The sequence below is a fragment of the Arthrobacter sp. 05N428_2 genome (genome assembly GCF_056397065.1).
The window spans coordinates 284,022-340,271 of record NZ_JBFTMR010000002.1 but is presented as its reverse complement, the minus strand read 5'-3'; the positions used below and the strand labels follow the sequence as shown (position 1 = coordinate 340,271).

52 protein-coding genes and 3 pseudogenes (2 of these 55 running past the window's edge) are annotated in these 56,250 nt (G+C 63.2%); 20 read left to right on the top strand and 35 right to left on the bottom strand.

Translation table 11 applies throughout. The annotated features are described in order from the left end of the window. Together AC1DGI_RS03295 and AC1DGI_RS03290 are read right to left on the bottom strand one after the other, a co-directional pair. Positions 1-814: the 5' portion of a 3-hydroxyacyl-CoA dehydrogenase gene (locus tag AC1DGI_RS03295; RefSeq protein WP_476897750.1), read on the bottom strand. It extends 41 nt beyond the left edge of the window; only the first 814 of its 855 coding nucleotides appear in the window; it begins with the start codon at positions 812-814; its stop codon lies off the left edge, out of view. A gap of 26 nt (positions 815-840) precedes the next feature. Continuing rightward, on the bottom strand, positions 841-1,473 hold the full coding sequence (locus tag AC1DGI_RS03290; RefSeq protein ID WP_476897749.1) for a TetR/AcrR family transcriptional regulator: 633 nt from the start codon (positions 1,471-1,473) through the stop codon (positions 841-843). 69 nt (positions 1,474-1,542) lie between these two features. Between AC1DGI_RS03290 and AC1DGI_RS03285 the strand changes: the two genes are divergently transcribed. After that, positions 1,543-3,960: an alpha/beta fold hydrolase gene (locus tag AC1DGI_RS03285; protein WP_476897748.1), complete on the top strand. Its 2,418-nt coding sequence runs from the start codon at positions 1,543-1,545 to the stop codon at positions 3,958-3,960. 97 nt (positions 3,961-4,057) lie between these two features. Continuing rightward, entirely contained in the window at positions 4,058-4,549 is a 492-nt protein-coding gene (locus tag AC1DGI_RS03280) for a hypothetical protein (RefSeq protein ID WP_476897747.1), read from the top strand. 12 nt (positions 4,550-4,561) lie between these two features. On the opposite strand, the gene AC1DGI_RS03275 is transcribed toward AC1DGI_RS03280, so the two are convergent. The 3 genes from AC1DGI_RS03275 to AC1DGI_RS03265 all read right to left on the bottom strand — a co-directional run bounded on the left by AC1DGI_RS03275 (position 4,562) and on the right by AC1DGI_RS03265 (position 7,505). Continuing rightward, a complete protein-coding gene (locus tag AC1DGI_RS03275; RefSeq protein ID WP_476897746.1) occupies positions 4,562-5,101 on the bottom strand; it encodes a hypothetical protein in 540 nt (179 codons plus the stop codon). Positions 5,102-5,202: 101 nt separating this feature from the next. Then, positions 5,203-5,925 carry a response regulator gene (locus AC1DGI_RS03270; RefSeq protein ID WP_476897745.1) on the bottom strand — a complete coding sequence of 241 codons (723 nt, stop codon included), beginning with the start codon at positions 5,923-5,925 and terminating at the stop codon, positions 5,203-5,205. Beyond that, positions 5,922-7,505, bottom strand: a complete 1,584-nt coding sequence (locus tag AC1DGI_RS03265; protein WP_476897744.1) for an ATP-binding protein — start codon at positions 7,503-7,505, stop codon at positions 5,922-5,924. The genes AC1DGI_RS03270 and AC1DGI_RS03265 overlap by 4 nt, the downstream gene beginning before the upstream one ends. A gap of 128 nt (positions 7,506-7,633) precedes the next feature. On the opposite strand from AC1DGI_RS03265, the gene AC1DGI_RS03260 reads away from it, so the two are divergent. From AC1DGI_RS03260 to AC1DGI_RS03250, 3 genes are all read left to right on the top strand, one after another. Beyond that, a complete protein-coding gene (locus AC1DGI_RS03260) occupies positions 7,634-8,638 on the top strand; it encodes an ABC transporter ATP-binding protein (protein ID WP_476897743.1) in 1,005 nt (334 codons plus the stop codon). Beyond that, on the top strand, positions 8,635-9,522 hold the full coding sequence (locus AC1DGI_RS03255; RefSeq protein WP_476897742.1) for an ABC transporter permease: 888 nt from the start codon (positions 8,635-8,637) through the stop codon (positions 9,520-9,522). The genes AC1DGI_RS03260 and AC1DGI_RS03255 overlap by 4 nt, the downstream gene beginning before the upstream one ends. Before the next feature lie 84 nt (positions 9,523-9,606). Further along, positions 9,607-10,659: an ABC transporter substrate-binding protein gene (locus tag AC1DGI_RS03250; protein ID WP_476897741.1), complete on the top strand. Its 1,053-nt coding sequence runs from the start codon at positions 9,607-9,609 to the stop codon at positions 10,657-10,659. Between the two features lie 100 nt (positions 10,660-10,759). Here AC1DGI_RS03250 and AC1DGI_RS03245 read toward each other — a convergent pair whose 3' ends face one another. Then, the gene (locus tag AC1DGI_RS03245; RefSeq protein ID WP_476897740.1) at positions 10,760-10,966 is read right to left on the bottom strand and encodes a hypothetical protein; all 207 of its coding nucleotides are present in this window, start codon (positions 10,964-10,966) and stop codon (positions 10,760-10,762) included. A 158-nt stretch (positions 10,967-11,124) separates the two neighbouring features. On the opposite strand from AC1DGI_RS03245, the gene AC1DGI_RS03240 reads away from it, so the two are divergent. Then, entirely contained in the window at positions 11,125-13,272 is a 2,148-nt protein-coding gene (locus tag AC1DGI_RS03240) for a transglycosylase domain-containing protein (RefSeq protein ID WP_476897770.1), read from the top strand. A 9-nt stretch (positions 13,273-13,281) separates the two neighbouring features. After that, positions 13,282-13,896, top strand: coding sequence for a TMEM175 family protein (locus tag AC1DGI_RS03235; protein ID WP_441403388.1), 615 nt, complete (start codon positions 13,282-13,284; stop codon positions 13,894-13,896). Here the strand turns inward: AC1DGI_RS03235 and AC1DGI_RS03230 are convergent. The 4 genes from AC1DGI_RS03230 to AC1DGI_RS03215 form a co-directional block, all read right to left on the bottom strand. Then, entirely contained in the window at positions 13,893-14,690 is a 798-nt protein-coding gene (locus tag AC1DGI_RS03230) for a dioxygenase family protein (RefSeq protein WP_476897739.1), read from the bottom strand. The genes AC1DGI_RS03235 and AC1DGI_RS03230 overlap by 4 nt on opposite strands. 356 nt (positions 14,691-15,046) lie before the next feature. After that, positions 15,047-16,132: an NAD-dependent epimerase/dehydratase family protein gene (locus AC1DGI_RS03225; RefSeq protein ID WP_476897738.1), complete on the bottom strand. Its 1,086-nt coding sequence runs from the start codon at positions 16,130-16,132 to the stop codon at positions 15,047-15,049. Continuing rightward, positions 16,129-17,007 (bottom strand): S-methyl-5'-thioadenosine phosphorylase, encoded by an 879-nt coding sequence (gene mtnP, locus AC1DGI_RS03220; protein WP_476897737.1) that lies wholly within the window; start codon positions 17,005-17,007, stop codon positions 16,129-16,131. The genes AC1DGI_RS03225 and mtnP overlap by 4 nt, the downstream gene beginning before the upstream one ends. 29 nt (positions 17,008-17,036) lie before the next feature. Continuing rightward, positions 17,037-18,491 (bottom strand): glycosyltransferase 87 family protein, encoded by a 1,455-nt coding sequence (locus tag AC1DGI_RS03215; RefSeq protein ID WP_476897736.1) that lies wholly within the window; start codon positions 18,489-18,491, stop codon positions 17,037-17,039. A 111-nt stretch (positions 18,492-18,602) separates the two neighbouring features. Between AC1DGI_RS03215 and AC1DGI_RS03210 the strand changes: the two genes are divergently transcribed. Continuing rightward, positions 18,603-19,775 (top strand): molybdopterin-dependent oxidoreductase, encoded by a 1,173-nt coding sequence (locus AC1DGI_RS03210; protein ID WP_441403279.1) that lies wholly within the window; start codon positions 18,603-18,605, stop codon positions 19,773-19,775. Further along, positions 19,772-20,305: a hypothetical protein gene (locus AC1DGI_RS03205; RefSeq protein ID WP_476897735.1), complete on the top strand. Its 534-nt coding sequence runs from the start codon at positions 19,772-19,774 to the stop codon at positions 20,303-20,305. Before AC1DGI_RS03210 ends, AC1DGI_RS03205 begins: the two co-directional genes overlap by 4 nt. On the opposite strand, the gene AC1DGI_RS03200 is transcribed toward AC1DGI_RS03205, so the two are convergent. The 6 genes from AC1DGI_RS03200 to AC1DGI_RS03175 form a co-directional block, all read right to left on the bottom strand. After that, positions 20,200-20,919, bottom strand: a complete 720-nt coding sequence (locus AC1DGI_RS03200) for a class I SAM-dependent methyltransferase (RefSeq protein ID WP_476897769.1) — start codon at positions 20,917-20,919, stop codon at positions 20,200-20,202. The two genes, AC1DGI_RS03205 and AC1DGI_RS03200, sit on opposite strands and share 106 nt — an antisense overlap. A 53-nt stretch (positions 20,920-20,972) precedes the next feature. Then, on the bottom strand, positions 20,973-21,671 hold the full coding sequence (locus AC1DGI_RS03195) for a TIGR04282 family arsenosugar biosynthesis glycosyltransferase (RefSeq protein WP_476897734.1): 699 nt from the start codon (positions 21,669-21,671) through the stop codon (positions 20,973-20,975). Positions 21,672-21,680: 9 nt separating this feature from the next. Continuing rightward, positions 21,681-22,418 (bottom strand): glycosyltransferase family 2 protein, encoded by a 738-nt coding sequence (locus AC1DGI_RS03190; RefSeq protein ID WP_476897733.1) that lies wholly within the window; start codon positions 22,416-22,418, stop codon positions 21,681-21,683. A gap of 70 nt (positions 22,419-22,488) precedes the next feature. Then, on the bottom strand, positions 22,489-23,637 hold the full coding sequence (locus AC1DGI_RS03185) for a sensor histidine kinase (protein WP_476897732.1): 1,149 nt from the start codon (positions 23,635-23,637) through the stop codon (positions 22,489-22,491). After that, positions 23,634-24,371, bottom strand: coding sequence for a response regulator transcription factor (locus AC1DGI_RS03180; protein ID WP_476897731.1), 738 nt, complete (start codon positions 24,369-24,371; stop codon positions 23,634-23,636). The genes AC1DGI_RS03185 and AC1DGI_RS03180 overlap by 4 nt, the downstream gene beginning before the upstream one ends. Positions 24,372-24,574: 203 nt before the next feature. Continuing rightward, positions 24,575-25,294, bottom strand: a complete 720-nt coding sequence (locus AC1DGI_RS03175) for an SDR family NAD(P)-dependent oxidoreductase (RefSeq protein WP_476897730.1) — start codon at positions 25,292-25,294, stop codon at positions 24,575-24,577. A gap of 191 nt (positions 25,295-25,485) precedes the next feature. Between AC1DGI_RS03175 and AC1DGI_RS03170 the strand changes: the two genes are divergently transcribed. Beyond that, entirely contained in the window at positions 25,486-26,559 is a 1,074-nt protein-coding gene (locus tag AC1DGI_RS03170) for a DNA polymerase IV (RefSeq protein WP_476897729.1), read from the top strand. Between the two features lie 21 nt (positions 26,560-26,580). Here AC1DGI_RS03170 and AC1DGI_RS03165 read toward each other — a convergent pair whose 3' ends face one another. Together AC1DGI_RS03165 and AC1DGI_RS03160 are read right to left on the bottom strand one after the other, a co-directional pair. Beyond that, the gene (locus AC1DGI_RS03165) at positions 26,581-27,789 is read right to left on the bottom strand and encodes an MFS transporter (RefSeq protein WP_476897728.1); all 1,209 of its coding nucleotides are present in this window, start codon (positions 27,787-27,789) and stop codon (positions 26,581-26,583) included. Between the two features lie 117 nt (positions 27,790-27,906). Further along, on the bottom strand, positions 27,907-28,419 hold the full coding sequence (locus AC1DGI_RS03160) for a DUF4188 domain-containing protein (RefSeq protein WP_476897727.1): 513 nt from the start codon (positions 28,417-28,419) through the stop codon (positions 27,907-27,909). A gap of 68 nt (positions 28,420-28,487) precedes the next feature. Here AC1DGI_RS03160 and AC1DGI_RS03155 point away from each other — a divergent pair, with 68 nt between their 5' ends. Then, the gene (locus AC1DGI_RS03155; RefSeq protein ID WP_476897726.1) at positions 28,488-29,063 is read left to right on the top strand and encodes a TetR/AcrR family transcriptional regulator; all 576 of its coding nucleotides are present in this window, start codon (positions 28,488-28,490) and stop codon (positions 29,061-29,063) included. A gap of 29 nt (positions 29,064-29,092) precedes the next feature. Here the strand turns inward: AC1DGI_RS03155 and AC1DGI_RS03150 are convergent, their stop codons facing one another. The 5 genes and pseudogenes from AC1DGI_RS03150 to AC1DGI_RS03130 all read right to left on the bottom strand — a co-directional run. Beyond that, a complete protein-coding gene (locus tag AC1DGI_RS03150) occupies positions 29,093-30,547 on the bottom strand; it encodes a purine-cytosine permease family protein (RefSeq protein WP_476897725.1) in 1,455 nt (484 codons plus the stop codon). A gap of 471 nt (positions 30,548-31,018) precedes the next feature. Next, positions 31,019-31,315 (bottom strand): annotated as a pseudogene (locus AC1DGI_RS03145) (integrase core domain-containing protein); the annotation flags it as partial. Between the two features lie 1,070 nt (positions 31,316-32,385). Continuing rightward, positions 32,386-33,150 carry a pentapeptide repeat-containing protein gene (locus AC1DGI_RS03140; protein WP_476897724.1) on the bottom strand — a complete coding sequence of 255 codons (765 nt, stop codon included), beginning with the start codon at positions 33,148-33,150 and terminating at the stop codon, positions 32,386-32,388. Between the two features lie 143 nt (positions 33,151-33,293). After that, a complete protein-coding gene (locus AC1DGI_RS03135; protein ID WP_476897768.1) occupies positions 33,294-34,652 on the bottom strand; it encodes an ROK family protein in 1,359 nt (452 codons plus the stop codon). A 21-nt stretch (positions 34,653-34,673) separates the two neighbouring features. Continuing rightward, a pseudogene (locus tag AC1DGI_RS03130) lies at positions 34,674-34,826 on the bottom strand (helix-turn-helix domain-containing protein); the annotation flags it as partial. Positions 34,827-35,153: 327 nt separating this feature from the next. Between AC1DGI_RS03130 and AC1DGI_RS03125 the strand changes: the two are divergent. After that, positions 35,154-35,493, top strand: a pseudogene (locus AC1DGI_RS03125) (transposase); the annotation flags it as partial. Between the two features lie 1,146 nt (positions 35,494-36,639). Here AC1DGI_RS03125 and AC1DGI_RS03120 read toward each other — a convergent pair. Beyond that, positions 36,640-37,416 (bottom strand): hypothetical protein, encoded by a 777-nt coding sequence (locus tag AC1DGI_RS03120; protein ID WP_476897723.1) that lies wholly within the window; start codon positions 37,414-37,416, stop codon positions 36,640-36,642. 230 nt (positions 37,417-37,646) lie between these two features. Between AC1DGI_RS03120 and AC1DGI_RS03115 the strand changes: the two genes are divergently transcribed. Then, on the top strand, positions 37,647-38,138 hold the full coding sequence (locus tag AC1DGI_RS03115; protein ID WP_476897722.1) for a helix-turn-helix domain-containing protein: 492 nt from the start codon (positions 37,647-37,649) through the stop codon (positions 38,136-38,138). Between the two features lie 702 nt (positions 38,139-38,840). After that, positions 38,841-39,569 carry an 8-oxoguanine DNA glycosylase OGG fold protein gene (locus tag AC1DGI_RS03110; protein WP_476897721.1) on the top strand — a complete coding sequence of 243 codons (729 nt, stop codon included), beginning with the start codon at positions 38,841-38,843 and terminating at the stop codon, positions 39,567-39,569. A gap of 222 nt (positions 39,570-39,791) precedes the next feature. On the opposite strand, the gene AC1DGI_RS03105 is transcribed toward AC1DGI_RS03110, so the two are convergent. Continuing rightward, the gene (locus tag AC1DGI_RS03105) at positions 39,792-40,400 is read right to left on the bottom strand and encodes a hypothetical protein (protein ID WP_476897720.1); all 609 of its coding nucleotides are present in this window, start codon (positions 40,398-40,400) and stop codon (positions 39,792-39,794) included. Between the two features lie 317 nt (positions 40,401-40,717). On the opposite strand from AC1DGI_RS03105, the gene AC1DGI_RS03100 reads away from it, so the two are divergent. Both AC1DGI_RS03100 and AC1DGI_RS03095 read left to right on the top strand, forming a co-directional pair. Continuing rightward, positions 40,718-41,491, top strand: a complete 774-nt coding sequence (locus AC1DGI_RS03100; RefSeq protein ID WP_476897719.1) for a metallophosphoesterase family protein — start codon at positions 40,718-40,720, stop codon at positions 41,489-41,491. A gap of 762 nt (positions 41,492-42,253) precedes the next feature. Continuing rightward, positions 42,254-42,577, top strand: coding sequence for a hypothetical protein (locus tag AC1DGI_RS03095; RefSeq protein ID WP_476897718.1), 324 nt, complete (start codon positions 42,254-42,256; stop codon positions 42,575-42,577). A 40-nt stretch (positions 42,578-42,617) separates the two neighbouring features. Here AC1DGI_RS03095 and AC1DGI_RS03090 read toward each other — a convergent pair whose 3' ends face one another. After that, on the bottom strand, positions 42,618-43,001 hold the full coding sequence (locus AC1DGI_RS03090) for a hypothetical protein (RefSeq protein WP_476897717.1): 384 nt from the start codon (positions 42,999-43,001) through the stop codon (positions 42,618-42,620). 351 nt (positions 43,002-43,352) lie between these two features. Between AC1DGI_RS03090 and AC1DGI_RS03085 the strand changes: the two genes are divergently transcribed. Further along, the gene (locus tag AC1DGI_RS03085; protein WP_476897716.1) at positions 43,353-43,784 is read left to right on the top strand and encodes a hypothetical protein; all 432 of its coding nucleotides are present in this window, start codon (positions 43,353-43,355) and stop codon (positions 43,782-43,784) included. 14 nt (positions 43,785-43,798) lie between these two features. Beyond that, on the top strand, positions 43,799-44,002 hold the full coding sequence (locus AC1DGI_RS03080) for a helicase associated domain-containing protein (protein WP_476897715.1): 204 nt from the start codon (positions 43,799-43,801) through the stop codon (positions 44,000-44,002). Positions 44,003-44,116: 114 nt separating this feature from the next. Here the strand turns inward: AC1DGI_RS03080 and AC1DGI_RS03075 are convergent, their stop codons facing one another. The 6 genes from AC1DGI_RS03075 to AC1DGI_RS03050 are packed head-to-tail and all read right to left on the bottom strand — an operon-like array spanning position 44,117 to position 51,178. Beyond that, positions 44,117-45,466 carry a dihydroorotase gene (locus AC1DGI_RS03075; RefSeq protein WP_476897714.1) on the bottom strand — a complete coding sequence of 450 codons (1,350 nt, stop codon included), beginning with the start codon at positions 45,464-45,466 and terminating at the stop codon, positions 44,117-44,119. A gap of 8 nt (positions 45,467-45,474) precedes the next feature. After that, positions 45,475-46,971, bottom strand: a complete 1,497-nt coding sequence (locus tag AC1DGI_RS03070) for an aldehyde dehydrogenase (protein WP_476897713.1) — start codon at positions 46,969-46,971, stop codon at positions 45,475-45,477. After that, complete coding sequence (locus tag AC1DGI_RS03065) at positions 46,964-47,968, bottom strand: amidohydrolase family protein (RefSeq protein ID WP_476897712.1); 1,005 nt, start codon at positions 47,966-47,968, stop codon at positions 46,964-46,966. Before AC1DGI_RS03065 ends, AC1DGI_RS03070 begins: the two co-directional genes overlap by 8 nt. After that, on the bottom strand, positions 47,965-48,591 hold the full coding sequence (locus AC1DGI_RS03060) for a cysteine hydrolase family protein (protein ID WP_476897711.1): 627 nt from the start codon (positions 48,589-48,591) through the stop codon (positions 47,965-47,967). Before AC1DGI_RS03060 ends, AC1DGI_RS03065 begins: the two co-directional genes overlap by 4 nt. Next, positions 48,588-49,868 carry an alpha/beta hydrolase family protein gene (locus AC1DGI_RS03055; RefSeq protein ID WP_476897710.1) on the bottom strand — a complete coding sequence of 427 codons (1,281 nt, stop codon included), beginning with the start codon at positions 49,866-49,868 and terminating at the stop codon, positions 48,588-48,590. The genes AC1DGI_RS03060 and AC1DGI_RS03055 overlap by 4 nt, the downstream gene beginning before the upstream one ends. Before the next feature lie 38 nt (positions 49,869-49,906). Beyond that, positions 49,907-51,178 carry an MFS transporter gene (locus AC1DGI_RS03050; RefSeq protein ID WP_476897709.1) on the bottom strand — a complete coding sequence of 424 codons (1,272 nt, stop codon included), beginning with the start codon at positions 51,176-51,178 and terminating at the stop codon, positions 49,907-49,909. A 104-nt stretch (positions 51,179-51,282) separates the two neighbouring features. Between AC1DGI_RS03050 and AC1DGI_RS03045 the strand changes: the two genes are divergently transcribed. Together AC1DGI_RS03045 and AC1DGI_RS03040 are read left to right on the top strand one after the other, a co-directional pair. Further along, entirely contained in the window at positions 51,283-52,305 is a 1,023-nt protein-coding gene (locus tag AC1DGI_RS03045; protein ID WP_476897708.1) for an asparaginase, read from the top strand. Between the two features lie 46 nt (positions 52,306-52,351). After that, positions 52,352-53,023, top strand: a complete 672-nt coding sequence (locus AC1DGI_RS03040) for a GntR family transcriptional regulator (protein WP_476897707.1) — start codon at positions 52,352-52,354, stop codon at positions 53,021-53,023. Positions 53,024-53,381: 358 nt separating this feature from the next. On the opposite strand, the gene AC1DGI_RS03035 is transcribed toward AC1DGI_RS03040, so the two are convergent. The 3 genes from AC1DGI_RS03035 to AC1DGI_RS03025 form a co-directional block, all read right to left on the bottom strand. Further along, positions 53,382-54,149 carry a DUF5677 domain-containing protein gene (locus AC1DGI_RS03035; protein ID WP_476897706.1) on the bottom strand — a complete coding sequence of 256 codons (768 nt, stop codon included), beginning with the start codon at positions 54,147-54,149 and terminating at the stop codon, positions 53,382-53,384. Between the two features lie 151 nt (positions 54,150-54,300). Continuing rightward, positions 54,301-55,233: an endonuclease NucS domain-containing protein gene (locus AC1DGI_RS03030; protein WP_476897705.1), complete on the bottom strand. Its 933-nt coding sequence runs from the start codon at positions 55,231-55,233 to the stop codon at positions 54,301-54,303. A gap of 111 nt (positions 55,234-55,344) precedes the next feature. Further along, positions 55,345-56,250: the end of a DEAD/DEAH box helicase family protein gene (locus tag AC1DGI_RS03025; protein ID WP_476897704.1), read on the bottom strand. It continues 2,511 nt past the right edge of the window; the window shows 906 of its 3,417 coding nt (coding positions 2,512-3,417); its start codon lies off the right edge, out of view; the stop codon is at positions 55,345-55,347.

The window sequence follows — 56,250 nt, the reverse complement described above, 5'->3', positions numbered from 1 at the left end:
TGCCCTTATCGATGTAGTTGGTCTTCAGGTACTGCGCGAAGGCCTGCGACCCGGCGTTCGGGGAGGACGAGGCGATGTTGTACGCGGTGGTCAGGCCGACGACGTCGTAGATCTGAAACGGTCCGCTGGGCGCTCCGGTGGCAATCCGCCACGTTTTGTCGATTGTCTCCGGGCTGGCGACCCCCTGTAGCAGCAGCCCGGCGGCCGCATTCAGCAGTGGTACCAGCAGCGAGTTGAGGACGTAGCCGGCTTTCTCCTTCTTGATCTCGATCGGCTCCAGCCCGCTGTTTCGGGCGAACTCGACGACGGCGTCAAACACTTCCGTGTCGGTCTCAGCCGTCCCCATCACCTCGGCGATGTTCTGCGCCCAGATGTTGTTGGCGTAGTGGATGGCGAGGAAGCGGTCCGGGCGGCCGGTGGAATCTTTGAGGTCGCTGGGCAGCAGAGTCGACGAGTTCGTCGCGAAGATGGTCCTGGCCGGGGCGAGGCCCGCGAGCTTGCGGTAGACGTCCCGCTTGAGTTCGAGCAGTTCGGGGACCGCCTCGATCACGAGGTCTGCGTCGGCGACGGCGTCCGCCAGGTCGGCGGTGAGGCGGAGGTTTTCCAGGGCTGCCTCGGCGTTGCCCTCCGAGGCGCCGGCTACCTTCGCCTGGTAGATGCCGGCGAGCCGGGCGAAGCGCGCCCGCGCCTTCTCGAGGGCGTCGTCGTCAATGTCGTAGGCGGTGACCGCGAATCCGTGGAAGGCGGCCTGGTAGGCGATCTGGGAACCGAGCACTCCGGTGCCGAGCACGGTCAAAGTTTTGATGTGGGGCATTCGAGTTCTTCCTTTCGACGCGGACGTTACCGGCGCCCGGGATTGACGGAACCGTAGATGCTGCGGATCCAGATGGTTGACAACACGTCCAGGGCGCTGGACTCCTCGATCGCGGGACTCTCCCGGTTGAGGACCGCAGTGATCACCCGTTCGTTCATCAGGTTGAGGCTTACCGCCAGGTCGTGGGGGTCGGTGCCTTCCGGCGCAGCGCCGCGCGCTTGCTCGGACCGGATCACGTCGCTCGAGAAGTCGACCCAGGACTGCATCGACTTGGACCAAAGCGCCCGGACCTCCTCGTTGCGGGCCCTCGCTGCGATTGCCGCGGTGGCGACGCCGCGGTGGGCCACGAACACCTCGACGAACATGCCGATCGAACGCGTCCAGGCTCCTACGGGGTCGCTCGCGAAGTCCCGCGGCAAGTCGCCGACGCGGTGTTCCACCTCGGTGATAACGCGATCCAGAAGGGCCAGCAGCACATCGTCTTTGGACGAGAAGTAGAAATAGAACGTCGGACGGGAGATGCCCGCGCCCTTGGCCAGCTCCTCGATCGAGATCTCGTCGAAGGCCCGCTCGCCAATGAGCGCCTCGGCGGTGATAAGGATCGCGTCCTGGCGCTCATCCCCCGAAACCCTTGCAGTACGTCTGCCTCGTTGAGCCATGGGCCTATCCTAGCGCGGCCTATCAACACACTGTTGACTCTCTCGACTTTGAGTCGATAACGTGGCCTGATGAGCGAGCACGTGGATGTGTTGATTGTCGGAGCAGGGTTGAGCGGCATCGGTTTTGCCAGCAGGCTGAAGCGCGAAATGCCGGGGAAGAGTTTCGCCATCCTCGAGTCGCGGGGTGCGGTGGGAGGAACCTGGGACCTCTTCCGGTATCCGGGCGTCCGCTCCGATAGCGACATGTACACCCTCGGTTACTCCTTTCGGCCTTGGGCCGGGGCCAAAGCGATCGCCGACGGCGATTCGATCCGCGAGTACATCGAGGCCACCGTTGCGGACGAGGGCCTCGCATCCCAGATCCGGCTGAATCACCGGGTCGTGTCGGCGGAGTGGTCAAGCGAAACCGCACTGTGGACCGTCACCGCGGTCCAGACGTCGGCCGGCGAATACCGACCGGACGACGCCGAATCCGGTGCCGGCGAGCCGGTCACGTTCACCTGCTCGTTCCTGTCCGTGTGCTCCGGCTATTACCGCTATGACGAGGGGTTCACCCCGGCCATCGAGGGGGCGGAGACCTTCGCCGGCTCGATCGTGCACCCGCAGCACTGGCCGGCGGACTTCGATTACGCGGGGAAGAAGGTGGTTATCATCGGCAGCGGAGCCACCGCCGTGACGCTGGTGCCGTCGATGGCGAAGTCTGCCGCCAAGGTGACCATGCTGCAGCGCTCCCCCACCTACATCGCCCCCGTGCCGTCGCGGGATCACCTGGCCGACCGCCTCCGGGGCAAGCTGCCGGCGCAACTGGCGTACGACGTCGTACGGGTCAAGAACATTCTGTTTTCGATGTTCACGTACCAGCTCAGCCGACGGCGGCCGGAAACGATGAAGGCAATCCTCCGCAAGTCGGCCATCGCCAAGCTGCCGGAAGGGTTTGCGGTGGACACGCACTTGGCGCCGTCGTATCAGCCCTGGGACCAGCGGCTCTGCGCGATCCCCAACGGCGATCTCTACCGTGCGATCAGCGCAGGCACCGCCGACATCGTGACCGACCAGATCTCGCGGATCACCCCGGACGGGATTGCCCTTGCTTCGGGTGATTCGATACCGGCCGACGTGATTGTCACCGCGACCGGACTGAACCTCCTGGTGATCGGCGGCATGACGCTCACCGTCGACGGCGAGCCCGTGGACACCGGGACGACCTTGACCTACAAGGGCATGATGCTGGAGGGCGTTCCGAATTTTGCGCTCACCATCGGCTACACCAACGCTTCCTGGACCCTGAAAGCGGACCTGGTGGCAGGCTACATCTGCCGGCTGCTGAAGTATCTCGACCGTCAGAACCTGCAGTGGGTGGCGCCCAAGGCACCCACGAGCGTCGCAAACGGCGTCCTGAGTTCGCTGATCGATTTGAAGGCCGGCTACATCCTGCGCGGCGCGGGCGAGCTGCCAAGGCAGGGCTCACGCTCACCCTGGCGGCTGCACCAGAACTATCTGCGCGACTTCGCCCTGCTCAGGGCCGGCAGGCTGACGGACCACGTTCGGTTCGGCCGGCGCGGGCAACGGGTGCAGGCTTCCGGACCGCTAGCCCCGGCAGCGGCCCGGGATCCCCTCGAACTTCCCGGAACAGGACACATCGACGTCGACGGCGCACGGCTGCGCTACCGGAAGACCGGCAGCGGGGACCCCGTGCTGCTGTTGCACGGCATCGGCCAGAGCCTCGAAGACTGGACCGAGCAGCACGAGCGCCTCGCGGCACGGCACACCGTCTACAGCGTTGACCTGCCCGGCTTCGGGTACTCCGACCGGCCTTCCGGGCGGGCCACCCTGGCGAGCCTCGCGGGCGCTCTCCCGGGTTTCCTTGACGCTCTGGGGGTGCACGGACCGCTGCCCGTGATGGGCAACTCGCTCGGCGGGGCCGTCGCCATGAAGCTGGCTGCCGACCACCCCGACCGCGTCTCCGCCCTGGTGCTGGCGAACAGCGCCGGGTTCGGCAAGGAGGTCGCGCTGGTGCTGCGCCTGCTCGCGGTCCGGCCGCTCGCGACAGTGCTCATGCGCCCCGATAAGAAAGCATCACTGCGCACCGTCCAGTCCCTCTTCTACGACAAAGCGCTGGTAACCGACGCCCGCGTTGGCCATGCATTCGCCTTGTCGCAACAGTCCGCGCACCGCCAAACGCTCCTCGACATCGCCCGCGATCTGGGGACCATCTCCGGGGTTCGGGCCGAATGGCGGTCGGCACTCATTGACACCCTGGCGAAGTCGGACGTTCCGACGCTGGTGGTGTGGGGCGACCGGGACCACATCCTTCCGTTCGGCCACCTTGAGGCAGCTGTCACGGCGTTGCCCCGCGCCGAGCAGCACGTCTTTTCGAACACGGGACACATGCCGCAGATTGAACGGCCCGACGAGTTCGCCGCCGTGGTTGAAGAGTTCCTGTCGCGGGTCCCCGCGATCCTGTCCGGAAGCGGTAGCTCTCGCTAGACTGACCTTGCGCCACAAAAGACGCAGGCTTCGACAATTTCACAACCGGCACCGCGCACTCCCGGGGGCGCCCGCCGTCGACAGAGGGAGACCCGCTGTGGAGAGTCCTACACCGGCGAATGCGGACAACGTACAGCGGCAGTTGGCGATCTTCGATGTTGTCAAACGGGCTCCCGGGAAGTCCCTGTCGGAGATCAAAGCAATGCTCTCCAAGGCATTCGCCGAGCGCGGGCTGAGCCGGCAGCCGGGACCATGGCTGGACGCAGTGGCGTCGGATGCGGCATTCGGAAAGACGTACATTGTGGACCTTCCCGCCGCAGTTGCCGCCGACAGCATAGAGACAGTTCCCGACCAGCACCTCGAGGCCGCACTCCAGGAGCGGCGTGTCCTCAGGTCCGAGGGCATCACCGAAAGCCAGAAATACGAGGGGCTACTGCCGGCCGGGGATCAGGATCGAAGCGACGGCAAAGTTGCGCGCCCGGCTTGGACTTCGGATACGGCTCGGCGTCGGCAGCTGGCTCTATTCGCCGGCGCCCTGGCACTGGCTCTGGCGGCTGTCGCCCTCGGCACGGTGCGTCGCCGCGGATAAGTCACCACCGGATCATGACGTCGGAAGCGGACGGCGGCGGCGGAGCAACTCGGTTGCCCCATATCCCGCGGCCAGCACAAGAACGCTTCCCAGCCATCCAACCGCCAGGAAAAACTGCACCATCTTGTCCCTGTCCTCGTAGGGGGTGAGGGACTGCCCGGCGACGACGACCTTGCCCGCCGCCGGCCGCGCGACAACCGCCATCCGCAGGCCCGGCTCCGGCTCCCACGTCACAGCATCGGAACCGATGTCCCGGGCGGACTGCAGCACGCCCGGGGGCAGGACGGGAAGCGTTCCATGAAGATTGACCGTCCCGGACACCGGCTGGTTGTCCGCGCCGTACACGATGACAAAGACCCCGGTGTCCGGTGTCAGCTCCAGCCGCGGCGCGGTGAGCGTCTCCGAACCGAGCTGCTGAACCTCTGCCGAGGCCGCCGCCGCAGGCGCCGCATTGGCTGAGCGGCGGCCCAGCTGCTGGAGCGAACCATAGACGCTTCCAAAGATGAGCGTGACGATGATTGCCGCCGTCAGCCAACCAATAACCCTTCGCATGACTCCATCATCGGGCATTGGGCGCCAGGTGCTTGAAAACGGCTGAAGAAGCTTCCTGAGGGATCGACTGCTGGTCATCCAGTCCCGGGCCGCCTCACGAGTTAGCCTCGCGATGCCCCGTCACCCTGGCGCTGCGGCGGCTTGGCGGCGATTGATTGAGCCGTATAGGAGTTGAGGGGCCGCCCGGTGCCCCCGTAGGCGAGATCCAGCACGACCAGTCCTTTGCGCTCAAGGGCGCTGAGGTAGCGGGCGGCTGTAGGCCGGCTGACGCCGAGTTGGTCGGCTATGTCCGCCGCGCCAATTGGGTTTGGCGAGCTCCGGACGGCGTCGAAGACTTTTTGCATGGTCGGTTGAAGCCGGTGCTGCGGAGCCGCCGCAGGCTCGACAGCGGCCCGGCGCAGGTTGAAGAGGGTGTCAACCGTGGACTGATCTCCGCGTACAGCGGATTCCAGTTCGTGGCGCCAGCGCCGGTAGGCATCGAGCTGGAGGCGCAGTTGGTCGAAGCTGAAGGGTTTGACCAGATAGTAGACGGCTCCGCTGCTCATGGCTGATCGGACCGTGTTCAGATCACGTGCGGCGGTGATGATGATCGAATCAATCTGGGTGCCGGCAACTTGAAGTGAGCGCAGCAGGGAAATCCCGTTTTCGTCGGGCAGATGGACGTCCAGCAGGAGTAGCTCCGGCTGCAGACGTTCGATCGCTTCGCGGGCGGCCGCGGCAGTGTAAACCTCCCCTACGCACTCGAAGCCATCCACCCGTGCCAGACGTGAGGCGTGAATGCGTGCCACCCGGAAGTCGTCGTCGACTACCAGCGTTCTAATCATTGAACTTCCTCGTCGTTCGGTCCGGGGGCCCGCGGATCGGCTGGGAGCCATACTTCAAAGTGTCCTCCCGGGCCGGGAAACACATCCAGGGTGCCGGCTGCTCGGCGGACGATCCGGCTTACCAGGGCCAGTCCGATCCCGCGCCGCATGCCGGGCCGGGCTTCCTTGGTCGTGTAACCGTCAACCAGGACCTGGTCAATAGTATGGGCAGGAACTCCGGCGCCGTTGTCGCGAACCGCAATAAAGACGCCGTCCGCGTCATCCAGTTGGATGGTCACGAGTCGGGGCATCGGAGTGTTGGCGAGCGCGTCCACTGCGTTGTCAAGAAGGTTGCCCACAATTGTCAGCAGCGAATGGGGGCTAACAGTTGTCTGATGCAGCCGGGAATCCTCCGTCACGCTAATGAGCACGTCCTGCTCTGCTGCCACGGTGATCTTGGCCAGCAGCATGGCTGCGAGCTCCGGCGGCGCAATTCGTCCGCGCAACCCCTCCCCGAGCGACCTCGACGTGTCGGAGATCTGGGAAACGTAGTTCCTGGCCTTCGAATGCTCACCCATTTCAAGCAACCCCGCCACGACGTGCAACCGGTTGGCATATTCGTGCTCCAAGGCACGCATCGCGTCCATCAGTCCGTGCACGGAGTGAAGGTCCCGGATCAGGGCTTCTGTCTCAGTGCGGTCCCTAATGGTCACTACCGAGCCTATGCTCCTGCCGGCGAGCACCACCGGCATTCGGTTGACGACAAGAAGGGAATCCGCCGTCAACGCAACCTGGTCTGCGCCCGGCAAAGCCCCGGTCAGTAAGTCCCTCAGCCGGCCCGGAGGGACCAGATCGGTCACCGGTTTACCCACGACGGCGGCCTCAACTTTGAGCAGTCGACGTGCCTCCTCGTTGATCAGTGTCACCAACCCGTCGTCGTCCAGCCCGACGACGGCCTCCCGGATTCCGTGCAACAACGCCTCGCGTTCCTGCAGCAGCGAAGCAATTTCCGCAGGCTCCAAATCAAATGTGACGCGTTTGATTCTGCGGGCCAGCAGGAGCGAACCCAGAACGCCCAGCGCCAGGACCGCGGCCGAGAATCCGACGATGAGCCAGGCCTCCTGGATCTGGTCGCCTTGCTCCGTTGTGACGAGGATGCCAACAGAAACCTGACCGATGATTGACCCGTCACCGGATCGAACGGGCACCTTCGCATTCGCGGACGTGCCCAGGCTTCCGGCATTCACCCCCAAGTGCGTTTGTCCGTCAAGGACTGCCACCGGCTCTTCGAGCTGCTGTCCGATCAGGGCCGGATTCGGGTGCGAAAATCGGACGCCGGAACTATCAGTGACGACGACGTAGGCCGGCTGGGCGGCATCGACCACGCCTGCCGCCAGCCACTGGATCGTGTGTTGCGGATCCCCGGCCTGCAGCGCCGCACGTACCTGGGGCATTTGCGAGACGCTGGCCGCAATGCCCAGGGCCCGCAGTTGGTACTGGCGGTCCAGGGACTGGTTGCTGATCAGGGTGAACACCATGCCGCCCATGGTCACGGTGAGGACCAGGATGGACAGCATCCAGACCAGGATCTGCGCGGTCAACGTCCGAGTGCGTCCGTGGCGGACAAGGGACGCCCAGGCGCCGCTCCAGCTCACCCGAGCCCGCAGGCGGGGACACCGGGGCCACCGGTCCGGGGCGACGTCGTCGTCGTGCACAAAATGCACGAAACGTGCAACATCGCGGCTTTGTTGCACAAGTTACTCAAGCGTTTCTTCACCGGTCATCTCTTTCTAAGGTCGACAAAGCTTATGTGATCCACTTCACGCAAGCCAACGAAGACGAAGAGAGGATTCGAGTGACGACGGTGTCCGAATCACGAACGAACGGCCGGACGGCGGCAGCTGCCACGTCCCCGGCAATAGAAATGACGGCAGCAACAAAGAGATTCCGTACCCCGGACGGTTCCAGCTATACCGCCTTGAACAACCTTGATCTGCGCGTGGAACGCGGAGAGTTTTGCGCGATTGTGGGGCCGACGGGGTGCGGCAAGTCAACATCGTTGACCTTGGCCGCGGGAATGGAAAAAGCATCCGAAGGGTCGGTGCGCGTCTTCGGGAAGGAGGTTGACGGGATCACCCCCAACGCAGGATTCATGTTCCAGACGGACGCGATCCTGCCGTGGCAGTCCGTCCTGGAAAACGTGGCAGCAGGCCCCCGGTACCGGGGCGTGCAGAAGAATTCTGCCTACCGGGATGCCCGGGACTGGATTCGCAGAGTCGGGCTTGCCGGCTTCGAGAACAACTACCCCCACCAGCTCTCGGGGGGCATGCGCAAGCGCGTGGCTCTTGCCCAGAACCTCATCAACGAGCCCGAGCTCTTGTTGATGGATGAACCATTCAGCGCCCTCGACGTGCAGACCCGCGCCAAGATGAGCACCGAGCTGCTCACCCTGTGGGAGCAAAGCAAACCTGCCGTCGTATTTGTCACGCATGACCTCGAGGAGGCTATCGCGCTGGCCGACAAGGTGGTTGTCATGACGGCCGGACCGGCTGCCGGTGTGAAGGCAACCTTCCACATTGACTTGCCGCGGCCGCGCGTTGTGCAGGAAATCCGCTTCGACAAGAAGTTCATCGACATCTACCAGAACATCTGGGAAGCCCTGCGTGAGGAAGTGGATATTGCCTATGCCCAGACAACCCGGAGCGCCAAGCCGGACAGAACGGACGCCGAATGACCATGACAAGCCTGGACAAAACTGCCACCGCGCCGGAGGAAAAGCCCCGGGCCGCCCCGCAAGGTTCCGGGGGACGAAATAGATTTGCCTCCCGACGCCGGCTCACTGTGCTGGGGGTCCAGTTCGGCATCGTCATACTGCTCCTGGGCAGCTGGGAGCTGCTGGTCCGGGCCGGAGCCCTGGACGCCCTGCTCTACGGGCAGCCGAGTCTCATTGTGAAGCAGCTCTACATCTGGGTCACCGAGGGGACCGACAACGGATCCCTGGGCCAGCAGATCACGGTAACCATTGAAGAGGCCCTCATCGGCTTCTTCATCGGCACGGCTCTCGGCATAGTTTTCGGGGTCGCGATGGGACGGATCCAGTTCCTGTCCGAGGTGATCGGCCCCTTCCTCAAAGTCATCAATGCCGTTCCGCGCATCGTGCTTGGTTCCTCCTTCGTCGTCATGTTCGGCCTGGGCCTGATGTCCAAGGTCATGTTGGTCATCGTCCTCGTATTCTTTGGCGTCTTCTTCAATGCCTTTCAAGGCACAAGGGAAGTCGACAAGAACTTCATTGCAAACGCGGAGATCCTCGGAGCCAGCAAGTGGCAAGTGACGCGCCAGGTGGTCATCCCCTCTGCGTTCTCGTGGATCATCGCCAGCCTCCATGTGGCATTCGGCTTTGCCCTCATCGGGGCCATCGTCGGAGAGTTCCTGGGCTCGCAGGAGGGACTTGGCAACCTGATCCGGCAGGCCCAGGGCAACCTGAACCAGAACGGCATCTGGGCCGCCATGGTCATCATGGCCGTCGTCGCGCTCATTGCCGAGTGGCTAATTACCAAACTGGAAAACCGGCTGCTGCGCTGGCGCCCGCCCCAGCACAGTGCGGCAGCAGAAGCCTGACCGCATCACCTTCCATACACCGTCCTTTAATACATCGTCGCGGACCTGTTAGTCCGCGGCACCAACATCTCAAAGAGGAGAACAATGTCTACGAAAAAGTGGATCGCCGGAGCCGGCGTCGCCGCAGCCCTGCTGGCAGCGATGACGGGCTGTGCCAACACAGCCAGCACGGCCGGGCAGGCACCGCAACAGGCCGGAGACGCCAACGGCCAGCAGGTCAAGATCATGGTGGGCGGCTTGAACAAACAGATCTATCTTCCCTTCAAGCTCGCCGACCAGCTGGGCTACTACAAGGATGCCGGCCTGAACATCCAGCTCTCCGACGAACCGGCCGGGGTTGACGCGGAGACAAACATGATCTCCGGCCAAGTCGACGGTGTGGGCGGATTCTACGACCACAACCAGGTCCTGCAAGCCAAGGGAAAATCCACTGAGGCCGTCGTGACGATGCTCCAGGTCCCCGGCGAAGTCGAACTTTGCCGGACCGACCTCAAGGACCAGATCAAATCAGCAGCGGACTGGAAGGGCCGCAACCTCGGCATTACCGACCTCGGATCCTCCACGGATTACCTGACCCAGTACATCGGCCAGAAAAACGGCGTCGCCCCTTCGGAGACCCACCGCATCGGCGTCCAGTCCGGCGGCACCCTCATTGCCGCGATGGACCACAAGAACATCGACTGCGCTATGACAACGGAACCCACAGTTTCGCAGCTGGTCAGCACCAACAAGGCCTTCATCCTCTACGACTCCCGGACACTGGCCGGTGCGCAGCAGACCTTCGGCGGGGCCTACCCGGCGACGTCGTTGTACATGACCAGCGACTACGTGGCGGCGCACAAGGATGTCGTTCAGAAGCTGGCCAACGTCTACGTCAAAACCCTCAAGTTCATCCAGGACCACACAGCTGCTGAAATCACTGACAAGGTTCCCGCCGACTACTACGCGGGTGTCGGCAAGGATGCCTACATCAAGGCACTGGACGCAGAAAAGGGCATCTACAGCCCCACCGGCCTCATGCCCACCGACGGTCCGAAGATCGTCAACGACGTGCTGCAGACCAACGCCGAGGTCAAGGGCAAGACAATTGACCTGGAAAAAACGTTCACGAACGAATTCGTGCAGGCCGCCAAGTAAGGAACAGTAAACCGCCAGTCAGCGTCTGGCACGACGGCGGCCACGTCCCTGGACGTGGCCGCCGTTCTGCAGCAGTTCGTGCTGGTGAATTGTGCCCCGGTTAGACCTTCTCGTCGACACGGTCACCGACGGGTTCTTTGGTGGGGCGTTCGCTGCGACGGCGCGGGAAGGGCCAGAACAGCATGCCTTGCCTCTGCGTCCGAAGCTCCGAGCGGTCCTCCGGTTTCGCCTCGCTGTGGGTTTCAGTCTTCCGGGCGGTTTCCTTCTCGTAGCTGCGCCCGAAGTCCTTGTTGGATGAATAGCACATCGTGTACCTCCTTTAGCGGCTGCCCTTTAATCGTCCTCCCAAGATGCTCGTGAGTCGACACCCTGCCCGGAGGCAATTGCCCGGGGTCCTCGGCTGGCCGTTGAACGGCCGTCGGCGTATTCTGGGCACAGGTTTTGAGCGCACTAGCTGGTCAGAAAATGGCGCCGAAGAAACGACTCGGATCTCGTTTGGCCGCGACCCTTTGGAGGGTCATCGGGCTCTGGATAGTGAGTGCGATCTGCGGTGTCCTGGCGGCCAGTCTGGCCATCCCCGGCGTCGCTGCCGCCGGCCTCGCTGTCAGTGGGTCGATCACCTTCTTCAACAATCTCCCGTCCGCACTGGAGGTTGATGCGCCGTCGCAGGCGACCAGGGTACTGACCGCGGACGGGAAGCCGATCGCAACGTTCTTCGCCGAAAACCGCGTGAAGGTGGGGCTGGACCAGATGTCGCCGTACATCAGGGATGCCATTGTCGCGATCGAAGACAGCCGCTTTTACCAGCACGCCGGCGTCGACCCGCAAGGAGTTCTCCGCGCTCTCGCATTCAACCTGATCAACGGGGGCAGGCAAGGCGCCTCCACGCTGACCCAGCAGTACGTCACCAACGTCATCAATGAGTCGCTGTTGTCCGCGGACAAGACCGATCAAGTCATCCTCAGCGGGCAGAAGAGCATCGGCGACAAGGTGCGCGAGATGAAGCTGGCCATCGCGCTGGAAAAGAAGTACACCAAGGACCAGATCCTGGAGGGCTATCTCAACATCGTGTTCTTCAACCGGGACGCCTACGGCATAGAGGCCGCAGCCCGGCATTTCTTCAGCACCACCGCCAAGGACCTCACGCTGCCGCAGGCCGCCCTGCTGGCCGGCCTGGTCAACAGCCCCAGCTACTATGATCCCGCCACCAATCCGGGAAACTCCCTCAAGCGGCGCAACCAGGTTCTGGACAAGATGCTGGGCGAGGGGAAGATCTCCCGCGCCGATCACGACGCCGCCGTCGCCGCGGGCGTGGGGCTGAAGCTCGAACCCGCAAGGCAGGGCTGTTCAGCGGCCGACACGGCACCGTACTTCTGCGACTACATCGCCCACCTGATCCTCAACAACCCGGCCTACGGCGTCGACGCGACGGATCGGGAGAAGAAGCTGTACCGCGGCGGCCTGACCATCACCACCACGCTGGACAGCAGGCTGCAGGGCGCCGCGCAGGCGCAGGTCGATGCCACGGCCGGGGCCAATCCGGATAAGTGGGGTGCGTCCCTGGTCTCCGTCGAACCGGGCAGCGGCAAGATCCTTGCCATGGCGCAGAACACTGTGTTCCTTCCCGAGCCGGGGAAGTTTGATACGCAGCTGAACTTCAATGTCGACGCCAAGGACGCCAACGGGAATGACCTCAATGGCGCTGGCGGATTCCAGCCAGGATCCACGATGAAGCCGTTTACCTTTGCGGAGTGGCTCAATGAAGGTAAGTCCATGGTGGCCGTGGTGGACGCCTCCCGGCGGACCTATCCGCTGGACTTTCCCTGGCGGTCCAGCTGCGGAAAGGTCCTTGGGGCTTATGACACGGCGCAGAGTGCCCTCGGCGCCGCGGACGACCTGCAGAACAATGACGAGGGCTACTACCGCAGGATGCCCGTCAATTACGGGCTCTACAACTCCATCAACACGGCGACCTTCGCGGAAGCCACCCAATTGGACTTTTGCGGCATCCAGAAGATGGTGGATACCGTGGGGCTGCACAGCGGCGTGGATAACGCCCAGGTGAACATGCACCAGCTGGGCAACCTGCTGGGCGCCATCGGCGTCGCCCCGCTGCACCTGGCCAATGCGTTTGCCACGTTTGCCGCTGACGGCAAGTACTGCGCCCCGATCGCCGTCGCCGCCGTAAAGGATGCAGCGGGACGGGACCTCCCGGCACAAGTCAGCGAGTGTCGCAGCGCGGTCAAACCCGAGGTCGCCCGCGGCGTGAACTCGGTACTGCAGGACGTGCTGAAACGGGGGTCCGGAATCTACATCGAACCCAAGGTCCAGGACCATGTGCCGGCTGCGGCCAAGACCGGCACCTCCAACACCAACGGCGCCACCTGGGTGGTCGGCTACACGTCCGGGCTCGCCACTGCCTCCTTCTTCGGGGACACCTTGGCAGGCCAGAAACGGCCGGGCCAAAATGTCACCATCAACGGCAAGTTCTACAAGGCCATTGACGGCTACATGCTCGCCGGTCCGCAGTGGGCGAACTACATGCTGGAAGTGGCAGGACTCTACCCGGCCGCGCCGTTTCCTCCGCCGCCCGAGTCCATGACCAAGCCCTAAGCTGATGCCGTGAACAAGAACCGCCTGGAGGCCTTCAGCGATGGTGTACTGGCCATCATCATCACGATCATGGTCCTGGAACTGAGGGCGCCGGGGGAACCGACCTGGGCTGGCTTGGCCGCTATCCTGCCGACCTTCCTCAGCTACCTGCTCAGCTTCGTCTACGTGGGGATCTACTGGAACAACCACCACCACATGATCCACCTGGCCGACACGGTCAACGGATCAGTCCTGTGGGCCAACCTGCACCTGCTGTTCTGGCTGTCGCTGTTCCCGTTCAGTACCCGCTGGATGGACGAGTCGGGGTTCGTCGAGGTACCGGTGCTGGTCTATGGAATCAACCTGCTCTGCGCAGCCGTCGCCTACTTCGTGCTGCAGCAGACGCTGATCCGCCGGCAGGGCCGGGACGGCGCGCTTTCACGCGCGATCGGCCGGGACTGGAAAGGCAAAGCGTCGCCGCTGATCTACCTCGCCGGTATCGCTGTGGCGTCCGTGCAGCCGCTGCTGGGGCTCGCGATGTACACCGCGGTGGCCCTGATCTGGCTGGTGCCGGACCGCAGGGTTGAACACTTCGTCACGCAAGCGGCCCGCGGCGGTAACGGTGACCGGAGTCCGCGGGCCTAGGTCAGGGTCCAGGAGCGCTTTGACAGGCCGAACCAGAACCCGTCGATCGCGGTCTTGGCGTGCAGGTCGCCGGATTCGTAGGCTGCCCCGAGCGCCACGTACAGCGGCGCCCAGTGTTCGCTGCGAGGGTGCGCTTCGCGGGCTGCCGGGGCCTTGTGCAGGAAGTCCAGGATGGAGTCGACGTCGCCGCGCGCCATGGCTTCCTCTGCCCAGTGGTCGAACTCACGGGAGACCGACGGCGGGGTGCTGTCGGGTCCGCCGGCGGGGTTAAACCAGCGCAGGTTGTGCGTGGTGAAGCCGGACCCGACGATCAGCGTGCCGCGGTCGCGCAGCGGCGCCAGCGACTTGCCAAGATTGAACAGGCCCTGCGGATCGAGGGTGGGCATGGACATTTGCACCACCGGAACGTCGGCGTCCGGGAACATCTCCTTGAGCGGGACGTAGGCGCCGTGGTCCAGGCCGCGGCTCTCATCGCGCTCGACGTGGTGGCCGTGGCCGGCCACGAGCTTCTCCACCTCGGCGGCCAGGACGGGAGCCTGCGGAGCGTCGTAGGTGACGTCGTAGTACTTCTGCGGGAAACCGCCGAAGTCGTAGACCAGTCCCGGGTTCCGCCCGGTGGCGCTGAGCGTGACCGGGGCGTTTTCCCAGTGGGCGGACACCATGAGGATGTCTTTGGGCTTGTCGAAGGTCCCGGACCAGTCGTTGAGTTGGCGGGTCCAGGTGGCGTCGTCCGCCAGCGGGGGCGCACCATGGCTGAGGAAGAGTACCGGCGGGCGATCGAGTGTCTGTGTCATGACATCAGCGTAACTGATTTTACTTGAAGCTTCAAGCTCTTTTCTTTGATTCCTCGCGCCCGGCGACGACGAAGCGCACCGCGGACCGACTCCGGCCCGCGGTGCGTGTGCATCGCTTCATTCCGGGGACGTCAAGGGCCTCGTCGACCTGGATCGATGCGCCCGGCATCATCAGGTGAGGGTGGCCCACCATGAGACCGACGGTCTGGTCGATAGTCTCGGCATCGATGATGGAGTACCCACCCGCCCATCCCCGAGCCCGCCGCGGATGTCCCCGACGGCGTGGTGTCGTGCCCGATTCCCAGGGGGTTCCCATATCGGTGAGGTGCTCCCCGGTCCGAGCCGCCGCCGGGGTGTCAGCCGCGCTCCGAGCCGCGCAGCGGCGCAGTGGCGAATTCCCGCATGCCGTCGTCGAACCCGATCATGGCTGACCAGCCCAGCTCGCCCCTGATCCGCTCCGATGACGCGGTGATGTGCCGGATGTCGCCGGCACGGTAGCGGCCGGTGACCACCGGAGCCGGACCGCCGCTGAACGCGCTGAGGGCAGCGGCTACCTGGCCGATGGTGTGAACGGCATCAGCGCCGACGTTATAGGCCCGGAAGTGCCAGCGGTCCGAGCGGGATTGGGTGCCGGATTGAGGGCCGAGGGCTTCGGCGGCGAGGATGTTGGCGGCAGCCACGTCCCTGACGTGGACGAAGCTGCGGCGCTGGGCGCCGTCCTCGAAGACCTGCGGCGCCTCGCCCCGGGCCAGGGCAGAGCGGAACAGTGATGCCACCCCGGCATACGGGGTGTCACGCGGCATCCGGGGCCCATAGACGTTGTGGTACCGCAGTGCGATCGCCACGCCTCCAACCTCCCGCGCCCAGGCAGACGCAAGGTGCTCCTGGCTCAACTTGGAGGCGGCATAGACGCTGCGCGGATCCAGCCGGGCCTCCTCGGTGAGGAGCGCCGGGGTCAGGATCGATCCGGTGTCCGGGCTGCGCGGGTCAAAGACGCCCCCGCGCAGGTCCTTCTCGGTCCGCGGGCCGGGCCGGACCGGCAGTCCGGAATCCGGGTCCGTGTAGGCGCCCTCGCCGTAGACCACCATCGAGGAGGCCAGCACGAAGCGGAGGATCCGATGCTCTTCCATGGCCGCAAGCAGAACCGCCGTCGCGTAGTCGTTGTTGCGGACGTAGTCCGGCGCGTCGACAAAACTGACCCCCAGCCCCACCTTCGCGCTCTGGTGGCTGACGACGTCGATTCGATCCAAGGCGGCGCGCATGATCACAGGATCCGCGACGTCGCCGGTGAGAAGCTCCACCCGTGGGTCAAATCTGGGCGGAACCGGGTGCGTGCTGGGATCCAGGGAGTCCAGGACCCGCACCCGCCAGCCCTTCGCCAGGGCGGCATCAACGATGTGCGAGCCGATGAAGCCTGCCCCGCCGGTGACGAGGAGCCTCACCGTTGCTCCCGCGCACCTGCAGCAGGATAAGCCATGATCCGGTTCACCGCGGCAGGGTCCATCAGCCGGGCCGGAGTGTAGTCGTCCCCAATTGTCCCGACTGCTGCTGCCAGCACTGCCAGAATGGCTGGTTGGGCGTTTTTGAGCCGGTCAAATACGGCGTCGGCGGTGACCGGGTCCGAGCCGTCGTGGCCGGTGTCCGAATCGGTGATGTAGGCCAGGGTGGCGTAACCCATGTTCAGTTCGGCGGCCAGGACTGGCTCCGGGTATTGGGTCATGTTGATGATGTCGGCGCCGGCGGCCGCATAGCTGGCGGATTCCGCCCGGGTCGAGAAACGCGGCCCGTTGATGACCACCACCGTCCCTGCCGGTGCGTGCGCCAGCTGCAGGTCCGCGAGCGCCGCGGACAAGCGTCTGCGCAGTCCGGAGCAGAAGGGCTCCGACGCCGGCAAGTGCTGCACTCCTGCCGGTTCGGCGCCTGCGGGCGCCGTGCCGTCGAAGAACGTGTCAGCCCGTCCCCACGTCCGGTCGATCAGCTGGTCGGGCACCACGAACGTCTCCGGCCGGTACCCGGCCCGCAGCCCGCCCACCGCCGATGAGGAAATAACCGCCTCCACGCCGAGGCTTTTGAGCGCCCACAGGTTGGCGCGGTAGTTGATCGTCTGTGGCGGGAGCGAATGACCGGCGCCGTGCCGGGGCAGGAACGCGACGGCGCGCCCGGCTACCTCGGCCAGCGTGACGGGCCCTGAGGTGGCCCCGTAGGGGGTCCGGATAACGACATGCGCCCGGACGGCGGCTCGCGGGAGCCGGTAGGTTCCCGAACCGCCGATGATTCCGATGCGGGCCCGGGATCCTGCAAGGCCTGTTGCTTCCATAGCGCCCATGATGCCACCCGCCCGGCCCGTCATGTCAGGAGCCCGGTGGCGGCGGAGTCCGGCTGCGGCGTACCGGCAACGGCGTACCGGCTCCGGCGCCGCTGCCAGGCGCCCGCGGCCACGGCAAGCGCGGCGGCAACCAGGGCACCTCGTTCCAGGTTCGCCCCGAACGGCGGGACCGTGGGCACCATGTAAAGGACGTCGAGGGCAACGACCACCGTGATGTACTCCCAGCGGCGGCCCAGGACGACGAAAGGGAGCAGCATCAGCGCGTACCAGGGGTAGCCCGGGCTGACGATCAGCAGCGTCAGCCCGATCAGGGTGGCCTGGCGCTGCCAGAGGTTTCCCAAGCTCGTCGAGCGCCAGGTCCACACCCCGACGGCGGCAAGGGCGGCGCCACTGAGCAGCACCGGCCACGGACCTGCCGAGACGAACTGGGCGAGCCCGAACCTGGCGCCACCGCCCTGGCTGTAGCCTTCCTCCTTCAAATACCCGGGCAGGAACCCGAAGACCCCTGCTCCGGCGGCCAGCACATACGGCACGTACACAAGGGCAAAGCTTCCGGCTGCAGACACGACGAAGGCCACCGGGCGCCGGAACAGCAGCGCGGGGGCTGCAATCAGGGGAATGAGCTTCGTGGCTACGGCCGCTCCGAACGCCGCACCGGAACGTAAAGGCTTGCCCCTGACCAGCAGCATGGCCGCCGCCAGCATCAGCGCGCAGGCCAGCACGTCTACGTGCGCATTGTTCACCGCTTCCAGCTGCACCAGGGGACTCCAAGACCAGGCCGCGGCCAGATGCAGGGGTCCCCTGCTCTTGGCCAGGATCGTGAGCAGCATCAGGGTGACGGCCGTGCTGATCAGCCAGCCTCCGAGCTGGAACGGCAGGTAACCGGCTGTGTCCGGGACGGCGGCCCGCACCGCCAGGAAGTAGATCTCGGCCGCGGGAGGGTAGATGGTCGGCACCTGCGGCCGGTTGATCGCCGTACAGAGTGGTTCTCCAGATGGGTAACCGGCAGACGCCACGGATCCCGTGCCGAAGAGGTCCGCCGGGCAGACTGTCTTCCCGTCGTCGCCGGCCGTTCCGGGCCGAAAGAGCCACGCGGGCCGCAGACCGGCGAGGCTTTCATCGGCGGGCACATAGGCGTACGGGGAAATCGCAGCCTTCTGCACGATGCCGTCCCAGGCATACCGCGCCGAGTCGTTGCTAGTCCGCGGCGGTCCGCTCACCGCGGCCACACCCAGCAGCACAGAGCCGGCCAGGATGACGACGACGATCCGCCGGCTCGGCACGTGCCGCAGGGACCTAACGGCCGCGACCAGAACAAGCCAGTAGATGCAGGAACCCACGAGCGGCGCGGGCGCGAAGGAGTTCCCCCGCTCAACCATCCACCACGTCAACGCCGCACACGCAAGCAACAGCAACGCGGCCACCGCATACGGTTTGGCTTTGCAGACTGACGGCTTCGCACGGTACAGGCTCACGTCTTGATCCTGCCCCAGTTCCGCCGCGGGAATCCCTTCCGCTCGATGGATTTCCGCGGTTCGTAAGATCCTGGGCGGGCTGGGCGCGGGAAACGGTGCTGTGCTTAGAGCATGAAAGGGCCCGACCCGCAAAGAATCACCGAAGCGCTGGCTGCCAGGTTTGCCTCCCCGACCCGGAGCACCCGCTTGACCGTGGTCCTCGGACGTTGGCTGGCCGTGACTTTTACCGTCTGCTTCCTCACCGGGTTGTTCAGCCACGGCCTGCAGAACCCGCCGTCGTGGATGTTTTTCCCTACCAGCCCGGCCTGGATCTACCAGCTCAGCCAGGCGCTGCATGTGACCGCCGGCATCGCCTCCATCCCGCTGCTGCTGGCGAAACTCTGGTCCGTGTACCCGGAGCTGCTCAAATGGCCGCCCGTCAAGTCCGTAGCCCATGCCCTGGAGCGGGCCTCCGTAGCTCTCTTCATCGCCTCCTCGCTGCTGCAGCTGACCACCGGGTTGATCAATACCTACAAGTGGTACCCGTGGCCCTTCCCGTTCCGCGAAACCCATTACTGGCTGGCGTGGGTCATCGTGGGATCGCTGCTCCTCCACATCGCGGTGAAGCTTCCCGCCATCCAGGCCAACTGGAACGGCCGCGCCGTCCGCCGGAGTGAACTCCACGGCCCCGAGCGCAGTACTGCCCCCGGTCACTGGTCCAGGCGGGCCTTCCTCACCGGGGTCGGCGTGTCCACAGGCGTGGTGGTTCTCACCACGGCCGGGCAATCATTTTCCTGGCTGGGCCCACTGAACCTCTTCGCCCCCCGTACCATGGGCACGGGCCCGCAGTCCGTTCCGGTGAACCGGACCTCGGAAGACGCGAAGGTCGGTGCTCTTGCCACGTCCGGCGGGTGGTCGCTGGCTGTCACGTACAAGGGGACGACTACCCCATTCAATCTGGCCGAGCTCCGGGCACTCCCCCAGCATCAAGAGGAGCTGCCGATCGCCTGTGTCGAGGGGTGGAATCAGACCGCACACTGGCGGGGTGTGCGAATCCGCGATCTGATCGGCGCCGTCGGCGCACCGCCGGATTCGGCTCTGCGTGTCACGAGCATGGAACCCGAAGGCCCGTACCGGTTGATGTCCATGCCGGCGGAATATGTTCAGGACCAGCGCACGCTCGTGGCGCTGGAACTCAACGGGGCTGTCCTGGACCTGGAGCATGGCTACCCCGCCAGGATTATTGCGCCCGGGCGCCCGGGAGTCCTGCAGACCAAATGGCTGCAGCAGGTGGAGGTCCTGTGAAACCGCTGAACGCCCGTCGCCCCCGCAGACCGGCCCCAGGCCGGCTGCTCCGGATTTTCCTCGCGCTTGCGGGCATCGCACTCATTGGAAACGGGCTGCTGGGCCTGCCCACCCAACTGGGCCCTCCGCAACTGGTGGGCCTCCTTACCTGGCTTGCCGCCGCGGTGCTGCTCCACGACGGCGTGATCGTACCGCTGTCGACGCTGGCGGGGGCGGGGCTGGCACGAACAGGATCCCGGCTGCGGCCGGTCTCCGCTGCCATCCTGCGCGGGACCCTGATGACCGGCGCAGCAGTCAGCCTGGTCACCGGGATCCTGATCAAGGCGCAGTCGGAAGCACGCAACATCAGTGCCCTCGAGGGCGACTATGCCGGACGCCTCCTCTGGTTCTGGACGGCCCTCATCATCGTGGCCGCAGTGGCGATCTACGCGTTCGAACGGGCCGGGCGTCCCCGCGCCGGCGCGGGCGTTCGATCCGCCGACGGCACCCGGTCAGGTAGAGGCGACAACCGGCAAAATACCCGTCCTTGAACCTGGTCTGTCGCCGTCAGGGTCCAGCCCGCGGCCTCGGCCCGGGACGCCAGAGCCGCCCTGCCTGTCCTCGCCCATGCGAACGGCTCGCTCAGGTTGCCGTCGTCGTCCTCAAGCACCGCCTGGTAGGCCACGTCCATGCCTTCGTCCGGGTCCGTCTCCACGAGCAATGTTCCCTGCGGTGCGATCAGCTGCCGGCACCTGCGCAACAAGCGCGCGACGTTCCCCCCAATGCCAATGTTTCCGTCCAGCAGAACCGCAGACCGCCAGTTCCCGGACTGCGGAACCGGTGAAAAAACCGACTGCAGCAGCGCGCTGGCCCCCCGGCTGCAGGCCTGGCTGACAGCCTCCGCACTGATGTCAATGCCCAGCGCGATCAGGCCCAAGGACCGGGCAGCGGCCAGCAGCCGGCCCGGCCCGCAGCCAATATCAAGGACAGGTCCCCTCAGGCCCTGAAGCAGGTTCCGCTCCAGGACGCTCGCCTCCGAGCACCAGCCGAGAACCTCGAACCGCACTTCGCCGGGGCCGGGGGCGACGCCGGCCCCGGGGGTATACGGCCGCAGCGTCAGAGTCCCTCCCCCCACCCGCAGGGCCCGGGCATAAGGTTCCCGCATGCCTTGGCCGAAGGCCGGTGCAGGCGCCGGCACCGGGACGCCGGTTAGCCCCGTCACCGCGGGTCTCCTGCCCCATGCGGCACCGCCGGCTCTGGCGCTTGCAGCCGTGCGTGCCCGGCCAGCCGTGCGGAAACGGCGAAGACCGCGGACGCGAAAGCCGTGCCCGGGATCGCACCGGCGATCTCGATTGCATCGGCGAAGAAGTCCATGTCCCTGAGTACGGGCAGCAGGCCGGTGGAGAGCCCGTGTTGGGTCAGCCGGGCCAACTGCCGGGCCCCGGTCCTGTCCGTGGACATCGGAACGCCGCGGATGAGAGCTCCGCGGGGCCGGAGGAGGGCGATGGCCCAGAACCCGCCGTCGTCCGCCGGTCCCAGCCAGGCATCGTGTGCCGGCCGCTCGGCGGACCAATCACTAAGGAGTGCAGCAAGGTGAAGCGGGGATACCTGGGGCGTGTCCATGCCGAGTATCACTAACGGGTCTTCGGCGAAGTCGCAGATCTCGGCGAGCCGTTCGTCCAGCGTCCCCGCGCTTTGGCCGGTCACTGTGAACCCTTGTGAGTCGCGGTTTCGCGGCGTGCCGTCCATGACCAGGAGCCGGCGGCGGACAGGCAAACGCCGTACCGTATCCAGCGTTCGGGTCAGGCTCAGTTGAGCGAGGTCCGCGGCCTGCGCCGTGGTCAGCGGAGGGGAAAGGCGGGTTTTCACCCGCCCGGGCATGCATTGCTTGGCGATGACCGCCACCGTCAGGTCCATTGCGTGCCCCTAGTTCGAGTCCCGCAGCCGCAGCTCCGGACCGGGCAGGGGCGGCGCAGCTCCGGTCCGACGCTGTCCGGGCACGGCCGTGAGCTGGACGGCCATGTCGCGGACCGCCGTCAACGTTCCCTTGACCGTCCCGGTTATCTTGGACCGGCCGGTGCGCGGCGCGTAATCGACCGGGACCTGGATAACCCGCCAATGGCGCCGGCTGGCCTCCAGGAACATCTCCAGCGGATAGCCGCTGCGGCGGTCTTGGAGCCCCAGCGACAAGAGCTCGGTCCGTCGCCCTGCGCGCATCGGTCCAAGATCGGTGACGGCCTCACCTGTCAGCCTGCGCAGCAGCCACGCAAGTACGGCGTTGGCAATCCGGGCGTGGACCGGCCATGACCCGCGCCGCGGCCGGCGGTTGCCCAGCACCAGATCTGCGGCGCCGGCCATGACCGGAGCCAGAAGGGCGGGCAGACGTGCCGGATCCAGCGAACCGTCGCAATCGCAGAAGGCGACATAGTCAGCCGTCGCCGCGACAAGTCCGGCGTGGGCGGCGGCCCCGAAGCCGCGCATCTCCTCCCGGACCACGACGGCGCCCAGTTCCAGCGCCAGTTCCCCCGAACCGTCCGTTGAGCCGTTGTCCACCACGATCGCCCGGTAGCCGGGAGGCATCCGGGACATCACCCACGGCAACGCGCCGCGCTCGTCAAGGCACGGCAGGACCACGTCGACAACGAACTGAGTCTCTAGCCTCATTCCTCCACGCTAGGGACGTTGGCCGCAAAATTCGCCCGCTATTCCTTACGGTGCGCGGACATCGGCGTCCTCAGGCGGTGCGGGCGCCGAAACGCGGGAGCGTGATGTCGAATTGGCATCCGCCGGGTACATTGCGGACGGAGACTCCACCGGCGTGGGCTTCGACGATGCCGGCGACGATGGCAAGGCCAAGGCCGGCTCCCGCGGACATGTCCAATGTTGCCGAGGGTGTCCGGGACGGAGTTCCGCGCCAGCCGGCGTCGAAGATCTTCCCGAGGTCTTCTTCCGGAATTCCGCCGCCGGCGTCCACCACGCTCAGGGCGACGTGTTCATTGCCGGTCTCACGGGCGGAGATGAGGATTTCGCTATTCGCGGGGGAATGCTCGATCGCGTTCATGAGGAGGTTTCCGATCACCCGGGATAGTTCGCGCGCGTCACCGTAGAGGGTGAGGTTCCCGGTCCGGGACTCTTTGAGGGTGATTGACCGGGATGCGGCGACCGGGTGTAAGTCAGCGACGGCGTCGCTGACGAGGTCGAACAGGGAGACGGGCTCCATGTGAAGCCTGAGCGTGCCTGACTGGATTTTCGAAAGTTCAAACAGGTCATCAACCATGCTGGCGAGAGTCTCTGCCTGAACGCGGATCTGCCGGTGGTAGCGGTCTGGTTCCTCGACGACGCCGTCCTCGAGGGACTCCGCCATCGCACGCAGTGCCGCGAGCGGGGTGCGCAGGTCATGGGAGATCCATGCGACGAGGCGTCGCCGGGACTGCTCCAGCGTGGCGACTTCCTCCCGGGAGCGGGCGAGCCGCTGTGAGGTTTCGGCCAGTTCACGGGCCAGGGTGGCGAATTCGAGTCCGGTGTAGTCCTCCGGGACGACAATTTGGCCGTCGCCGATCGCCCGGGCCGTGGACCGGAGCCGGACGCCCGTCCGGCTGATGCCGACTCCCATCAACGCAGCGACAATCAGGCTGATGGCGGCACCGACGCCGATCACCCAGCACAGCACCACCAGATCGTGATCCGAGATATACATCTGGGCAGCAATCGCGATGGTGGCCGCCGCGATGGAAGCCACTGTGGCCGCGACAACGATCAGCAGCCGCAACAGCATTGACTTGTGCCGTGCGAATCGCAGGGCAATTCCTGCGCAGGCGGCCACCAGGCCTGCCGCCACCGCCGCGGTGAGGAGGATGACGCCAAAGTCCGCCAGTGCGATCATGATTCACCGCGGCCCTGGACGCTGAGCCGGTATCCGATGCCCCACTCGGTGGTCAGCAACCGTGGTTTCGCCGGGTCGTCTTCGATTTTTTCTCGGACCCGGCGGACATGAACGGTGACCGTGGATAGGTCCCCGAAGTTCCACTGCCACACCGCCTTCAGGAGCTGCGCCCGGCTGAAAACCTGGTCGGGGTGTTTGAGGAGGAAGGCGAGCAGGTCGAATTCGCGCACCGAAAGGCCGAGCAAGCGCCCGTCCTGGAAGATCTTGCGGTTGGACGCATCCACCCGGAAACAGCCCAGGTCGAAGGGGGCTTCGGGGGTGATGTCGGTGATGCTGCGGCGAAGGATCGACTGCACCCGAAGGACGAGTTCACGCGGGGAAAACGGTTTGGCGAGGTAGTCGTCTGCGCCTGCTTCAAGGCCCTCTATACGATCCTCGGTGGAACCCAGGGCCGTGAGCATGATGATCGGCGTCGACGCGTTGTCGCGGATTCGCCGGCAGACTTCAGCCCCGCTGATCCCGGGAAGCATCCGGTCCAGCACGATCAAGTCCGGCCTGGTGTGTTCCGCGGCCTTCAGTGCGCTGAATCCGTCAGCGGCGTGGTCAACAATGAAGCCTGCGGAGCGCAGGTAGTCGCAGGCGACTTCCCTCACGGTCGGATCATCCTCGACGACGAGAACCCGTCGGTCACGCAAATCGTCACCGAGGCGCACGGGGCCGTGGGTTCGGGCCATGTTCTCACCATAGGCCGCGGCTGTCCCGGTTGCGAGCGTTCCGGACACCGCCGGGGTGACTGTGTGTGATTCGTAAGACTTTCCGCGTTCGACGGCGGTCTACGCTTCTTTGGCCGGCCCGTCTCGCCCTCACGCTCCGGGCAAACGGCAAGGCGCGCCGCCTCGGATGGGAGGGGGCGCGCCTGGCTGCTGCGGGTCTTGCGCTAGACGGCCGTGTATCCGCCGTCGATCGGAATGGTCGCACCGGTGATGAATTTCGCCTTGTCGCTCGCGAGGAAGGTGATGAGGTCAGCGACTTCCTGGGCCTCTCCAACGCGGCCGGCCGGGTGCAGGTTTGCGTACTGCTCGAGGGTCGGTTCGTCGATCAGCGGGGTACGGATGACGCCCGGGGCTACCGCGTTCACGCGGATGCCTTCCTTGGCGTACATCGTGCCGGCGGCGCGGGTCATGTTCACGACGCCGCCCTTCGAGGCCGAGTAGGCGATGTTGTTCGAGATGGCCACCAGGCCGAACATCGAAGCGAGGTTGACGACGACACCGCCGTCGCCCTGCTTGAGGAGCTGCTCGATGACGTACTTGTTGGTGTAGAACACGCCGGAGTAGTCGATGCCGTTGGTGCGCTCCCAGTTGTCGACCGTCGAGGTGACGACGTCGCCCTCGCCGCCGACGCCGGCCGAGGCGACGGCAATGTCGAGCTTGCCAAATTCCTCGACGGTCTTCGCGACGGCGGCCTCAACGCTCTCGGCCTTCGAGACATCGCCCTGGACGAACTTCGCGCCGATTTCGTCGGCGACTTCCTGCGACTTGGGGTTGTAGTCGAAGATCATGACATTCGCGCCTTCGGCGATGAAGGTCTTTGCGGTCGCGAGGCCGAGCCCCGATCCGCCGCCGGTGATGAATGCGACCTTGTTCTCGAGTTGCATGAGTCAGTCCAATCTCTAAGCGATGTCGCGGTCACGGTCATGGTGGCCGGCTTCCGCGGTACGCGTTTTATATGCGTATGCATCTATTCTCTCACCAATACTTGTAAAGTCAATGAATGTGGGACGTCTCACAGCTCCCGCAGCCATGGGGAGCCGATGCCTGCCAGAGGCGTTTAGGGCAGACTGATGGCGTGAACGGAATCCCGTGGGTCCTGCACGTCGATCTCGACCAGTTCATCGCAGCGGTCGAGGTGCTGCGGCGGCCGGAGCTTGCCGGCAAGCCGATCATTGTCGGCGGGCGGGGCGACCCGACCGAACGGGCTGTGGTGTCCACGGCCTCCTACGAAGCCCGGGCCTTCGGTGTGGGCTCGGGCATGCCGTTGCGCATCGCGGCCCGGAAAGTGCCCGACGCGGTGATCCTGCCCGTCGACCAGGAGGCGTACCTCGCGGCGTCGGAAGTTGTGATGGCTACCCTGCGCGCCCAGCCCGGGGCCACGGTGCAGGTGCTGGGGTGGGATGAAGCCTTTGTAGGCATTGAGGCAGAGGATCCGGAGGCCTATGCCCGGCAGGTGCAGGCTGCTGTCCTGGAGCAAACGCGGCTGCATTGCAGCGTGGGCATCGGCGACACCCTGGTCCGGGCCAAGGTCGCCACCGGTTTCGGCAAGCCGGCCGGCGTCTTCCGACTAACCGCCGGGAACTGGCTCGAAGTCCTGGGCAGCCGGCCCACCAAGGACCTGTGGGGCGTCGGCACCAAAGTGTCGGGCCGGCTGGCCAAACTTGGCATCACAACAGTCGCCGAGCTGGCCGCCTCCGACCCCCAAAATCTGGTCCCTGAATTCGGCCCCAGAATGGGTCCCTGGTACGCGGAACTCGGACGCGGGGACGGCGCCAGCATCGTGGACGGCACCCCCTGGGTTGCCCGCGGGCATAGCCGGGAGACCACCTTCCAGCAGGACCTGACCGAGCCCGGCCAGGTGGACGACGCCGTGCGGGAGCTGACGGCGCATGTCCTCGAAGATGTGGTGGCCGAAGGACGGCCGGTGATTGGGCTGACCCTCAAGGTCCGGTATGCGCCGTTTCTCACCAAGACCCACGCGCGAAAGATCCCCGAAACCTTCGACCGGAACGACATCCTGGCCCGGGCGTTGGACCTCGCCGCCGAGATTGAGGCGGACCGTCCCATCCGGCTCCTTGGGCTGCGGGCAGAAATGGCGATGCCCGAGGATGCGCGTAAGGGACACACGCCGACGCGCGGCGGCTGGTGACGACGTCGTGCGGTAATGCGGTTAAGCGGCGGCGCCGCTGATGACCCGGTCACGTCCGGCAAGCAGACCCGTCGCGGCGAGAACCGCCATGATGCCCGCGGTGACGAGGAGCGGAAGCGTCCAGTCTCCGCTCACGTCGCGAAGGCCGCCGAACATCACCGGGCCCACCGCTGCCAGACCGTAGCCGACAGATTGCGCCATTCCGGACAAGGACGCTGCCTGCGGGTAATTCACGGTCCGGAGGCTGAACAGCGAGAGGGCGATGACGATGAGGCCTCCACATCCGATGGCCCCCAGGACGATCCACAGCAGGACGAGGTCCGGAGCAAGCGCCAGCCCGAGGAACGTCACGAACGTGAGCGCCCCGCTGGTGCAGGAGACCAGCCGTTGGTCCGAACCCCGGTGCAGGATTCCGCCGGTGGCAAGGCTTGCGAACACGCTGATCAGCAGGAATACGGAGAGATGGACGCCCGCCGTCGTCGCGGGCACTCCGCGGCTTTGTTCGATGGTGGGCAGCCATGCCATCAGGACGTAGAAGGCGATCGACTGCAGTCCCATGAAGATCGTCACCTGCCAGCCCAAGGCCGAGGTCCAGGGCGACCGGTAGGCAACCTCGGGCGTGGTACCGTGCGCGGTACCTAGCCTGTGCCGCCGCAGCCACGGCAGGAGCACCGCCATGGCAATGAGGGCCAGTCCCACCCAGATTCCGAGGGCAAGCCGCCACCCCGCCGGGGACGTTTGTGCCACGGGAACGACGACGGCGGCACCGATCGCCGCGAAGGCGGCCTGTACGGCGGTGTAACTTCCGGTGACCTGGCTGACCCGCAGCGGAAAGTCCCGCTTGACGAGGGACGGCACCAGGACGTTAAGGAACGCGATCGCCAAGCCGATCAGTGCGGTGCCGGCCCAGATGAAGCCGGGCAGCGGCAACGAGCGAAGCACGATGCCGGCAGCGAGGATCAGCAGGGACATCCACAGTGCCCGGTCGAGACCCAGCCGGTTGGCGAAGCCGGGCGCCACGGGTGAGAAGACGGCGAAAGCTATGAGCGGAAGGCCCGTAAGGAACCCTGCTGCGGCACTGGATAGCTCCAAGTCGCCGCTGATGTTTGCGAGAACCGGTCCGACGCTGACAAAGGACACCCGAAGGTTTACTGCGATGAGCAGGACGCCGATGAAGGCTAGGCCGAACCTGGCAGTACGGTCCGGCGCGGTCCGGGTGGCAGCGGGCATCGTGAGGTGTTCCGTCCTTCAGGCAATGTGGCCGACAAACTTACCCTTGTAAACCTAGCCTGTTGATAAGCGGCTCCGCTGCAATGCACCCGCGCACCACCCACGGGCCCGCGGAACCTAATGCTCGGCTGCCGCGGCAGCGCCGCCGCCGGCCGGGCGTCCCATCCGTTGTTTCGCCGTATGGCTCCCGGGACCGATGGGTACCTGCGTCGTGGCCTTGGCCAAGCCAAAGAGCGGCATGCCGTTGTAAACGGTCTCAATCCCGCTGGCCGGCACTTGGTACGTCTCATGCCAAACGCCCACATCGCCGCTTCCTGACAGCTCCTTCATGAAGCGCCGCCAAGGCTCGAGGTGGGGAGATTCCCGGTCGGCAGCGAATTTTCGGAGATGCTCGGGGCTCTCCCAATAGCTGAGCAGAACGGTCGTGCGGCCGAACCATTGCTCGACACCCAGCATCCCGGACGCTGGGTTGTTGGCAAGATGCCCGAGCATCCTGGGCATCGCCGCGGCCACTTTGGCGACGCTGCCAACCTTCCACCACCGATTGGCACGCATGCCGATCAGGAACACTGTCAGCGATTCGCGCCCGGGATCGGCGGTGAAGCGTCCCGGGAAGATCTCTGGTGCCATGACGACTCCCTTCGGAAGATGCATTGTGTAACAATGTTATGAAACAACGTTATGGAACAATGGACCGCATGGCAAGACCTATTGTGCATACTGAATCCCTCAGGCAAGAACTACTCGCCGCCACCGCCGAACTCGTTGACCGCGAAGGCCCGGCGCGGGTCACCCTGAGGGATGTCGCGGCCGCCGCGCGGACTTCGACGACGGCCGTCTACTCGCTCTTCGGGGGAAAATCACAGTTACTGACCGCCGTCGTGGATGATGGGTTCCGCTCGTTCCACCAATCCCAACTGGCAGCGGCGGCCGGCGGGCTGCACGCACTGGGCATGGCCTACAGAGCGTGGGCAATGCAGCACCAAGCCCTGTATCGGCTCATGTTCGGCGGCGCCCTGGCCGAGTACGTGGAATGTGATCCCAGCCCCGACACGGCAGCAGCCGCGATGACCCCCTTAATCGAGGCCGTGGCTTCCGCCCAAAGCGCCGGCACCATGCGGCCGGCCAGCGTGGACATCGTGGCCACCGCCATCTGGGGTCAGGTCCACGGACTCGTGAGCCTGGAACTGGCGCATTTGGGCTCACCCGAAACCAACTGGGAGTCGCTCTACTCTTCCGCCTTGGACGCCATGGCCCGCGGCTGGGCTGCCTGACGCGCCCACAGCCCGGTCACGCCCCTGCTTCAGGGCTCGACGTGCATTTTCGCGGCTTCCTCAAGTTCGATTGCCTGACTCCGGGCCAGGCTCATCTCAGCGGTCGTGTCGATGTGGCGGGTCAGCACCCAGTAGAGGACCGCTGCCACCGGCAGGCCGATAAACAAGGAGATGTCAGCGCCGCCCATCGCTTCGGCCACCGGCCCCACGAAGAGTTTTCCGGCGGAGAAGAAAGGAATCATGACCGCGAAGCCCACGAGGTACGCGGCGATTCCGGGCCAGCCCCAGCGTCCATAAATCCCGTGCGGGTGGAAGATTTCCGCGATGGCATAGTGGCCTTTGCGGACGATGAAGTAGTCGGTGAGGTTGACCGCCGTCCACGGGATGAAGAAGTACAGCACCAGAAGCAGGAAGTCGTTGAAGTTGGCGAGGAAGTCGGCGGATGCGACGTTGGCGAAGGCAAGTGAGATGGCCGCTGTGATCACGATGGTGACGACCCGGATTCTCACTGTGGGCCGAATGCGGCGCAGGCTGTCGATGGAGGAGATCAGCGTCAGCGATCCGCCGTACATGTTCAGCGCCGTGACGGACAGAAGTCCGAGGGCGGCGATGAACAGTGCGATTGATCCGAAGCCGGGGAACAGTTTGCCGGCGGTGTCCTGGATCGAGCTGATGGTGTCGAAGTCCGGGCCGGCTGCCGCGGCGATGAAAGAGCCCAGGAACATGACCCAGATACCGCCGAGGGCACTCCCCCAGAACGTCCACTTGAACGTCCCGCGGCCTGATTCCGGAGGGAGATAGCGGGAATAGTCCGAGACGTAGATGGCCCAGGAAATCTGGTAGCCGGCCGCGACGCCCAGCTGTCCCAGGAACGGAACGAGATGGAAATCGGCCAGATTGAACGCCCCGCCGGGCAGCTCCAGGTGGGTGAGCACCGCAACCGTCAGGAGGGCCAGCATGATGATGGTCAGGTATGTCAGGTACCGTTCAAGGCTGTGGATTAGGTCGTAGCCGAAGAGCGCGACGGCCGCAGCGATAATCGTGATGACCCAGAACCAGAAGGTTTCGTTGCCGATGCGAAGGGACCCGGCCACCGCCTCGCCGGCCAGCACAGTGTTAAAAACATTGAATCCGGCGTACTGCAGGTAGGCGAAAAGCCAGACAAGCAGGGCTCCCACGTATCCGAACTGCGGCCGGGACTGGATCATTTGAGGCAACCCCAGCTGCGGGCCCTGCGAGGAGTGCGCAGCCATGAACAACGTACCCACCAGCACGCCGATCGCGATCGCAATCAGCGACCAGATCAGGTTCCCGCCGGTCGTGATGCTGATCAGCCCCACCGCGAGCGTGGCTATTTGGGCGTTGCTCATGAACCAAAGCGGCCCAATGTGGGAGACCTTTCCGTGCCTCTCATTGAGAGGAACGTAGTCAATCGACCGGACTTCCAGTCCGCGGCCCGACGCCGGCCCTGCAGCTGTACTCATGACATGTCTCCCAGAAGGCTAGAAGGTGGGCTGCCGCCGGCATCGGTGCGGAATCGAAGTCGACAACGACCGGAACCCCTGGCCGATGCCGAAGATTCCTGACGCACATCACATGGAGGTCGTGGACAAGACGAGACTCGAGCCATGACCACGCTCTTCTTTGAATGACAAAATCATGGGCCTCATCGTGTGCGGATGTCCATAGGCCGGGTAACGGTCGCTTCGGCTCAACGGCGGGCGTCAGCGGGTCACCCCATCCATCACAGTTACTCCACAGGTCCCCCCTTTTGGCGCTGCCTCATCCCACAGGCTGACAGCAGGTCGTAGTGGAAGCCGAAGACGTTCACCGGGCGGTGTCCACACACAGGGCCGCTACGGTCCGGGAGTGCTTCCCAAACCTAGACGCGCCATACGATTGCGGAAGGGACGGGACTGCTGAAGGTTTAGTTGACAGCTGGGGTTGGTAATTTCTTACGCGGCTGAGGCCGCGTTTTTTATTGTCTCAAACTCGATTGGTGTCAGCCGTCCGAGGGCGCGTTGACGGCGTTTGCGGTGGTATCTGCGCTCGATCCAGGTCGTGATGGCCAGCCGGAGCTCGGCCCGGGTTTCCCATCATTTCCGGTTCAGGACGTTCTTTTGAAGCAGAGAGAAGAACGATTCCATCGCGGCATTGTCACCGCAGGCCCCGACTCGGCCCATCGATCCGTTCAGGCCGTAGGTGTTCAGGGCCAGGACGAACTTTCTGGATCTGAACTGGGACCCGCGATCGCGCCGGCCGCGGCCGCCGACGCGATTGACGGTGTGTATTTCGAAGCGGCTTTCCCAAGACTCTTGCGTTTACTCTGCCATATCGGATGGGCTGTAATTTCACATTGACATGTGTCGCGGCCGTGGGCTCGGAAACTTTCTTGCGGGGTGGTGGTCAGGGGGCCCAAGCCGTTCCCACATAGCCGTGAATAGGAGCGTCTCTTCCCTTCGCGATCCTTATAGGAAATCCGTGCCGAAGTGTCCGCCGAGGACAGCCTGACCGTCGGCCATCACTCCCTCTCCGCCATTGGAGGAGGCGACTTAGAGATCGACGCGAAGGACGCGCGCCACCTGCAGAAGTGCGCCAGGCGAGGCCACCACGAGGCGCGTCCCGTTCCAATTCCGCCCTGTGACAAGCCACCACCAGTCCGGCCCGACGCGGCCGCGCCAAACCGCGACGCGCCGCCGTCAGCGAGGAGGAGGCGCGGACCGACGGCTATGGGATCACGATGCATGCGTCTCCGCCCCCCTTGACCGCCAATGGGTTGTCACTGTAAGACAGCTGAAGGATCCGTTGCACGACGGCGGGTTCGCCGGCCGGTTGGGTAAGCGATGGGAGGGAATCGGATGCCATGGTTGTACGGAAAGTTGTGTCATGACGACTTCTCGAAAAGTGTTTCCCGGTTTCTGCAAGTCTTGCCTCACCGCTCGCCGACGGCCTGTAACGGAATGGACGACATACGGCGAGGTGCCTGCGCGGAGTGGAAAAAAGCATCAAACCGAGTACTGAGTTCCCCAACGGCACTTCGCCCACTCGAAGTAACTCCCCCCCACGGAGTTCTAGATCGTAACGATATTCGCGCTATCCCGGTAAACCCGACCGGAACCTTCGAGTACCTAGTTATTTGGTTTATTTATATTAAGGCGCCTGACGATCCTGACGATTACCGCGTACTGTACATAACCTGTTCGGACGAGGAGTACCGCCGCGGGCACAGGCCAAGCCTTCCTAGGGAGGCTTGGGAACAAGCTGACAGTCGCGCCAACGAGACCGAAGATTGGGATGACTCGCTCAACTGGGTCGAGCCGTCCTAACTGATATGGATCATTGAGTCTGTGCGGGGACTCAGATCCAGGATGGGCCGTAGCCTAGCTAGGTCAACCGCCTCACCGCCAACCTCCGCCCCGGCCCACATTGCGCCGTCGCATTTCAAGCCTTCCCACTCAGGCGCGTAAAATGTCGCATTCGAAAAATCTGCGCCCCAAGCGGTAGCCCTGCGAAAGCTTGTATTGCTCGCCTGGAGCTGCCGAAATGACGTGCCCACGAGGAGCACATCATCGAGCCTCACATCGACGAAGGTAGCGCCATCAAAATTTGCCCCGCTGAGCTTGATATTACGCAGATCAACATTGGTCAGCTTAATTTCGGGAAAGCATAACCGGCTAAGATCAATCCTACGGGCCTCCATATAAGGTCGGTTTCGCCGTTTACCTAGCAGGACAAGGGCGGCTGCGATGTCCGGAGCTATAACAGCATCGTGCTGCGGCGTCTGTTTGCCGTTTCGTACAAACCCCCCTTGGCTTGCGCGGTAGCCGATAAGCCGTACTAATTGCCTGTCTGTCTTCGACCAATAGGATGGATTGTCATTTATCCAGTCGCTCAAGGAATCAATATGGACGAGGCGCGTTGCCAGGTGCTCTGAGAATAATCCCGTCATCAACGCGTCGTACCTACGTTCTTGGTGCCGTCTCTCGTCTCTCCTGTAGCTACTCGCCGCATAAAACAAAGTCCCTACAACGAGCGCAGCACTCAAATACTGGATGACCGCGCCGAACAAAATAGACACAGTCTGCATTCGTACATCATTCGATTGACTGGAGACCACCAGTCCGAGACACCATGTTAACCCCACGGGTACGATGAGGGCGGCAACGAATAACAGTAGAAACTTAAGCCATCCCGGAGTATTCTCGTACCGTCGTCGAATTTTCGATTGCATCATGAGTGCACGGCGCGTCCGTCGTGTGAGGACAGCGTCTCGATGGTGGTGGTGGACTGTTCGAGGATGCGAACCTCGGCCAAGATATCTGACTGCAGGTCTGGTACCCACTCTGTGGGCTTACTCAGGAATTCCCAAAATGCAGCTGCACACGCAGCACGCGCCCGAGTGTCGTCGGATAGTGGCCTCCACGTCAGACGCGGAGTTTGAACGAAGTCCGGACGCCTGTGATTGGTGTAGTCCCCTCCGACATCGAAGCCCTTTTGGTAGAGCTCTGCCGTCTCATATTGATCCCTATTGCTGAGCGTCTCCTCAACAAAGATGACCACCTGGGCTGGATCGACTACCAATACCAAATCTGAGACTGCCTTGCGCAGACTCTCACCCGCAGATCTAAATAAATCTTTGACTTCCGCAGGCAAGTCCCCACTTTGGTTGAGTTCTTCAAGCTCCCGCCGTCGTTGCTTCTTGGTGAAGCTAGGCAGACGTAGCTTTTTCAATATCGCTGCCGGGGTTGCAACTGTTTCCACACACCCGCGGTGAGGATATCCGGAGCTGCACTCCGAACCGTTGAAGTCCACAATGACGTGCCCGATTTCGCCGGCTGCGTCATTCGCGCCTTCTGTGAGCTCACCGTGGCTAATGATTCCTGCGCCTACTCCTATTCCCGATACAAGGATTGTAACTATGTCAACTTCACCGCTTCTAATGTGTTCTCCGCGCGCCAACGCGTTGACATCATTCTCAACCACGACGCGTAAGCCCTTTCCCGTTTGCGCCTGAATTGATTGCTCCAGCAATCTCCTGAGCGGTACGTCTCGCCAGTTATGGCGTGCGGAGTTTAAGGCCGGCGCTTGCCGTACGAGGCCGTTATTGTGGTCAACCACTCCAGCGATACTCACGCCTATCCCGAGAACTGGCTGCGGGCTCTCGGCGACTAGCTCCTCAACCAGGGAGGTGCAGGCATCCACCACATTTTGGATACTTGGATCACTTGGCAAGGATTTCAGGGCGGTTCCTTGCGTGTTATCTCCATCGAGTCCGAGTAGGACGGCGTAGACGCTGTCTTCATGAACGGACAAGCCGACAATGTTGGCGTTATCGGCAGCGAAGGTGTAGCTCCTGTCGGCCTCTTGTTTGACCAGTTCGTGCTTCGCAAGTGATTCCAAGGTCTTGGAAGCCCAAGATTTGTCATGCTCGCCGAGCTGCGGGGTGGACCCGAGCAAGCCGCGCGGACCTGCCAGCTTGCCCCCCCGCCTAGCCGGCACTGCCAGCTCTTTCAGAATCTCGGAGGCAATCTCATTGAGACCCGTCACCGGGATCATGTGGGTCCCCGCTCCGGTATCGGAGTTAGTCACCTGGTCCGCCCATTCAATGTTTAAACCCAAAGCCCACCCATACCGGAGGAGCGTCCCAAGGGTGGGAGCGCTTTGTCCCGATTCCAGTTCAGACACGGCCGATTGGGTGGTACCCATCGCTGAGGCAACCTGCTTCTGAGTCAGGCCTTGGCGAACGCGTGCTTGATAGGCCATTACTAGCAAATCCGCAGCCGACGTGCGGTCCTCAGGTGCGACTCCGCTGTGGCTTGCGCCAGGCCGCGTCTGCTCGTCACTCGAAGGGCCGGTGTGTGACATGCACACTTCTTCAGTCGACTCATTCTTGCGCATCAAAGACGTCCTTTCAGAGGATCTTTCACTAGCTGTTGTGCGAGGAACACATCCCATATCGGCTAGTACCGATATCATTGCAACCTACTGCGAGGTTGTCAATGGCCCGCCTGGAGATACGCCCGGGACTGCCCCTTGTTTGCTTGACTCCTGACTTGTGAGGATTCGGTCCTTGCAGCAAGGATGTTCAACATGCCTAAGCCTTTCCCCGTTGAGTTCCGCCGTGACGTGGTCGCCGTGGCGCGGAAGCACGAGGCCCCGATCTCCCAGATCGCTAAAGACTTCGGGATTTCCGAAGCGACCCCGCACAACTGGCTGAAGAAGGCCGACAGCGAGGACGGTGCCCGTCCCGGTGTGACGGAGAAGGAAGCCGCCGAGCTCAGGGATGCCAGGAAGCGGATCCGGCTGCTCGAGCAGGAGAACGAGATCTGCGCCGGGCAGCGGCGTTCTTCGCCCGGGAGCTGCCCCCAAAATGAAGTTTCCGCTGGTTCTTGATCAAGACGGCGACGGGATTCCCGTCGCCGTGGCCTGTCCGTGACGATCCGGCACGGACGGATCAGCGGAGCCCGGACATCCACCTTTTCGCGGGCGTCCGGGTCAAAGAACTGGGGCCAGGGCAGATCACGTTGATGCATCTCCCACCGATTTTTCGGCTCATCGGGCATATCGCCGCGAGGCCGGGGCGTCATGCACTGAGCGATCATGAACGCCAGATCCGCCCCACGGATCTTTACCGCCAGTGCCGTCCCGCCTACGCATCTGGTGGCTTTGTCGATGATCCAGGCGAAGTCCGGGCGTCGCACCTTGCCGTCGGGAAAGATGACCAGGATGTCCAGTTTTGTGGAATCCTCCTGCATCTCGGAGCCCGGCAGCAGGGCGGGGCGGGACTTCAGTACGCGCTCGGGCACTGCAGCGGCGGACCTCCGGTTGGAGGCGTTGCCCGTCAGGTACACGCCTTTGGCCAACTCATCGAGGACCTTGCGCAGGCGCCCGTTGCCCGGCACCTTGAACTCGTGGGCCGGGTACTGCTTTGCGATTCTGGACCGAACCATGGCGAGCCGCTGGGACTTGCTGATATTCGACTTGGGAATCAACTCGCGGTTGACCTGCTCACAGACCTCCAGCACCTCCGGAGGCACCAAGTCGGTGACCCGATGCGTTCTCGTCATGCGCCTGTCGATCAGGGCAGCCGGGCCGTCCGTCTCGTAGGCCCGCGCCTTGCGAAAGAGCGTGCTCTGTGACAACGCCAGCTTCCGGGCAAGCCCCGGTTCCCGGGTCTTCAGCTGATCAGCCAGGGCACGCAACTCCGATTCTTTCAGCCCGGCCCGACTCCAGCGGGAGCTTCCGTGCCCGTAGCCCGGCTTGAATTCCGTGGCGCCCTCAGCCCTGCCGAACGCGACCTCCTGCACATCGGGGGCTAAACGGTCCACCGCCGCGAGGACGCCGTCCCGCTGCCCGGCCCCTTTCACCTGTGTTTCCAAAGTCTCTGCGAGGCTCAAGGCCGCAGTCCCCCTCCCAAGGCGGTCCTCCAGCGGGCATTCCTCACTCACCCGGAAAAGGGACGCCGTGAGCCTCTCCCCGTTCTCCAGATCGATGAGCCCCAGAAGATTCCCCGAAATGTCCGTGATCTCCCAGTCCCGCTCCGAGTAGTGAATTCGATCGCCAATCCAGAAGCAGTTCATGGCTGTACTCCTCCTTGGGCCGCCACCACCAGCAGTCCCGGGTGGTAGGGGCCCGGCTCTGCCGGCATTACGCGGCGGTGAAACATCAGATTGAATAGTTGGCCGTACCCGATCCCGGACTCTGTGCGGGCGTCCAGGTGCAGGGCGGCGTCCGCTATCGTGTGCGGGATGGCAAGAAAACTGGCAAGATCATCCGCTTGCTCGACGGACGGGGCGAACCCGCCATACCGGAAGGCGCAAATCCACTCAAGGTTGTCTGCCGCCCATCCGGTGCACCCGTGCATCGCCCGGTAGCCCCACCCCTGTGCGCGGCAGACACTTTCAGTGAGGGCTGCGGCATGAACAAAACTCTCGCTGCTCGCGTGCTCCGCCGGCTTCACATCAACCACCAGCTTCCCGCCGCCGCTCGCTAGCACTGCCGCGAAGTCGGGGTAATGAGCGGTGCCGTCCGGGAACTTCAGGCAAAACGGTTGATCCACGATTGCGGTGACTTCCCCGCCATGATCAAGCTCCATCAGGCACGTCAGCTCGAGCAGGGATTCGAATCCCACGAGCACCTGGGCGGCCCCGAAGGGGTACTTGCCGCAGTAGTGCCGCCGTTGCTCGTAGTTTGGACTAGCCCGGCAAGGTCCGAAACGAGTCGGGTCAAGGTCGCTCAGCCGGCGGTCCAGAACCCGGGAAACCATTGAACCATCGGGCTTAAGGGCCAAGAAGAGCGGGTGCAGCAGGTTGCTGTGCACGTCCTTGAACGGATCATTCTTCAGACGGCCCATGGCCGCCACCTCGTTTTGTGGTTGGAGCCCTTAGTGAGTTAATTTTACGCCGATTTAAACGAGTATCAGCCGGCCGATAACGACATTTTTCTGCCGCGAACGTCCTCACCCTGGCAAACGCGGGTTATCTTTCATACATGGAGGAGCCACGGCCCGCACGACCCCGGACAGGTCCCCGTTACCAGCCCCGAGCCTTTCTTATTAACTCTCAGGAGTTCGGGCGCACCCGTTTGGCTGCCTTCGTTGAAGAGACCCCGGAGAACAAGGTGCAACGTGCAGGCTCTCTCGCCCAGCATCTTCTCGTCGAACGAATCCGTGCCGCCTTAAGCCCGCGGAACTTGAGCATCATCGATCTCGCCGAACTGAGCGGGGTCAAGTACCAGAGACTCGCTCGGCTCATGCGGGGCGCCGCGCCCATGTACTTAGAAGACATCGGGCTCATCGCTAACGTAGTTCCGGAGGCATTCGATTTTCTCCTGGGTGACGCCGACGGCCGATTCATTCCCGCTGCAATGGGTCGCCACATGCACTTCCTTGAGCAGGTGAGGGCGGCGCTCCAGGAGTACGACGCCGGTGGGAAAACAGAGACGGCGCCTGCCGACTCACGGGAGCATGATCCAGATTCAATTTTCACGAGGACCCCGCCACACCCTGCCAAAGAACAGGCCGTAAGAGCTGGCCAAAACCGTAAGGAAGTCGAAACGCGTCGACGAACTCGTTAGCCGTCGCTGGGCTAGCTGTCGGGCGGGGAGCGGTTGCCGCCGTTGCTGCACGTTGTCAAAGATCAAATGCGACCCCGGATTGCGAGAAACAGACAGATGACGCGCCTAATCTTCCAGTACTTGTCTCAATGGATTGAGGCAGCTTCTCCTGCTTCCAGTGCGGAGCTAGACACGACATCCTGGTGAGAAGGCCACCGCAACTGGAGGCGGGAGCGGCATCTCCCGCCTTGGGTCTGCCGAGCGCTTCGAACGGGCGCCCCGAGAAGTCTGGGTTGCGTAGCCGCAACGAGTCCCCCAGGGTCAACTGCGACCAGCTGCCGGGCCCGGGAACAAGGGTTAATGCACGATGTCGTGACGGCAAAAAATTCAATGGCAACTTGGAATGAGGTCTTGGAGGGTCGACAAGGGACCATCCAAGCCGGGTCAACTTGAACATAGGGGTCCCCAGCGGGCTCCCAGCCAACGTAGATGGACTCACCACGCCGAGAACATCAACCGCGGTATCCATGGACGTCAGTAGTCGCGGGCTAGACTCGCCCCGTGACACAGAAGCTCTATCGAAGGCGTCATTACCGCGAGGGAAGATGACCTCCGTATTTGCTGCGCCTGAGTATCACGTGCGACATCCGCTTCATGAAATACCGAGTCCAGTTCCACCTCGAAGCAGGGACCCCCAACTAATACACCGCCGAAGGACTAACCATGACGTCGTTGCCCCTTCCTTCCCATTTGATTACCTGGCTCGCCACAAGAAGTCGAGAGGAATCAATCCTCAACCACCGCATTCTCGTAAACCTCGACTGGTGGAACCAGCAGCCCGAAACAGATGGGCATCCCGTGACGGGTACGACTGATCAGGGCGCCCCGACCGCCGAAGGTCGAGCCTGGATCAGCCGCAGAGAGTTGTTCCAGCTTGCCCTCACATCGGTGCCCGACCCGCTAGCCCTTCTGTGGCCGGTCGTGGCTTGGGGAACCGGAACGAGGCACCGACTCAACCTTAAGCGACTCCACTCCATCCACGAGGACTCGCAGCGGGCAATCGAAGTTCTTCAGACCGCGACGCGGTACGCCGCTGTGTCAGCATCAGACGGGTTCACCTTAATGCTCGGGCCGGTCCGCGGAAATGCCTTCAAGTACTTGGGGCCCGCCTTCTTCACCAAATTCCTCTACTTCTCAGGTGCTGGGCGCCCCGACCATCCATGCCTGATTGTCGACCAATACGTCCTCGCCACCCTCGACGCGGCCGCGCGCGCGGCTAATGAAGACGATGACAGGTTCACCTACAAACCCGACTACTCCGCCAAAGCGTACGTTGCCGCCGTCACACAAATGCACGAGTGGGCGAGGCTAGCCTCCGACAAACTCGGACGGGAAGTTGCTGGGGACGAAGTGGAGCGATGGGCGTTTAGTGCCGACGGGGTGCCGGGCTGACGGGCACGCGGAGACGAGTCCGCCAGGCCCGGCGATAGATGGGGTGCTGCGCACCACACGGAATCGCCCATAAACGATCTGCCGGCAACGGTGCGCAGGCCGCCACGGTCATAGTCGCAGGACCACCCCGCCCGTGCGAAAGAATTTTGGCCGCCCCTTGGCCCGTTCGTCGGCTCTCACACGTTCTGAGCTGCACAGCCCTCAGTCAGCCGTGGGTACGCATCAATCATTGAAGATGGAAGCGACAACTTCGGAAGCGTTGATGTCGGTTTGTTCGCCGACCGTCTCCAAGTCCTGCCGCATGGCAATAACGACGCTGGCGACTATCTGTTTGAGTCGTGCGCCCTGACCGGCGGTGAGCAAAACTTGTCCGTTGCCATCAGTGGTGCCAGCACTGATGATTCGTCCGATCTCGTGCTGCCAACTGCCGAGCTCCCTGATCACCTCGGGGCCGGCCCAAACGGCTGCGCGTGCGCGCAGCTCAGAATCACGGGCCATGTCGTACTTCCCGGAGAGAAAACGAGCGATCATTATGCTGACAATCTGCTCGTATTCCTTCTCCCGATGGGAATAGCCAGAACGCTCCCGCTCCCTGAAACGTTGTTCGTCCCAAGTGACGATGCCCTTTGTCGTGACAAGTCCTGCAAGTGCAGCGGCCAGCAGCGCGGCACCGGGGGCAAAAAGGTTGAATCCCCAGCCAGTTCCCCAAACTGCACCGAGAGCCACGAGCAGAACGACTGCACCAGCACCTGCCATAACCCAGCAAAGGCGGGTGATCGTGCCCAGTCGCTCAGTCTCGAATCGGTCAGCGCGCGTGTCAGTTCCAGCCATCGCATCAGTATAGGGAGACCTGCCGACTTGACTTGGTATTGGCATAGAAGCGCCCAGCCTGAAGAAACAGATATGCCCCGTTCAGGACCAGCGACGAAAATCGTTGCAACCAAGGGTGAATACCGTTACCTGCGCCTGCCTTGCTACTGATCCGCTCCCCCGTACAAGTGCAGCGTCTTCAAGCTGAAGGTGGTCAACACGTGCGTTGTCAGCCATCAGTCACCTTGTTGGAAGGGTCGAGCCCAAACGAACTTGCGGGACTGGCCAATCGCCCGCAAGGTCCACACCTGCAAATCGGAGTACTTTATGCTGTTTGCATGTCTGGTACCCAACCCACGGCCGTATTTGGTGACTGGCATGGTGATTCCGGGTGGGCCTTGACAGCAATCAGGTCGGCCGCTCGGGAAGGTGTCCGCACGGCGGTCCATGTCGGCGATTTTGGCCTGGACTGGCCGGGAGCAAAGCGGGGCCGGTACGAGGCCAAGCTGAACAAGTACCTGGTGGACCTAGGACTCACGCTTGTAGTCTCCGGAGGCAACCACGATAACTGGGACACCTTGGCGAAGCTGGACGTCGAGGCTGATGGGTTGGCCACCGTCCGTTCGAACATCCGAATTCTCCCCAGGGGAGGCCGCGCCGTCATTGATGGGCTCACGGTGGGCGGCCTGGGAGGAGCTTTCAGCGTCGACTACCAAGACCGGGTCGAAGGCAAAGACTGGTGGCGAAACGAAGAACCAACACTGGAAGAAGCCGCCGCACTCATAGCCGGCGGCCCCCTTGACATCCTCATCACCCACGACGCGCCTGCAGGGGTTCCGCTCAAGGGCGATTTCCACCTCACCGACGAACTCACCCGGAAGGCCGACAAGACCCGCACCCTCCTTAGAGAGGTGGTTGATTCGATGACCGTTCCTCAAGTGTTTTGCGGACACTGGCATCAGCGCCGCACACACGAACTAGGTCATCCGGACGGGACCATCACCCGCTTGGACGTGCTAGACATGGAAAACTCCCGTCACGGAAACGGCGTCCTCGTCTGGCCTGATCAGTTTCCCCTGCGCATCGATCCACTGGGGATCCGGGGAGCATAGAAAAATGTTCCAGGACAGATAGGAACCCCCGGAAGCTTTGTACCGCAGGGCCTACGGTCCTATTCGTCGTCTTCGGCAGCCAAACGTAGGACCCACTCGGGCGTTTGCAGGGCCAATCTTTTATCAAGAGCTCTCTGTGCCCGTGCAGCGGCCCGTTGGACGTTCCTTCTCTTYCTGCCCTCGTCGTCTAGTTCCCGCTTAGTCTCGCGTCCAGGGCAGCGGCATGGGCAGTGCTTGCGCGCTTCCCTGTGCAGGCGGGCGATAGCTTCTTCAACCCAACCTGGACCCAAGATCGGTTCGCCCTGCTCCTGCGCTAGATCCACCACCCAATCCGGTGTGGGATCTCGTTGCAGACGGCGGTCAGTGACGAGTCGCAGACCCGCCGCCGCCCGCTGCACACGCCGGTAGGCCTTGGCATCCTTCGCCAGTTCACCAGGGGACATGGTCCGCGGATCCCTACGGCCACAGGGACACAGGTCGTGGCAGCAACGCGGTGCTTCATCTATAACGGGCGCCTCCTGGGCGGCATGCCGACCAGCCATCACAAGGTCCCCGTCGACCGCATCGCAGAGAGACAAACGGGCCCGCAACGCCGCAAGGTATGCGGCGCAGGGAGTCGGGGAATTCCGTGGCCCGCGGCTCAGCGATGCCCTTCATGAATCGATTCTAGGCTCACCCGGCATTTCGGTCTCCGTGTAATGCAACGCGATCCTGCTCAATCTGGGCCAGCACACTGTCCCAGGCTGCCACTAAGCTCGCGCTATGACACACGAGCTGCGGAATGGCGACGTGGGCTGCTACGTCGTGAACACGGCTACCGGCAGCCAATACCTACTCGATCTGACGGCGAGAACAGTGAGGCGCTGTATGGCCGCGTCCCCACCCATCGTCGATTACTTGGAGGCAGGCTTCTCTCAGTTGCGCCGCGACGGTGAAACGCTGGAGCTTCTCATACTCGAATCGTGCACGGTCGGCACCTCCGCCCGCTACTGGATCCAGGTCCGGGACGACCACATTCCAACTCTAAGAACGACCTCACCTGTCGTGCGGATCGAGCACGTGAAGACGCCCGATTCGCCAGCGTAGTAGCCGAATTGGGCACCCAACCCCGTTCTGCGCGCTAACTTCACCATTCGACCGTAGCCTTCTGGCGTCCCTTGTCCACGAGGTCAGCGTCATCCAGGTGATCCACCGGGCGATCGCCATCAAAATAGCGGGACGGGGAAACCAGCCAAAAGACCAGATCCTCCTGGTCCCAGCCCAAGTCTTCGGCCATATGGAGCAGCTCGGGTATCACTGGGAGGATCTTGCCTGCTGTTCGGGCAAACTGGAATACGGGGTAGAGGATCCTATTGGCTCGCCTGATGCCGATCAACTTGCCGGCGGCCCGCCGGCCCGAGGCAAGGCTGCGGCCGGAATTCCGTGACCCGATGAGCCGAACCACCTCCGTGCTGGTCAACATCCCGTATTCGGTCTCGACACCTCTCCATACGTTCTCTGTCGCCTTCATTGCCCGGGTAAGCTGCAGCGAGTTCGCTCCCACAAATGCGGCTCGTTCGGCATCTGGGACAGCGCCGAGGGTCGTCGCGGAAGCAACGCCCGTCCAACGGTGTATGTTGGCGTAGTCCGGGCTAGGCAAGTCTTGGCCGGATGAGCGACCTTGGCGGGGTGACTCCCTTCCTCCCTCCCCTACGGCACCGGACCCGTTCTTCCGACCTCCACAAGCTCCATGGTGATCCTCAGAAACCCGATATGTCATCCTCTGGCCGCAGCGACTGCCCATGCCAGCTGATTCGGCGGCCTCGGCGCGCCACGGGCGTAACTACTCCTGAGCATTCCGGCTGCCAGAATAGTGCCAACCATGGACAAGCAGTCACGGCGGGCTCCGAACGCGGAATGGGTGTTGATGTACCGGCACGGCCTGAGCCGGAAACGCATCGCCGCGCTCGTGTGCACCGCTCCGGCCACCGTCGGCTACCACCTGGGCATCGCCCGCCGGCAGGACCCTGGCCTCAAGGCCGCCCACCAGGCCGCCGCCGGCACCGCCCTGTCCCCGGACGCGACGACCCGAATGGAAGAAATCACCGGCCGGATAAGCGCCGAGGGGCCGAGGGACGGCTCCCCCGCAGCCACTCCCAAAACGTCGCAGAACGATCGATGGCAGGGTGGCTCGCGCAGCGCCGGCGCGAAGCAACCACCGGCAGGCTTCACCCGACCTACCGGGAAGGTCTCTCCCGGGTACCCGGCTGGGACGGCAATGGCAGGGCAGCAGCCGACGAGGCCGGTGGCATGAGCGGCTAGCCGAGCGTGCACTTCCGCGCAGAAGGCAACAACTGGCCCCGCCACCACCACTACGCCTCAGACCGGGAACACACCCTCGGGGTATGGATCCACGCTCAACGGCAAAAACACCGTAACGGCGTTCTCGATGTTGAAAGGAGCCAGCTACTGAATGACGCTGTTCCCGGCTGGCAGACAGGGCGGACCCGGGGCCGACCACCTGGTCGATAAAGGCGCCGGGGGTCCGAGCTCCCCCGTCGCTACTCTCGGTCCCTCTGGAGGCGAGCCCCGAAGACCAACTGCCCGGGCTCGCCGCCTTCTTGACCGCGCATGTTCCGGCTTCGGTTACATCTTCCCTGCCCCGTGCTGGAAGACTCCAGTGCGGTCATCCAGTGGTTTTCCGGATTCGGCGATCAAGTTCCCTCGCAGGTAGGTCTGGACCACTTCGCCGGAGACCTTTCTTCCATCGAAGGGGGTCCAACCAGCCTTTGAAATGACGTTTTCATTGCTTAGTGTTCGTTGGGCTCGGGGGTCGACGAGGATCACGTCAGCGTCGGATCCCTCGGCAAGTCGTCCCTTGCGGGGCCAGAGACCGTACGTTTTTGCGGGCGCTTCGCTGTAGACGCGGGTTACGTCTTCGTAGGAGAGGTGGCCGCGGGCGGCGGCATCCAGCAGGATTGCCATGGTGCTGTCCAACCCCGGGAGTCCGAAATGCACGTTCCAGATGTCCCCGTCGGCCTTCTGTTCCAGTGTGGAGGGAGCATGATCGCTGGACATGTGGGTCAGGACGCCGGAGCGCAGCAGGCGCCACATCTGTGCTTCATCGTCGTCGGTGCGGGACCGTGCCGGGGGTGTGAACTTCCGGAGGGTACCGTGCGCGTGGACTTCTGCCTCACGCAGGAGGAAATATTGGGGGCAGGCCTCTGCAGCGAGCCGGGCGCCTTTGGATCGCTCGGCCGCGATGTAAGAGGCAACTTCCTGATTGCTGACGTGGGCGGCGGTGGCGCGTGCACCGCTGCGCCTAACAAGAAGCGCGGCAACGGCCGCGGCGACGAGTTCCGCATCCAGGCTGCGCCATTCCGGGAGGACTCCAGGGTCATTGCGCCCTTGCCCTTGAAGGAGGGCTTCGGCGCTCTCGGTGAGGGACTCATCTTCGCAGTGCAGGAGGCTCACGGCGTCCAGAAGGGCAGTCGTGTCTAAGTGGGCTTTCAACGTTGCGGCGTTGTGTCCCGGAACACCGTGGGTTGTGCAGGTGAATACCTTGAAGAACGCGATGCCCGCCGCCCACAGGTCCGGGAGGACTTCGGTCTCCCCCGGCCATGCGTGGGCGGCAAGTCCGAAGTCGACGTTAGAGCGATCCTTCAGGTAGTGCAGTTTTTCTTTCAGGTCGGCCACGGTGCGGACCGGCCTGCCGTGGGTGTGCTCGATGATGGTGGTGACTCCGGAGGCGGCAGCTGCCTTGGTTCCGGTGGGAAAGTCTTCCCGGTCGGGGCTTCCGGGGTCCATGAGATGGATGTGGGTGTCCACGCCTCCGGGCATGACAAGCAGCCCGTCAGCATCCACGGTACGCGCAGCCGATGGCCGTTGCTGGCTGATGGAGTGAATCCTGCCGTCTTTGATCCCCAGGTGCGCGGTTCTGCGCCCTTGGGGTGTGACAACAGTGCCGCCGGCGATGAGCAGATCTACTTCGGTCATGATGGCTCCTAGGAGTAGCGCATGTCTTCGACGCTGGCGAACCAGTCGAAGGGCGATGCCGACGAGTTGATGATAAGACTTTGCTGATGGGTATAGGCGCGGTAGGCATCCAACCCGTTTTCGGATCCTAAACCGCTGTCTTTGAAGCCTCCCCATGGAGAGGCGGGATCGATTCTGTGGTGGTCGTTCACCCAGACGATGCCGCACTCAAGTGCTTTCGCTACCCGAAGAGAACGACCTACGTCCCGGGTCCATATGGAAGCAGCCAATCCGAACTGCGAGTCGTTGGCCTGCCGGATAGCGTCAGCTTCGTCCTCAAAGGATGCAACCAGTGTCACCGGTCCGAATACCTCTTCGTACCAAAGGTCGTTCTCGGGCTTTACGTTGCCTACAACGGTCGGTTCATAAAACCATCCCTTGTCGTATTCTGTGCCGGCGGGGATCCGGCCGCCGCAGAGAACGGTCGCGCCTTGTTCGCGAGCCCTTTCTACGGCGTCTGATGTTTTGTTGCGCTGGGCCTCGGAAACCAGGGGGCCCACCTGGGTCTGAGAGTGTAAGGGGTCACCGATGCGTAACGCATTGGTTCGCTCGACCAGTGCTTGAACGACACGGTCGTAAACAGTCCGTTGGACGAGGATCCGTGCACCCTGGACGCATGTCTGTCCGGTCGCCACGAAGGCTGCAAAGAGGGCGCCGGCTACAGCCTGGTCAATATCGGAATCCTCGAAGATCACGACGGGCGCTTTTCCTCCGAGCTCGGCTGTGATCGGGATCAGTGAACGGCCGGCGTTCGAGGCAATGACCCTGCCGGTTTCAGTTCCGCCCGTCACGTCCAGCTTTGACAATCCTGGGTGCTCGGAGAGAGCCTTGCCGGTGGTCCGGCCAAGGCCGGGGACGATGTTGACGACGCCGGCCGGCACGCCCGCTTCTTCGAGCAAACCTACGAGTGCCATCGGAACAGCCGGTCCAAGTTCGCTGGGTTTGATGACCAGCGAGTTTCCAGCTGCGAGGGCAACAGAGACTTTCTTCATCGTGATGAGTAAGGGGTGATTCCACGGTGTAATGAGCCCGACGACTCCCAGCGGGACACGACGAACGACGTTGAGGTGGTCCGGGCCGAAGTTCGGTCCGGTGTCTTCGCTCGTTTGGGCGACCGCCCCGAAGTATTCAAGCCATTCGGGAAGGCGACGCAGTTGAGCTCGCATTTCACGAAGCGTGCGACCGATTTGAGCGGTTTCCATCTGGGCGTATTCGTCGATGCGGTCTGCCAGCAGCGACGCGGCACGATTTAGAATGCGTGCTCGCTCCCTTGCCGGGATGCCGTGCCAGCGGCCGTCTTCGAACGCTTCCTTACCCGCGTTGACCGCAGCATCTACGTCTTCCTTGGTGCCATGGGCGACTTCGTAAAGTTTCTGTCCGGTCGTAGGGCTGAGTACGTCAAAAACGGCTCCATCGCTGGCATCGAGGTCTTTGCCGTCAATATGGAGGAAGAGTTTTTCAGTCATGTTCAACATTTCCGTTCAGGGTAAAGAGGCGCTCGGCGTTGCCATGGGCGATCGCGGACATCTCGTCCTTCGTTCCAGTGAAGGCTCCCAGTTGCTCCTCCAGTCCGGGACCGCCCATGTCGAAGGGCATGTCTGTGCCGAAAAGAACCCGGTCGGCGCCGACTTGTTCGATGAGGTTCCGGGTGGACTCCGGGCGGTGGGTCAGCGTGTCGTAGTGGAACCTTTGCAGGTACCGGCTCGGAGCATGTTGGGGACGGGACGCCTCGGGCCGCACCCGGTAACCGTGGTCCAGCCGGCCGATCTGGAATGGAAGGTGGCCGCCTCCGTGCACAAGCACGAGGTTCAGATCCGGTAGTTCGTCCAGAACACCGGAGAGAATCAGCCTGGACGCGCATACCGCTGTCTGCCACGGGTTGCCTTGGAGGTTGGTCAAGTAGAACTCGTCCAGTTCCGGTGAGGAACCCACATAGTACGGATGGATCACCAAAGGCACGCCCAGCTCAGAGGCCGCCTCAAGCACGGGTCGAAGGGAAGCGTTATCCAACGGTGTCCCCTCGATGTGAGGGCCGATCTGCGCTCCTTTGAGGCCAAGCTCGGTCACTGCACGTCGCAGTTCCTCCACCGCTGCTTCGGGGTCCTGCATCGGCAAGGTCGCGAGTCCTGCGAACCGGTCCGGTGCCATAGCCACCATCTCTGCGATCGCGTCATTGATGGAACGCGCGGCCGTGCGGGCGTCTTGTTCCTCGATCCAGTAGAGGAACAGCGGGGGTGCGATCGAGAGCACGGCGACGTCGATGTTCTCCGCGTCCATTGCCGCGAGGCGGGCCGGAACGTTGTGGAAGGAATCGAGCAGCGGGTACCGGTAGCCCTGCCGGTGCACGACCCACGGGGCGCCGTCCTGATCTTCGATACGTATCCCGTCCGGGGCGTTGCCTTCACGCATGGCCGTGACGAGTCCGGGTGGTATTACGTGTGCGTGTACGTCAATAGCTTTCACAGCGCTGCCAGCGCCTCGTCGCTGTTACAGGCCCATCCGAAGGCCTTTCGGATGATGTTCAGCGCCGGCTCGTGGAGGGAAGGGTCCATAGTGTCCACGCAGTCTTCGATGACGATGACTTTGTAATCGCGGGCGTTGCCTGCCACGGTGGTGGCCAGGACGCAGCTGTTGGTGTTGACTCCTGTGAGCAGCAGCGTGTCGATGCCCCGGGAGCGGAGGACGTGGTCAAGCTCGGTGGCTGTGAATGAGTCGTACCGTTTTTTTGTGTCCACAACGACGTCGTAGTCGGTGTCCAGGAGTTCCGGCATGATGGCAAGCCCCGGGCTGCCAGGGAGCTGATGGTTCAGGACGTTCGCACGTGTGGCGTCGGAACCTGCCACGTTCGACCACCAGGGGTTTGACGCGATCTCCTCAACTGAATGGTAGGAGGTCAGAACGTGAATCACCGGCAGCTTGAGTTCCCGGGCTGAAGCCAGAAGGGCAGCGTTGGCTCCGGTGACCCTGGCTGCGCTGGCGGCGTCCAGGGGCATGGTGGCGACCTCTGGGTCAAGATGCCCGCGGTGAAGGTCGATAGTTACGACCGCGGTGCGTTGTGCGTCGATCTTCGGCAGTGCGGGGGTCATACAGTTGCTCCTTCGATGAGTGAGGTTTCCTGGGTAAGCGCTTCTTTCGGGTGGGGCCGGCGCTCGATCTGCCCTGTGGGGAGAACGTAATCCACGTAGTCTTCGGCGGGGACGTCGTTGACACGGTCGAGGAGCCAATCCGCCGAATATGTGAGCCAGTTTGGTCCGGATGCCACGGAAGGAGTGGGCAGCGACAGCGCGTGCCGGCCCTGCTGGTAGACCAGCATCGGGGAGGGAGAAGGGCTTCGACGGGCCAGGTCGTAGCTGTGCTCCATGGGGGAGAGTTCGTCTTCGTCCCCTGCAATCACGAGCCACGGAATCTGCATCCCCGGCATCATCGGACGCAGATCGATTTTCTCGGCCATGGCGTCGAAGGCTTCTTCGTCGTGCTCGAGCCCTGACATCCACATGTATCGGGCCTTGAAGCTTGGGGAGGCCATTTGAAAGATCATGTGTCCGCCGGGTTCGTGGCAGACGAGACCGACCGCCGCGCCTTTGAGGGTCGGCTGGGTGGCAGCGATTTGCGACATCCAGTACGAGCCGAAAGAGAGCCCGAATCCCACGATCCGGTCGTTGTCGACTTCTTTCCGGTCCCGGCACCACTGCATAATCGCCTCGCCGGCTTCGACCCACGCGGTGGGCGTGAATTTTACGCCGCGAATCGGTGCTTCGCCCTGTCCTGGGCCGTCAAAGGAAAGGACGCCGAAGCCGCGTTGAAGGAGCTTGTCCCCATAGAGATTTACGTTGAGCTCTTTGGCCGCGTCCATTCCGCCACAGGCGATGACCGTGGGAATCGGCCCACCCTGATAATCGGGAGGCAAGTGGTACCAGGCCGGGATGTAGGAGTCCTGGAAGGGGATTTCCACTCTTTCCACATGATGGTCGGCGAGACGCGCGTACGAGCTGAAGCACTCGTTCTTCTTGTCATCCAATGCCACCAAGGCCGGGGTGGTTTCCCAGATCGGCCACTCGGCGGTGGAGTAGAGCAGAGCCGCGTGGAAGTAATGTTCCCGGGCCGAGACTCCGCGGCCGGATGCTTCTGCTTCCCGCGCAAGCTTCTCCCTGCGTTCGGCCAGGGCCTTGAATACCGGGGTGATGTCGGCGAACTTCGAAATGGAGGATTTAGCCACCGCGAAATCCGGGTTGGCGTCAACGCCCATGGGGCGAAGCGTGTACGCAACCCGCGGCTGGTCCCATTCCAGTCCGTCGGTGCGGAGCACTGAGTCGATCACCCAGCGCTGTTCATGCCAGCGGCGTGGTCCGGTTGTCATAGTCATTGAGTTCCTTTTTCTCGGAGTCGGAGATCTATCGGGAGTTAGTGGCTTAGGGGTGCCGGTGAGTTGGAGAACCGGCGCGTGTCCACGAAGAGCATCGCGATCACGCCTACGAGGGGAAGGATGGTGAGCTGCCAGAAACCGGCCCCGCCCCAGTTGTCTTTGCCGACCAGGGCTGTGAACACGTAGCCCGCAATGGAGGACGGGATGTAAAAAGAGGTGATGAATATGCCCGACGCGCGACCGATCATGTGCGGCCGAACGGAGCGCTGAAGTCCGGCATAGATTCCGACAAAGCAGAAGCCGCTGGCCACCGCTCCCTCGCAGAAAGCAAGGACGTCCTGGGCCCCTGTCCCGGTCGGTCCGTTGAAGATCAGGTAACCAACAACCGATCCGGCCAGGAGCGCCCCGATGAGGACGTAGCGCTGGTTGATTTTGTCGCTGAGGTAGCCGGCGGGGAGGCCGACCATCGCTCCCAGGCCAAACATGCTGGCCGCTGTGCCGGCGTCGGAAAGGCTGAAATGAAGGCTCGTCTGCAGGAACGTGGGGTAAAGGCCAATGAAGCCGTACATGGCCAGCCCGACAACGGCCGCGGTGATGCCAAGGAGGATAACGTTCCGGTTGAGCAGCTTCTCCGGGACATGTTCAAAGGACACGTCGCGCTGTTCATCAGCGGCGCCCTCGACTTTTTCCGTGAAGCGCTTGCTGATGAACACGCCGATAGCGATGACGAACACGAGTCCGAGGGCGCCGAAAACGTAGAACGGCACCCTCCAGCTTCCCGCAGAGACGGCGAAGCCTGCTCCCAGCAACGGCCCCAGGAACCCGCCCAGGCCATAGGCGAAGTTGAGTCCGCCAATAGCCATGGCGCGATTTGCGTAGAAGTAGGCGCCTACAGCGGAGAACAGCGCGGCGTTTTGCATCGCTTCACCGACCCCAGTGAGGGCGCGGTACGCGAACATATCGCCGAACCCGGAGGCCAGAGCGGTGAGGATGGTGAAGATCGAGTAGACACCGATCCCGAGAAGCATCACAGACTTCCGCGACAGGCGGTCCAGGAGGAATCCTGTCGGAACTCCTGCCACGCCGATCCCGAGGGTGAAGATGGTGGCCAGCAGGCCGCCTTCCGCCAACGAATACCCCAGCGAGCTTCGTATCTGGGGCAGAAGAACCGGGAAAACCTGCCGGTCCATCGCGTTGATCACATACGACAGGGCCACCACGACGAAGCTGACCAATGCGACCGACCTGGTTAGCCGAGCAGTCCCGTCCTTCTGCAAATGCCCTTGTGAAGCTTCCTGAACACCGCTCATTTTCCCACCTCATTGTTGGAACGTTACGTATGAGGTAATCTACATCTTATAAAATGTAGGATGCAAGGGTTTTCACACTGGCTTGTACGGACAAGGGAGAACGTATGGCAAAGCCGAAGATCGCGGTCGGTACCCTCGGGGGCACAATCACCATGGTTTCGAACGACAGCGGGTCAGGGATCGCGCCCTCGCTGGACGCCGTCTCGCTCCTCGCCGGGATCCCAGCTCTGCGCGAAATCGCAGAAGTCACCGCAGAAACTCTGCTTAGGGCGCCCGGCGCGTCCCTCACTTTCGACCAGTTAGCGGCAGCATTGAGCTGGGCCAGGAATATGGTCGCTCAAGGCAGCGACGGTGTCGTACTCGTTCAAGGCACGGACACCCTCGAAGAGAGCGCATATTATTTTGATCTATTTTGGGATCAGGCAGAACCACTTGTACTAACCGGGGCCATGCGTTCGCCCGAGCAGGTCGCTTCCGACGGCCCCGCTAACCTCGTCGCCGCAGTCGCTGTTGCCGGTCACCCTGGTTCGCGGGGCCGCGGAGTATTGGTAGTGATGAACGACGAGGTGCACGCCGCCACCCGGGTCAAAAAAATACGCGCCTCAGGACTGGCTGCATTCCGCTCATCCTCCTTCGGTCCTCTCGGGTGCTTTGAGGAGGGGAATGTTGTTTACGTGAACCGGGCCGACCGCCCTGAGCCTCTAACTCTCCTGCGGACCCCGATCAGCACCCGCATTGCCCTGATCGAAACACACCTGGGCGACGAAGGGCTTCTCCTGCGTACGGCTGCGGACAGCGGCTTTGACGGCATAGTGCTGGCCGGTTTCGGTGTCGGACACGTCTCCGCATCCCTTGCCGACGCCGTCAGCGAGGTGGCACGAGCACTTCCCGTTGTCCTGACCTCCCGGACCGGAACCGGGACGACATTCCAAAGTACCTACGGATTCAAGGGATCCGAAATGGACCTTCTTCAGCGCGGCGCGATACCCGGGGGCTGGCTGGACAGTCGTAAGGCCTGCGTACTCCTGACATGCTTAACCGCCGCCGGCGTGGGTGCGGATCAAATACGCACAGTATTCGCCGCCCGCGGTCAACTCCAAAGGGAGGTAGACATACTTGTCAAGTAACCTAGAGACCGGAGCCAGGTCAAACAGTGCAGGGAGGAAGACCGGAATGTTGCTCAATCCGCAGAGCGAACGTCCCGCCCGCACCCGCACGGCTCACGCGTACGTTCTCAAAACACTGCGGGAGGCCATCCTGGACGGACGCTTGGCCGGCGGCACACACTTGGTCCAGTCGGATCTGGCAACCGAGCTTGGCGTCAGCGTCACCCCCGTCCGTGAGGCACTCCGCGACCTCGCTGCCGAAGGACTCGTCGAAGTCGACCCCCACCGGGGCGCGCTCGTCAGGACCCTCGACCTCGCAGAAGTCCAAGAACTCTACGAATTGCGGATGACGCTCGAGCCGCTAATGGTGCGCCGATCGATGGCAAGCATTTCTGCGGAACAAATCGAGCGTGCCGGTTCGCTTCACCGCAAAATGCAGCTAACCGAAAACATCGGCGAATGGGTGGAACTCAATCGGCAGTTCCATGAAACATTCGCCGAGACCAAAGAAAGCCGGCTCTCAAACATCCTGGCGGGGCTGCGCGCAAGCGCCTCCTCATACGTAGGACTGTCCCTAGCTGCCAGCCCTTCAAGGATTAGCCAATCCAACGAAGAACACGCTGAACTGATCGGACTCTACAAAGCCGGCGACGTGGAACGCATCATTCAGCTGACCGTACAACACCTGCAGACGACCTTGGCCACCATCGAAGAAGCTCATCAGCAAGGGATTATCTGACCGCGATGCAACGGTTTCGCCTGGCCATTAACTCGATCACCGGAGGAACCAAAGTACGATGGCACCCCTCAAAGCATTTCTTGCGAAGGCATTCCGCGCCGCGCTCGGCGAGTCGGCTGCATGTGCCGATACCGACTACTGGTGGCTCATGCCACAAGTTACGCCTTGGCCGCCGCCTCCCGAACCGGCAACTCCGGATGAGAAAAGTTACTTAGCGCCGGAACTGCCCACGGCTGCCGCGCGCCAGGCGGACTAACCAACCGGCGCCGAGAACCGGCGAGGACATGACCTTCAGCGGGAAAGGCAGGCGTTTTGGGGGTTGTCGGGCACTCGGCAGCGCAATAGATTTAGCCTTCCACTAGAGAATGTCAGCTTCAGGGACATAGTTGAGTGCTTCTGGAATGCTGAGGCGCTGAGCCACTCGGGCGCGTATGGTGGCAACCCGCAACCGGTCTGAGATGGCTTCAAGGCGCTCCTGCCAGGGGACGCTGTCGAATATGGAGCTGAGAAAGGTTACTGCACCGAATAGCTCGAGGACCAAGAATGGCGTTTGCGGTACGGCGCCCCGAGGCTCCCCCAGGTGCTCCCACGTGTTCGGGTCCAGATACACGGCGGCAGACTCCCACATCGGGTGCGACTGCCCTGTCTCCGTGAGATAGGCGATCACAGTGTCAGGAGTGCTGTAGTTTTTCGCCTGATGCATGAACCTTTTTAGATAGTCGTTCGATTTGTCACCGCCGGCAGCGCTCTTGATCACCGCTTCGAACTCGTCGAGATCAACAGAGGACCACCCGGCGTTTTCGATATTTTTCTTTGTCAGGGTCACCCACTCGGCATGGGCGTTCTTGACCGTGTCAGCGACCTTGTCGCCATCCGCTGCCAGCCAAGAGAGCGCAACGACGTGTTCTAGGATCGTTCTTCGAACGGGCGCAGCTTCAACGGATAGGCCTGCATCCTCGAGAACCCTGACGGCTTGGACGCTGCGATGAATTCGCGAAAACCATCCAGTGGCTATGTGCCCCACTCTGCGATAACCGTCCCGGAATCGAGGCGCTCCGGCATCGGAGGTGACGATGTGAAGCAAGTCTTCCAACATTTCCCTGTACTCGCACTCGTTATCGATCATTCTCAGAGCCTAGTTCCAGGACCGGGTACACAACCTTCCGCAGGCTCGTGACGTGGTTCTGTTCTCTGGACTCGGACGAGGGGCCAAGGCCACCCGAGGACTAGGGGCAGCTCCGGTTCAGCCATTGCGTTCCGGCGAGCCGCCGCCAGCCTCACTCCGCTTCGTCGAGGTGGAATTCGACCCGGTACCTCATGAACCGGATGTTTCTCGTCATCGACAAGGCGCGCCGGATGCGAAGGTCGTCCTCCTGAGCGATGATGACGCCCTCGACGCTCTGTCCGGGTTCGAGCAGTTCGTGGTGTATGTAGCCCATGTACCGCTGGACCTGCCCGACAACGGCGTCACTTGCCCGTCCCTTTTTGAGCTCGACGACCAGGAGCCGGCTCCGGTCCTTGCTGATCGCGAGGATGTCCATAGGTCCAGTGTCGGTCAGGAACTGCTGGCCGGTCTGCTGTCCGTCGGAGAAGATGTCGTACTCCCGGCCAAGAGATGTGCTGGCCCAGTTGTGGACCAGAAACTCTTCGAGCTGCTTCTCCATCTGGAAGGCCAGCTGCTCCTGCACCTCGGACGCGATGGCCTCCACGACAGGCTGGGCTAACGGCTGGCCGGCGGCGGTCAGGGCGGCCAGCTCGGGCGCGTGAGCTGTCAGTTCCAACAACGTGCCCGGATACCTCACCGAGGTACTGAGGGCCTCGCTCAAGCCCTCCCGGCTGAACGACCCGGTCCAGTCCACGCGGCGCCGGTGCGGCAGCGGAGAACCGTGATGGTATTCGTAGCCACCGGTGACGAGACCGTAGTGGAAGCTCCTGTCCGGTTTGGGCACCACAATGAGGTCCCCTTCGGCGATGACCTGCGCTGCCCGCCAGAGGCTGTTGACCCCTTGGCTGGTGGCGATCTTGCCCGCCCCGGGGTTCGTTTCCCGGAACAGTTCCGATACCCCAGGCCGGAACTGATCCAGGCCGTCGCCCAGGTGCGGCGTCAGATCACGGTCGCCGATGAAGTCCACACCCAAATAACCGGCTTCGATCAGCTCCTGGGCGTTCGAGCCGCCCTCACCTTGGCGCACCATCCAGGCTGCCGTCATCGCATACTCCTTCGTCACGCCCGCAGGTGGGCTGCAGTTGAAGGTATCAGTTCAGTAGGGGGTCGCAGGCACGACACAACGATGCCGGTGCACAGTCCGTAGGCTAGACAGCTAACTCACCATCGCCGAGCCACGAAGTCGGTTCAACGCGCCAGACAGAAGGTCCACATCCGCCTCCGGGAACAAGCTTTCCGGCCCCGCAGGGGCAGCGTCGCTGTAGGGAGACTCGTAGAGAGCGCCGACGTCCACGACGCCGTTCTCGGTGAGTTGCTGGACGATCATGTCAACGAAGTGCAACTGGTTGGCGTTGAGGGTCTTATCCCCCACGAACTCGGACAAAGAATCCAACGCCGCCTGGCGGTCCATGCCCACCAGGGACCTGACGAATAGGCCTAGACCCTCAGCCTGTTTGGTGGCCGCTTCAAGCTCCTCGGGTGAACCGGCGCCGCTCTCAACCAGCATGCGCTGAAGTTCAGCAAGATCCGTCTCCGTCAGGGGCAGCCCGCGGCGTAGACGATGGATGGCCATGTGGTCCAGGAATCCTTGCAGGTACGTCCGGGCCTTCTCGCGGTACCGGGACAGATCTACCGACCCGGTCACGGTCCCTTTCAGCTCACCTTCCACAATCTCGCCGAGGGTGTCTTCGAAGTTCGTGTAGACCACCTTGCGACGCTTCTTCTCGATCAGGTGCACCAGCACGCGCAGCCGCACCCGGATCAGCTCAAGCCACTGTGGCGAGACCTGGCCCCATTCCTCGCCCTCCAAAATCGACTGGATCAGGAGCATTTGGGCCGCGATGGCAGGGATGTTCGGCTGATCCTGCAGGGCGGACGCAATCTCGACAATTTTCTTGCGGTAAGGCTCCACGGCCGCTGCGGAGGCCAGCGAAGCCAGCTGCGCCTGGTACATCAGCAGGTCGAAGCGCTTGGCTTCCTCCTTGTCAGCGGCGGAGGCCAGCGTTGCCAGGGGGGCCAGCTTGATCTGCAGGTCAGTTAGATCCTGCGTTCCAAGGGTGCC

Bases quoted from the DNA above. Each gene is read 5' to 3' on its own strand.
- AC1DGI_RS03290 (WP_476897749.1), bottom strand. From the start codon at position 1,473: ATGGCTCAACGAGGCAGACGTACTGCAAGGGTTTCGGGGGATGAGCGC.
- AC1DGI_RS03285 (WP_476897748.1), top strand. From the start codon at position 1,543: ATGAGCGAGCACGTGGATGTGTTGATTGTCGGAGCAGGGTTGAGCGGC.
- AC1DGI_RS03275 (WP_476897746.1), bottom strand. From the start codon at position 5,101: ATGCGAAGGGTTATTGGTTGGCTGACGGCGGCAATCATCGTCACGCTC.
- AC1DGI_RS03270 (WP_476897745.1), bottom strand. From the start codon at position 5,925: ATGATTAGAACGCTGGTAGTCGACGACGACTTCCGGGTGGCACGCATT.
- AC1DGI_RS03255 (WP_476897742.1), top strand. From the start codon at position 8,635: ATGACCATGACAAGCCTGGACAAAACTGCCACCGCGCCGGAGGAAAAG.
- AC1DGI_RS03250 (WP_476897741.1), top strand. From the start codon at position 9,607: ATGTCTACGAAAAAGTGGATCGCCGGAGCCGGCGTCGCCGCAGCCCTG.
- AC1DGI_RS03245 (WP_476897740.1), bottom strand. From the start codon at position 10,966: ATGTGCTATTCATCCAACAAGGACTTCGGGCGCAGCTACGAGAAGGAA.
- AC1DGI_RS03240 (WP_476897770.1), top strand. From the start codon at position 11,125: ATGGCGCCGAAGAAACGACTCGGATCTCGTTTGGCCGCGACCCTTTGG.
- AC1DGI_RS03230 (WP_476897739.1), bottom strand. From the start codon at position 14,690: ATGACACAGACACTCGATCGCCCGCCGGTACTCTTCCTCAGCCATGGT.
- mtnP (WP_476897737.1), bottom strand. From the start codon at position 17,007: ATGGAAGCAACAGGCCTTGCAGGATCCCGGGCCCGCATCGGAATCATC.
- AC1DGI_RS03210 (WP_441403279.1), top strand. From the start codon at position 18,603: ATGAAAGGGCCCGACCCGCAAAGAATCACCGAAGCGCTGGCTGCCAGG.
- AC1DGI_RS03200 (WP_476897769.1), bottom strand. From the start codon at position 20,919: ATGCGGGAACCTTATGCCCGGGCCCTGCGGGTGGGGGGAGGGACTCTG.
- AC1DGI_RS03195 (WP_476897734.1), bottom strand. From the start codon at position 21,671: ATGGACCTGACGGTGGCGGTCATCGCCAAGCAATGCATGCCCGGGCGG.
- AC1DGI_RS03190 (WP_476897733.1), bottom strand. From the start codon at position 22,418: ATGAGGCTAGAGACTCAGTTCGTTGTCGACGTGGTCCTGCCGTGCCTT.
- AC1DGI_RS03185 (WP_476897732.1), bottom strand. From the start codon at position 23,637: ATGATCGCACTGGCGGACTTTGGCGTCATCCTCCTCACCGCGGCGGTG.
- AC1DGI_RS03180 (WP_476897731.1), bottom strand. From the start codon at position 24,371: ATGGCCCGAACCCACGGCCCCGTGCGCCTCGGTGACGATTTGCGTGAC.
- AC1DGI_RS03175 (WP_476897730.1), bottom strand. From the start codon at position 25,294: ATGCAACTCGAGAACAAGGTCGCATTCATCACCGGCGGCGGATCGGGG.
- AC1DGI_RS03165 (WP_476897728.1), bottom strand. From the start codon at position 27,789: ATGCCCGCTGCCACCCGGACCGCGCCGGACCGTACTGCCAGGTTCGGC.
- AC1DGI_RS03160 (WP_476897727.1), bottom strand. From the start codon at position 28,419: ATGGCACCAGAGATCTTCCCGGGACGCTTCACCGCCGATCCCGGGCGC.
- AC1DGI_RS03155 (WP_476897726.1), top strand. From the start codon at position 28,488: ATGGCAAGACCTATTGTGCATACTGAATCCCTCAGGCAAGAACTACTC.
- AC1DGI_RS03150 (WP_476897725.1), bottom strand. From the start codon at position 30,547: ATGAGTACAGCTGCAGGGCCGGCGTCGGGCCGCGGACTGGAAGTCCGG.
- AC1DGI_RS03140 (WP_476897724.1), bottom strand. From the start codon at position 33,150: ATGCAGACTGTGTCTATTTTGTTCGGCGCGGTCATCCAGTATTTGAGT.
- AC1DGI_RS03120 (WP_476897723.1), bottom strand. From the start codon at position 37,416: ATGGGCCGTCTGAAGAATGATCCGTTCAAGGACGTGCACAGCAACCTG.
- AC1DGI_RS03110 (WP_476897721.1), top strand. From the start codon at position 38,841: ATGACGTCGTTGCCCCTTCCTTCCCATTTGATTACCTGGCTCGCCACA.
- AC1DGI_RS03105 (WP_476897720.1), bottom strand. From the start codon at position 40,400: ATGGCTGGAACTGACACGCGCGCTGACCGATTCGAGACTGAGCGACTG.
- AC1DGI_RS03100 (WP_476897719.1), top strand. From the start codon at position 40,718: ATGTCTGGTACCCAACCCACGGCCGTATTTGGTGACTGGCATGGTGAT.
- AC1DGI_RS03095 (WP_476897718.1), top strand. From the start codon at position 42,254: ATGACACACGAGCTGCGGAATGGCGACGTGGGCTGCTACGTCGTGAAC.
- AC1DGI_RS03090 (WP_476897717.1), bottom strand. From the start codon at position 43,001: ATGAAGGCGACAGAGAACGTATGGAGAGGTGTCGAGACCGAATACGGG.
- AC1DGI_RS03085 (WP_476897716.1), top strand. From the start codon at position 43,353: ATGGACAAGCAGTCACGGCGGGCTCCGAACGCGGAATGGGTGTTGATG.
- AC1DGI_RS03075 (WP_476897714.1), bottom strand. From the start codon at position 45,466: ATGACCGAAGTAGATCTGCTCATCGCCGGCGGCACTGTTGTCACACCC.
- AC1DGI_RS03070 (WP_476897713.1), bottom strand. From the start codon at position 46,971: ATGACTGAAAAACTCTTCCTCCATATTGACGGCAAAGACCTCGATGCC.
- AC1DGI_RS03060 (WP_476897711.1), bottom strand. From the start codon at position 48,591: ATGACCCCCGCACTGCCGAAGATCGACGCACAACGCACCGCGGTCGTA.
- AC1DGI_RS03055 (WP_476897710.1), bottom strand. From the start codon at position 49,868: ATGACTATGACAACCGGACCACGCCGCTGGCATGAACAGCGCTGGGTG.
- AC1DGI_RS03050 (WP_476897709.1), bottom strand. From the start codon at position 51,178: ATGAGCGGTGTTCAGGAAGCTTCACAAGGGCATTTGCAGAAGGACGGG.
- AC1DGI_RS03045 (WP_476897708.1), top strand. From the start codon at position 51,283: ATGGCAAAGCCGAAGATCGCGGTCGGTACCCTCGGGGGCACAATCACC.
- AC1DGI_RS03040 (WP_476897707.1), top strand. From the start codon at position 52,352: ATGTTGCTCAATCCGCAGAGCGAACGTCCCGCCCGCACCCGCACGGCT.
- AC1DGI_RS03035 (WP_476897706.1), bottom strand. From the start codon at position 54,149: ATGATCGATAACGAGTGCGAGTACAGGGAAATGTTGGAAGACTTGCTT.
- AC1DGI_RS03030 (WP_476897705.1), bottom strand. From the start codon at position 55,233: ATGACGGCAGCCTGGATGGTGCGCCAAGGTGAGGGCGGCTCGAACGCC.